Source organism: Cellulosimicrobium sp. Marseille-Q4280, assembly GCF_943181405.1.
Taxonomy (GTDB): domain Bacteria; phylum Actinomycetota; class Actinomycetes; order Actinomycetales; family Cellulomonadaceae; genus Cellulosimicrobium.
Window position 1 is genome coordinate 743475 of the sequence record NZ_CALPBY010000001.1, and the last position, 56959, is coordinate 800433.

At 74.5% G+C, this 56959-nt stretch carries 51 protein-coding genes (2 of these 51 only partly in view); 25 read left to right on the forward strand and 26 right to left on the reverse strand.

Features of this window, described 5'->3' with window-relative positions; genetic code table 11:
* The 3 genes in view from NFS20_RS03325 to NFS20_RS03335 are tightly spaced (at most 4 nt apart) and all read right to left on the reverse strand, a layout consistent with a single transcriptional unit that may run on beyond the window.
* Positions 1-509, reverse strand: partial view of a DUF6912 family protein gene (locus tag NFS20_RS03325; protein ID WP_251150302.1) — the 5' portion only. 25 nt of this gene lie to the left of the window's left edge; only the first 509 of its 534 coding nucleotides appear in the window; it begins with the start codon at positions 507-509; its stop codon lies off the left edge, out of view.
* Between the two features lie 4 nt (positions 510-513).
* Complete coding sequence (locus tag NFS20_RS03330; RefSeq protein WP_251150303.1) at positions 514-1878, reverse strand: CpaE/TadZ family protein; 1365 nt, start codon at positions 1876-1878, stop codon at positions 514-516.
* Complete coding sequence (locus tag NFS20_RS03335) at positions 1875-2576, reverse strand: CpaB family protein (protein ID WP_251150304.1); 702 nt, start codon at positions 2574-2576, stop codon at positions 1875-1877. The genes NFS20_RS03330 and NFS20_RS03335 overlap by 4 nt, the downstream gene beginning before the upstream one ends.
* A 142-nt stretch (positions 2577-2718) precedes the next feature.
* On the opposite strand from NFS20_RS03335, the gene NFS20_RS03340 reads away from it, so the two are divergent.
* Positions 2719-2934, forward strand: a complete 216-nt coding sequence (locus tag NFS20_RS03340) for a helix-turn-helix domain-containing protein (RefSeq protein ID WP_251150305.1) — start codon at positions 2719-2721, stop codon at positions 2932-2934.
* Positions 2935-3021: 87 nt separating this feature from the next.
* On the opposite strand, the gene NFS20_RS03345 is transcribed toward NFS20_RS03340, so the two are convergent.
* Positions 3022-3561 carry a hypothetical protein gene (locus NFS20_RS03345; protein WP_251150306.1) on the reverse strand — a complete coding sequence of 180 codons (540 nt, stop codon included), beginning with the start codon at positions 3559-3561 and terminating at the stop codon, positions 3022-3024.
* A gap of 229 nt (positions 3562-3790) precedes the next feature.
* Between NFS20_RS03345 and NFS20_RS03350 the strand changes: the two genes are divergently transcribed.
* Positions 3791-4837 (forward strand): LysM peptidoglycan-binding domain-containing protein, encoded by a 1047-nt coding sequence (locus NFS20_RS03350; protein ID WP_251150307.1) that lies wholly within the window; start codon positions 3791-3793, stop codon positions 4835-4837.
* Positions 4838-4869: 32 nt separating this feature from the next.
* Complete coding sequence (locus tag NFS20_RS03355; RefSeq protein ID WP_251150308.1) at positions 4870-5400, forward strand: Rv3235 family protein; 531 nt, start codon at positions 4870-4872, stop codon at positions 5398-5400.
* A 115-nt stretch (positions 5401-5515) separates the two neighbouring features.
* On the opposite strand, the gene secA is transcribed toward NFS20_RS03355, so the two are convergent.
* Positions 5516-8608, reverse strand: coding sequence for a preprotein translocase subunit SecA (gene secA, locus NFS20_RS03360; protein WP_251150309.1), 3093 nt, complete (start codon positions 8606-8608; stop codon positions 5516-5518).
* A gap of 207 nt (positions 8609-8815) precedes the next feature.
* Here secA and NFS20_RS03365 point away from each other — a divergent pair, with 207 nt between their 5' ends.
* Positions 8816-9328 carry an ATP-binding protein gene (locus NFS20_RS03365; RefSeq protein ID WP_251150310.1) on the forward strand — a complete coding sequence of 171 codons (513 nt, stop codon included), beginning with the start codon at positions 8816-8818 and terminating at the stop codon, positions 9326-9328.
* On the opposite strand, the gene NFS20_RS03370 is transcribed toward NFS20_RS03365, so the two are convergent.
* The 6 genes from NFS20_RS03370 to mtrA all read right to left on the reverse strand — a co-directional run bounded on the left by NFS20_RS03370 (position 9318) and on the right by mtrA (position 16912).
* A complete protein-coding gene (locus NFS20_RS03370; RefSeq protein WP_251150593.1) occupies positions 9318-10571 on the reverse strand; it encodes a winged helix-turn-helix domain-containing protein in 1254 nt (417 codons plus the stop codon). The two genes, NFS20_RS03365 and NFS20_RS03370, sit on opposite strands and share 11 nt — an antisense overlap.
* A 287-nt stretch (positions 10572-10858) precedes the next feature.
* The gene (hpf, locus tag NFS20_RS03375; RefSeq protein WP_251150311.1) at positions 10859-11518 is read right to left on the reverse strand and encodes a ribosome hibernation-promoting factor, HPF/YfiA family; all 660 of its coding nucleotides are present in this window, start codon (positions 11516-11518) and stop codon (positions 10859-10861) included.
* 283 nt (positions 11519-11801) lie between these two features.
* The gene (locus NFS20_RS03380) at positions 11802-12551 is read right to left on the reverse strand and encodes a ComF family protein (protein WP_251150312.1); all 750 of its coding nucleotides are present in this window, start codon (positions 12549-12551) and stop codon (positions 11802-11804) included.
* 100 nt (positions 12552-12651) lie between these two features.
* Positions 12652-14379, reverse strand: a complete 1728-nt coding sequence (locus NFS20_RS03385) for an LpqB family beta-propeller domain-containing protein (RefSeq protein WP_251150313.1) — start codon at positions 14377-14379, stop codon at positions 12652-12654.
* Entirely contained in the window at positions 14376-16232 is a 1857-nt protein-coding gene (gene mtrB / locus NFS20_RS03390) for an MtrAB system histidine kinase MtrB (protein ID WP_353050410.1), read from the reverse strand. The genes NFS20_RS03385 and mtrB overlap by 4 nt, the downstream gene beginning before the upstream one ends.
* The gene (gene mtrA, locus NFS20_RS03395) at positions 16229-16912 is read right to left on the reverse strand and encodes an MtrAB system response regulator MtrA (RefSeq protein WP_251150314.1); all 684 of its coding nucleotides are present in this window, start codon (positions 16910-16912) and stop codon (positions 16229-16231) included. The genes mtrB and mtrA overlap by 4 nt, the downstream gene beginning before the upstream one ends.
* 189 nt (positions 16913-17101) lie before the next feature.
* Here mtrA and NFS20_RS03400 point away from each other — a divergent pair, with 189 nt between their 5' ends.
* From NFS20_RS03400 to NFS20_RS03425, 7 genes are all read left to right on the forward strand, one after another.
* A complete protein-coding gene (locus NFS20_RS03400) occupies positions 17102-18472 on the forward strand; it encodes a DUF7544 domain-containing protein (RefSeq protein ID WP_251150315.1) in 1371 nt (456 codons plus the stop codon).
* Entirely contained in the window at positions 18469-19140 is a 672-nt protein-coding gene (locus NFS20_RS03405; protein ID WP_251150316.1) for a DUF4129 domain-containing protein, read from the forward strand. Before NFS20_RS03400 ends, NFS20_RS03405 begins: the two co-directional genes overlap by 4 nt.
* The gene (locus NFS20_RS03410; protein ID WP_251150317.1) at positions 19137-20402 is read left to right on the forward strand and encodes a DUF4350 domain-containing protein; all 1266 of its coding nucleotides are present in this window, start codon (positions 19137-19139) and stop codon (positions 20400-20402) included. Before NFS20_RS03405 ends, NFS20_RS03410 begins: the two co-directional genes overlap by 4 nt.
* Before the next feature lie 173 nt (positions 20403-20575).
* The gene (locus NFS20_RS03415) at positions 20576-21610 is read left to right on the forward strand and encodes an AAA family ATPase (protein ID WP_251150595.1); all 1035 of its coding nucleotides are present in this window, start codon (positions 20576-20578) and stop codon (positions 21608-21610) included.
* Positions 21611-21620: 10 nt separating this feature from the next.
* On the forward strand, positions 21621-22913 hold the full coding sequence (locus NFS20_RS03420) for a DUF58 domain-containing protein (protein WP_251150318.1): 1293 nt from the start codon (positions 21621-21623) through the stop codon (positions 22911-22913).
* 528 nt (positions 22914-23441) lie between these two features.
* Positions 23442-23564, forward strand: coding sequence for a hypothetical protein (locus NFS20_RS22135; protein WP_285821096.1), 123 nt, complete (start codon positions 23442-23444; stop codon positions 23562-23564).
* 16 nt (positions 23565-23580) lie between these two features.
* Positions 23581-24906, forward strand: a complete 1326-nt coding sequence (locus tag NFS20_RS03425; RefSeq protein ID WP_251150319.1) for a winged helix DNA-binding domain-containing protein — start codon at positions 23581-23583, stop codon at positions 24904-24906.
* 21 nt (positions 24907-24927) lie between these two features.
* On the opposite strand, the gene NFS20_RS03430 is transcribed toward NFS20_RS03425, so the two are convergent.
* Entirely contained in the window at positions 24928-25917 is a 990-nt protein-coding gene (locus tag NFS20_RS03430) for a stage II sporulation protein M (protein ID WP_251150320.1), read from the reverse strand.
* Between the two features lie 119 nt (positions 25918-26036).
* Between NFS20_RS03430 and NFS20_RS03435 the strand changes: the two genes are divergently transcribed.
* Positions 26037-26855 carry an RDD family protein gene (locus NFS20_RS03435; protein WP_251150321.1) on the forward strand — a complete coding sequence of 273 codons (819 nt, stop codon included), beginning with the start codon at positions 26037-26039 and terminating at the stop codon, positions 26853-26855.
* Here the strand turns inward: NFS20_RS03435 and NFS20_RS03440 are convergent.
* The 5 genes from NFS20_RS03440 to ahcY all read right to left on the reverse strand — a co-directional run bounded on the left by NFS20_RS03440 (position 26767) and on the right by ahcY (position 33374).
* Positions 26767-28134 (reverse strand): acyltransferase family protein, encoded by a 1368-nt coding sequence (locus tag NFS20_RS03440; RefSeq protein WP_251150322.1) that lies wholly within the window; start codon positions 28132-28134, stop codon positions 26767-26769. The genes NFS20_RS03435 and NFS20_RS03440 overlap by 89 nt on opposite strands.
* Positions 28135-28335: 201 nt before the next feature.
* On the reverse strand, positions 28336-28995 hold the full coding sequence (locus NFS20_RS03445; RefSeq protein WP_251150323.1) for a response regulator transcription factor: 660 nt from the start codon (positions 28993-28995) through the stop codon (positions 28336-28338).
* 32 nt (positions 28996-29027) lie between these two features.
* Positions 29028-30491, reverse strand: coding sequence for a sensor histidine kinase (locus NFS20_RS03450; protein WP_251150324.1), 1464 nt, complete (start codon positions 30489-30491; stop codon positions 29028-29030).
* A gap of 89 nt (positions 30492-30580) precedes the next feature.
* On the reverse strand, positions 30581-31654 hold the full coding sequence (locus tag NFS20_RS03455) for a hypothetical protein (protein WP_251150325.1): 1074 nt from the start codon (positions 31652-31654) through the stop codon (positions 30581-30583).
* A 145-nt stretch (positions 31655-31799) separates the two neighbouring features.
* Positions 31800-33374, reverse strand: coding sequence for an adenosylhomocysteinase (ahcY, locus tag NFS20_RS03460; RefSeq protein ID WP_251150326.1), 1575 nt, complete (start codon positions 33372-33374; stop codon positions 31800-31802).
* A 517-nt stretch (positions 33375-33891) separates the two neighbouring features.
* Here ahcY and NFS20_RS03465 point away from each other — a divergent pair.
* The 3 genes from NFS20_RS03465 to NFS20_RS03475 all read left to right on the forward strand — a co-directional run bounded on the left by NFS20_RS03465 (position 33892) and on the right by NFS20_RS03475 (position 37205).
* Positions 33892-35301, forward strand: a complete 1410-nt coding sequence (locus tag NFS20_RS03465) for a quaternary amine ABC transporter ATP-binding protein (protein ID WP_251150327.1) — start codon at positions 33892-33894, stop codon at positions 35299-35301.
* Positions 35298-36167, forward strand: a complete 870-nt coding sequence (locus tag NFS20_RS03470) for an ABC transporter permease (protein WP_251150328.1) — start codon at positions 35298-35300, stop codon at positions 36165-36167. Before NFS20_RS03465 ends, NFS20_RS03470 begins: the two co-directional genes overlap by 4 nt.
* A gap of 105 nt (positions 36168-36272) precedes the next feature.
* Positions 36273-37205: a glycine betaine ABC transporter substrate-binding protein gene (locus NFS20_RS03475; protein ID WP_251150329.1), complete on the forward strand. Its 933-nt coding sequence runs from the start codon at positions 36273-36275 to the stop codon at positions 37203-37205.
* A 68-nt stretch (positions 37206-37273) separates the two neighbouring features.
* On the opposite strand, the gene NFS20_RS03480 is transcribed toward NFS20_RS03475, so the two are convergent.
* Together NFS20_RS03480 and NFS20_RS03485 are read right to left on the reverse strand one after the other, a co-directional pair.
* Positions 37274-37462 carry a Trm112 family protein gene (locus NFS20_RS03480; protein WP_251150330.1) on the reverse strand — a complete coding sequence of 63 codons (189 nt, stop codon included), beginning with the start codon at positions 37460-37462 and terminating at the stop codon, positions 37274-37276.
* The gene (locus tag NFS20_RS03485) at positions 37459-38955 is read right to left on the reverse strand and encodes a phosphomannomutase/phosphoglucomutase (RefSeq protein WP_251150331.1); all 1497 of its coding nucleotides are present in this window, start codon (positions 38953-38955) and stop codon (positions 37459-37461) included. Before NFS20_RS03485 ends, NFS20_RS03480 begins: the two co-directional genes overlap by 4 nt.
* Before the next feature lie 156 nt (positions 38956-39111).
* Here NFS20_RS03485 and manA point away from each other — a divergent pair, with 156 nt between their 5' ends.
* Positions 39112-40341 carry a mannose-6-phosphate isomerase, class I gene (manA, locus tag NFS20_RS03490; protein WP_251150332.1) on the forward strand — a complete coding sequence of 410 codons (1230 nt, stop codon included), beginning with the start codon at positions 39112-39114 and terminating at the stop codon, positions 40339-40341.
* A 68-nt stretch (positions 40342-40409) separates the two neighbouring features.
* Here the strand turns inward: manA and NFS20_RS03495 are convergent, their stop codons facing one another.
* Positions 40410-40763 (reverse strand): DUF3499 domain-containing protein, encoded by a 354-nt coding sequence (locus NFS20_RS03495; RefSeq protein WP_251150333.1) that lies wholly within the window; start codon positions 40761-40763, stop codon positions 40410-40412.
* A 132-nt stretch (positions 40764-40895) separates the two neighbouring features.
* Here NFS20_RS03495 and NFS20_RS22240 point away from each other — a divergent pair, with 132 nt between their 5' ends.
* A complete protein-coding gene (locus tag NFS20_RS22240; RefSeq protein ID WP_353050411.1) occupies positions 40896-41489 on the forward strand; it encodes a metallopeptidase family protein in 594 nt (197 codons plus the stop codon).
* A gap of 21 nt (positions 41490-41510) precedes the next feature.
* Here the strand turns inward: NFS20_RS22240 and NFS20_RS03505 are convergent, their stop codons facing one another.
* The 3 genes from NFS20_RS03505 to NFS20_RS03515 form a co-directional block, all read right to left on the reverse strand.
* On the reverse strand, positions 41511-43163 hold the full coding sequence (locus tag NFS20_RS03505; protein ID WP_251150334.1) for a DUF5719 family protein: 1653 nt from the start codon (positions 43161-43163) through the stop codon (positions 41511-41513).
* Complete coding sequence (locus NFS20_RS03510) at positions 43160-46555, reverse strand: glycosyltransferase (RefSeq protein ID WP_251150335.1); 3396 nt, start codon at positions 46553-46555, stop codon at positions 43160-43162. The genes NFS20_RS03505 and NFS20_RS03510 overlap by 4 nt, the downstream gene beginning before the upstream one ends.
* Before the next feature lie 145 nt (positions 46556-46700).
* Complete coding sequence (locus NFS20_RS03515; RefSeq protein ID WP_251150597.1) at positions 46701-47030, reverse strand: WhiB family transcriptional regulator; 330 nt, start codon at positions 47028-47030, stop codon at positions 46701-46703.
* A 155-nt stretch (positions 47031-47185) separates the two neighbouring features.
* Here NFS20_RS03515 and NFS20_RS03520 point away from each other — a divergent pair, with 155 nt between their 5' ends.
* Positions 47186-47971, forward strand: coding sequence for a TIGR03089 family protein (locus NFS20_RS03520; protein ID WP_251150336.1), 786 nt, complete (start codon positions 47186-47188; stop codon positions 47969-47971).
* 32 nt (positions 47972-48003) lie between these two features.
* Here NFS20_RS03520 and NFS20_RS03525 read toward each other — a convergent pair whose 3' ends face one another.
* Entirely contained in the window at positions 48004-49317 is a 1314-nt protein-coding gene (locus tag NFS20_RS03525) for a UDP-glucose dehydrogenase family protein (RefSeq protein ID WP_251150337.1), read from the reverse strand.
* Positions 49318-49427: 110 nt separating this feature from the next.
* Between NFS20_RS03525 and NFS20_RS03530 the strand changes: the two genes are divergently transcribed.
* From NFS20_RS03530 to NFS20_RS03545, 4 genes are all read left to right on the forward strand, one after another.
* Entirely contained in the window at positions 49428-50312 is an 885-nt protein-coding gene (locus tag NFS20_RS03530; protein ID WP_251150338.1) for a glycosyltransferase family 2 protein, read from the forward strand.
* A gap of 29 nt (positions 50313-50341) precedes the next feature.
* A complete protein-coding gene (gene rfbA / locus NFS20_RS03535; protein ID WP_251150339.1) occupies positions 50342-51205 on the forward strand; it encodes a glucose-1-phosphate thymidylyltransferase RfbA in 864 nt (287 codons plus the stop codon).
* A gap of 77 nt (positions 51206-51282) precedes the next feature.
* Positions 51283-52257 (forward strand): lysylphosphatidylglycerol synthase domain-containing protein, encoded by a 975-nt coding sequence (locus NFS20_RS03540; RefSeq protein WP_251150340.1) that lies wholly within the window; start codon positions 51283-51285, stop codon positions 52255-52257.
* Positions 52257-52973, forward strand: a complete 717-nt coding sequence (locus NFS20_RS03545; RefSeq protein ID WP_251150341.1) for a class I SAM-dependent methyltransferase — start codon at positions 52257-52259, stop codon at positions 52971-52973. The genes NFS20_RS03540 and NFS20_RS03545 overlap by 1 nt, the downstream gene beginning before the upstream one ends.
* Positions 52974-52986: 13 nt before the next feature.
* Here the strand turns inward: NFS20_RS03545 and rfbD are convergent, their stop codons facing one another.
* Complete coding sequence (rfbD, locus tag NFS20_RS03550) at positions 52987-53877, reverse strand: dTDP-4-dehydrorhamnose reductase (RefSeq protein ID WP_251150598.1); 891 nt, start codon at positions 53875-53877, stop codon at positions 52987-52989.
* Between the two features lie 184 nt (positions 53878-54061).
* On the opposite strand from rfbD, the gene NFS20_RS03555 reads away from it, so the two are divergent.
* Complete coding sequence (locus NFS20_RS03555; RefSeq protein WP_251150342.1) at positions 54062-54679, forward strand: dTDP-4-dehydrorhamnose 3,5-epimerase family protein; 618 nt, start codon at positions 54062-54064, stop codon at positions 54677-54679.
* On the opposite strand, the gene NFS20_RS03560 is transcribed toward NFS20_RS03555, so the two are convergent.
* On the reverse strand, positions 54657-55790 hold the full coding sequence (locus tag NFS20_RS03560; RefSeq protein ID WP_251150343.1) for a glycosyltransferase family 4 protein: 1134 nt from the start codon (positions 55788-55790) through the stop codon (positions 54657-54659). The two genes, NFS20_RS03555 and NFS20_RS03560, sit on opposite strands and share 23 nt — an antisense overlap.
* A gap of 98 nt (positions 55791-55888) precedes the next feature.
* On the opposite strand from NFS20_RS03560, the gene NFS20_RS03565 reads away from it, so the two are divergent.
* Both NFS20_RS03565 and NFS20_RS03570 read left to right on the forward strand, forming a co-directional pair.
* Positions 55889-56629 carry a glycosyltransferase family 2 protein gene (locus tag NFS20_RS03565; RefSeq protein ID WP_251150344.1) on the forward strand — a complete coding sequence of 247 codons (741 nt, stop codon included), beginning with the start codon at positions 55889-55891 and terminating at the stop codon, positions 56627-56629.
* On the forward strand, positions 56626-56959 hold the 5' portion of the coding sequence (locus NFS20_RS03570) for a DUF2304 domain-containing protein (RefSeq protein ID WP_251150345.1). It continues 59 nt past the right edge of the window; only the first 334 of its 393 coding nucleotides appear in the window; the start codon lies at positions 56626-56628; the stop codon falls past the right edge of the window. The genes NFS20_RS03565 and NFS20_RS03570 overlap by 4 nt, the downstream gene beginning before the upstream one ends.

Sequence of the window (56959 nt, forward strand, 5' to 3'; positions counted from 1 at the left end):
TCCGACCAGTCATACCAGAGCAGGTCGCGCTCGGTGACCCGGTCGAGCGCCGTGTCGAGCGCCGCGTCGGCCTCGGGCCCGTCGCCGTCGGCCGCCGCGAGCACGGCCTCGACGTCGGGGGCCGCCTCGGGCTCGTCGACGTGCACGCACACGACGGCGACGTCGGGCACGGTCCGCACGACCTGGACCGCGCTCGGGGCCGGGGCGTCCTCCTCGTCGTCGCCCGGCGCGGGCTCGACGGCCTGCACCGCGCCGTCGGGCACCTCGAGCGTGATGACGAGCCGCTGCCGCGGTGCGTCCGGCCGGGACGCGACGAGAGCGAGAGAGTCGTCCGCGGCCTCGAGCGCTGCCGCGTACTCCAGCCCTTCCTCGTCCTCGTCCGGGAGCGACCGGACGAGGGCCGACGTCACCGCGTGCGCGCCGCGCGGCGCCACCGTCCAGAGCGCGGCGTCGGCGGTGATTGTCACGGCGTCGAGCTCGTCGAGCGTGGCAGGCAGGTAGATGCGCATGGCCTCAGTGTGCCGTCTGGAGGTGACCGGTGCCGACCACGGGCGCGGACGTCTCGGAGCGTACGTGCGCGGCGAGCCGCGCGAGGGCGCGACGGGCCGGGCTCGCCGGCGCGACCTCGGCCAGGACCCGGCCCTCGCGCAGCGCGAGGTCGAGCGACCGGTCCTCGGGGACGGCCTGCAGGTCGTCCACACCGGCGTAGCGTGCCAGCGCCTCGCGCACGGCGCGCTCCGGCCGCGGCCCGACGACTCCCGAACGCACCCGGTTCACCACGACGACCCGCAGCGCTCCGGCCGCTGCACCGGTCTCGTCGAGCTCGTCGAGCGCGCGCACGAGGCGCTGGAGGGAGACCGGGTCCGCTCCCCCGACCACGACGACCACGTCCGCGGCGCCCAGCGCGCTGAGGGTGGCGGCGTTGCGCTGCGGAGCCCGCGTGTCGTAGGTCAGGAGCTCGTCGCTCTCGATGCCGAACCCGCAGTCGAGGACGGTCCAGTCCGCGACCGACCGCGCCACGTCCCACACGACGTCCAGCGATGGACCGGGCAGCTCCGGCCAGCGCGCGGCCCGGGCCAGCCCGGTGAGGACCTGGAGCCGCGGGACGACGGCCGGCGCGAGCGCCTGGAGACCGGTCGCGTCGAGCGCTCCGTGCCCCGCGCTGCGGGCGGCGGCCGCGAGCCCCGGCGACTCGTCGAGCATCCCGAGGTGCTGGGCCACCGACCCGCCGTACGTGTCCGCGTCGACCAGCAGGACCCCGGACTCGGGGCCGGTCGGCGCGACCGCGGGCAGCTCGACCTCCGCGGGACGACGGTCGCGCCGCGACCCGCGTCGCGGGGACGATGGCGGTCCCGCGAGCTCGGCGGCGAGGTTCACCGCGACCGTCGTGCGACCGGGCGCACCGGTCGGCCCCCACACGGCCACGACCCGCCCGACGCGGCGCGCCGGCTCGACGCCGACCGGTGCCGGTGCCGGTGTTCCGTGCGGGCCCTCGGGAGCCACGGCGACCGGCGGGCGCGCGACGACGGCACGGACGGCTTCCAGGAGCGAGTCTGCCGAGGCGGCAAGGTCGACGACGACGTCGACCCCGAGCGCCCGCAGCCTGCTCTCCTCCCACGACCCCGTCGGCGCCAGACCCACGACGCGGACACCGTGCCCATGGAGCTCGCCGACCACCTCCCGGTCGAAGGCGGGGAGGTCGGCGGACACGACCCCTACCTGCCCCGCACCCGCCGCCGCCGCGGCTCGCAGCTCGACGACGTCGGCGCAGCGTCGCGTCACCTGGAGACCGGGCACGTCGAGCGCGGTGACGACGTCGGCCTCGGACGGTCCTCGGACCGCGCAGAGCACCGTGGCGACGGCTGTCGCCCCGCTCATCCCGCACCGCCCACGGGGACGACGGCGATCGACCCCTCGCCCGCCACGGCGGCGAGCACCGTGGCGAGGTCCTCGGCCGCGACGAGGACGTGGATCGTCACCGGGCCGCCGGCGACGAAGGTCCCGTCGGCCTCGTCGATCTCTGCCACCGTCACGCCCTCGACCAGGGTCGCCGGTTCGACCCCTTGGTTCGGCGCGCCCTGCTCGCCCGTCGCGGACGGCGCCGGCGGCACGTGCCACAGGTCGACCTCGGCCCCGGCCACGATGCGGTCCGACAGCCCCGACGTGACAGGCACCGCGACGGCGCGCAGCGCGAGATCGGCGGTGGCACCCAGCGCGCTCGCCGGGACCAGCTCGCCGGACTCGACGGTCCGGAGCACCACGGCCTCCTCGGGGACGCCGTCGGCAGCGAGCAGGTAGCCACCCGTCTCGCTGCCGAGCCGGACCTCCACGACGCGCAGGTCCTCCGCGGTGACCCGGTCACCGGGCGTCAGCACGCCGTCGGCCGCGTACACGGCGTCCGTGTGCCCGGCGGCGCCGACCGCCCAGGACCCGAGCGCGACGGAGGCGGCGATCACGACCAGGCCGACGAGGAGCCTCGGGTCGCGCCACGTCGGTCGCCGCAGGCGGGTCGCCGTGCGGGCGGGCGAGGGCGTCGCCGTCGAGTCGCGCGAGGGGCGTTCCAGGGTCGTCGTCATCGAGTCCCGTCCGTGGTCGTGTCCGTGGTCCTGCACCTGCCTGCGGCCGGCGGCCGCGGTTCATGATCGTCGCTGCCGCAGCTCTGCGGGAAGGCATGTGGACAACGGTGGGGCCTCGCCGACCCCGTGCCAGACTTGCGGCATGGCCCAGCGCTTCCTCACCCTCGCCGACGTCACGGAAGAGCTCAACATCTCCGCGGCCCAGGCGTACGCGCTCGTGCGGTCGGGCGAGCTGCCCGCCATCCAGGTCGGCGGCCGTGGCCAGTGGCGCGTCGAGGCGAGCGAGCTCGAGGGATACATCCAGCGCATGTACGCGCAGACCCGCCAGCGGATCGAGGCCGGTGAGTTCGAGGGCTGACGCACGCCGCCACCATGCCGTCGCCGCGCCGTCGCCCGCGACGGCCGAACGTCCCCGACCTCTCCGACCGCTCCCCCTGCGTCGTGATCATCGTGCGGCGCCACCTGGCCAGGAGTCGCTGACGCACAGCAGCGCAGCGTAGGGGACCGACCGGGTACCGTGCCGCGCCCCCGGCGAGACCTCCAGGTCGACGTGGTCCTTGCCCACGCGGGAGATCCATCCCGGGTACGCGGCAGTGTGGACGCGCACCTGCACCGGCCGACGGTCCCGCATGAGGGCCCGCAGGACGTGGCCCAGACCGAGCCGCTCGGCCCGTCCCGAGGTCGCGGGTCGCGCGAACCTCCCCAGCCCCGTGACGGCCGCGACGGCCGCCGACGGGACGAGGTGCTGGCGCTGCTGCTCCTCCATGAGCACCCAGTCCGTGGCGACGTCGCGGACCTCGCCGGTGACCCGGGACCCGTCCCGGAGCTCGAGGGTGACGACTCCCTCCGTGCCTCGAAGCCGCTCGACGAGCGAGACGGTGGCGTGCTCGGCGCGCGTCAGGTCTGCCACCGCGTCGGCCAGCTCGGCGCGCTCGGCGGCGGCCAGCTGCGCCGCGAGGTCGTCGAAGAGGGCGTCCCACCGCACGCGCACACGGTAGCGGGAGGGGCACCCGGGCGGGTCCGCGCCGTCCACATCACGAGAACCCCCTAGACACCGACAACAAGCTGCACTTAGATATCGCCAACAGCATCAAACGATATCAAACGTCATCAACACATGCCGCGGTTGGCGAACGGCAGACTCAGGGGGACCCATGGAACGGCGATCTGACGCGCGACCAGCACCCGACGAGCCAGCCGCACGAGGCAGCGGCGTGCACGGGGGCTGGACGCTTCTTCTTCTGCTCGGCGCCCTGTCGGGAGCGGCGGTCGCTCTCACGGCGCGAGGCGTGCACGTCGCCGGGACCCTGCCCACCACGCGGTTCGAGGCCTACCTCGAGCTCGCGGCGGTCACCGTCGGCGCCCTGGTCGCCGCCTGGGTCGCCCTCAGCAGCGCGCTGGCGCTCGGCTGCCTGGCCGTCCGGGCCGGCGGGCGGACCTGGGCCGCCGGCGAGCGGATCGTCGCGCGCCACGCCCCTGCTGTCGTGCGCCGGGCGGCGCGCATCGGCGTCAGCATGACGGTCGGAGCCGGGCTGGTCCTCGGCGCAGGGACCGCCCACGCGACGGAAGGGCCGGACGCGGACCGGGCGCCGGTCGTCGCCGTCGACCTCGGATGGCGTGCGTCGGCCCCGGAGGTCGCACCCAGGACCGTGGCAGGAGGTCCGGTGACGTCCGCGGTCGAGACCGAACGCCGCGCGGACCGCCGGTCCGGCGACGCCGTCCCCTCCGTCGACGGGACCGACGCCCCCGACGGCACGACCGGGCCCGCGCCGGTGCCCACGGGCACGAGCAACGCCTCTGGTGTGCCGACCACCGACGACGCGCCCGCCTCCTGGTCGCTCCCCGTCGAGGCGCCCCGAACGACATCCGGGACCGAGGGACCACGGTCCGACGCGTCCACCGAGACCGGTCCTCGGCAGGCGGCCGCCCACCCCGTTCCCCCGACCGACGCGGACGCCGCCCTTCGCCCCGGTGGGACGGGTGCCGGCACGACGCTCGTTCGCTCGGGCTCGACACTCCCGGCCGCCGAGAGGGACGCCGCGCTGACCGTCACCCGCGAGCGGTCGGCGACCGGTACCGAGGTCGTGGTCCTGCGCGGCGACACGCTCTGGGACATCGCCGCCCGGTCGCTCCCCACCGCCGCCACCGACGCCGACGTCGCCGCGGCCGTGGCGCGGTGGCACGCGGCGAACGCCGCCGTCATCGGCGGCGACCCCGACCTCATCCGACCCGGCCAGGTGCTCGTCGCACCGTCGGCGTGACCCACCGTCCCGAACGACCGAAGGAGCCGACGATGACGACCAGCGTGCTCGACCCCCAGTCCGCGGTGACGGCGCGGTCCACCAGCGTCCCGACCGAGGCGAGCAGCGCCCGGCTGCTCCGGAGCGTCGGTGAGGCGCCTGCTGCGAGCGTCGACGTCCGCGACCCCCGAGCCGGCGTCCCGCGCCACGTGGCGCACGGGCGTCCTCTGGTCCCGACGACGCCCGTTCCGCTCCCGGACCCGACGCCGCTGTGCTGCGCCGTGGTGAGAGCCGCCGTCGAGGTGGTGCGGGGCGACCGTACGGTCCAGCAGCTCGCGCGCTGGGTGACGCCGGAGATCTACGAGGCGCTCGCGCGACGCGCGCGGGTCGTGCTCGACGCGGGTCTCGCTCCCGACACGGCGACCCGCCCCGTGACGGTCCGGCGCGCCCGTGTCCTGCGTCTCGGGTCGGACGTCGCCGAGGCGACGGTGGTCGTCGACGACGGCGACCGTGTCCGGGCAGCCGCCGCCCGGCTCGAGGAGCGCCGCGGGACGTGGCGCGTGGTCGCTCTCGAGATCGGGTGACCGGACCGGCGCTGCCGCGGCGCCGGTCGCTGACGCCGAAGACACGAGGAGGGGCGGTCGAAGACGACCGCCCCTCCTCGCGCACCCGGGGGGCGCGATACGCCCCCCGGGCCGGTCACGCCTCGTTCTGGCCGTGGCAGACCTTGTACTTCTTGCCGGAGCCGCACGGGCACTGGGCGTTGCGCGGCGTGCCCGGGAACGTCCGCCCGTCGCTCTCGACGGCGGTCGCCTCACCGTGCAGCGCGCGGCGCGAGCGGCGACCGGCGTCGCCCGTCACGACCGCGGCGCCCGTGGCGTCCTCGCTCGGGGCGCTGTACGAGAGCGGCACCTGACGGTCGGGACCGTCGAGGCCCTTCGCGATGAGCGTGCCGGCACGGTCGCCCGACGCAGCCGGGGCCACGACGGGCGCGCCCTCGGCGGCCGCCGCCTGCACCGGGGGCTCGTCGACCGACGACTTCTCGACCGACGGCGCCTCGGCGGGCTCGTCCTCGACCGGGGCGTCCTCCACCTCGTCGACCGGCGCGTCCTGCACCGGCGACGCGGCCGTCCGCGCCGCAGCGGACTGCGCCGCGGCGGCGAGACCGGCGGTCGCACCCGCGGACGCGGCGCCAGCCGCCCCACCGAGCGCCTGCCCCGCGGCGGACTGCGCCGCCTGGGCCGCCTGGGCGGCGTCGATCACCGCGGGCTGGCCCTGTGCCGCGCCGGGCTCGGCGACCTTGACCTCGAGGTTGAAGAGGAACCCGACGGTCTCCTCCTTGATCGCCTCGGTCATCGCCTGGAAGAGCTGGTAGCCCTCGCGCTGGTACTCGACGAGCGGGTCGCGCTGGGCCATCGCGCGCAGGCCGATGCCCTCCTTGAGGTAGTCCATCTCGTAGAGGTGCTCGCGCCACTTGCGGTCCAGCACGGACAGCGTCACGCGGCGCTCGAGCTGACGCATGTTCGCGGAACCGAGCTGCTCCTCGCGGTTCTCGTAGGCGATGCGGGCGTCGGACAGGATCTCCTCGAGCAGGAGCTCCTGCGTCAGGCGGGTCGCTCCCCCGGCCTGCTCGACGACCTCGTCGACCTCGATCGAGATCGGGTACACGGCCTTGACCGCGGTCCACAGCGCGTCGAGGTCCCAGTTCTCGGGGTTGCCCTCGGCCGTCGCCGCCTCGACGTAGGCGGTGATCACGTCGGTGAGGAAGTGCTGCACCTGCTCGTGCAGGTCCTCGCCCTCGAGCACGCGGCGGCGCTCGTCGTAGATGACGGTGCGCTGACGGGACAGCACGTCGTCGTACTTGAGGACGTTCTTGCGGATCTCGAAGTTGCGCGACTCCACCTGGCCCTGCGCGCTCGCGATGCCGCGCGTGACCATCTTCGACTCGAGCGGCACGTCGTCCGGGAACCCGGCGCGGTTCATCATCGACTCGGCGAGACCCGAGTTGAACAGGCGCATGAGGTCGTCCTGCATCGACAGGTAGAACCGGGACTCCCCCGGGTCGCCCTGACGGCCGGAACGACCACGCAGCTGGTTGTCGATACGGCGCGACTCGTGGCGCTCCGTGCCGAGCACGTAGAGACCGCCGAGCTCCTTGACCTCGTCGTGCTCGGCCGCGACGGCGGCCTTCGCCTTCTCGAGGGCGTCGGGCCACGCCGCCTCGTACTCCTCGGCGTTCTCCGCGGCGTCGAGCCCGCGGGCCGCGAGGTCGGCGACCGCCATGAACTCGGCGTTGCCGCCGAGCATGATGTCGGTGCCTCGACCGGCCATGTTCGTCGCGACGGTGACGGCGCCCTTGCGGCCGGCCTGCGCGACGATCGCGGCCTCGCGCGCGTGCTGCTTCGCGTTGAGCACCTCGTGCGGGACGCCCTGCTTCTTGAGCTTCGAGGACAGCAGCTCGGACTTCTCGACGCTCGTCGTGCCGACGAGGACGGGCTGACCGTGCGCGTGGCGCTCGACGATGTCCGCGACGACGGCGTCGAACTTGCCGTCCTCGTTCTTGTAGACGAGGTCGGCCTGGTCGAGGCGCTGCATCGGCCGGTTCGTCGGGATCGGGACCACGCCGAGCTTGTACGTGCCCTGGAACTCGGCGGCCTCGGTGTCGGCGGTACCCGTCATGCCCGCGAGCTTGGAGTACAGGCGGAAGTAGTTCTGCAGCGTGATCGTGGCGAGCGTCTGGTTCTCGGCCTTGATCTGCACGCCCTCCTTGGCCTCGATGGCCTGGTGCATTCCCTCGTTGTAGCGGCGGCCCGGGAGGATGCGGCCCGTGTGCTCGTCGACGATCATCACCTCGCCGTTGAGCACGACGTAGTCCTTGTCGCGCTTGAAGAGCTCCTTCGCCTTGATGGCGTTGTTGAGGAACCCGATGAGCGGCGTGTTGAGCGACTCGTAGAGGTTGTCGATGCCGAGGTAGTCCTCGATCTTCTCGATGCCCGGCTCGAGCACGCCGACGGTCCGCTTCTTCTCGTCGACCTCGTAGTCCGTGCCGCCGTTCAGGCGGCGCACGACCTTGGAGAACTCGCCGTACCAGCGGTTCGCGTCGCCCGAGGCAGGTCCCGAGATGATGAGCGGCGTGCGCGCCTCGTCGATGAGGATCGAGTCGACCTCGTCGACGATCGCGAAGTTGTGGCCGCGCTGGACGAGGTCGTCGGTCGACCACGCCATGTTGTCGCGCAGGTAGTCGAAGCCGAACTCGTTGTTCGTGCCGTACGTGATGTCGGCGGCGTACTCCTGGCGGCGCTGCGCGGGCGTCTGACCGGAGAGGATCACGCCCGTGGTGAGCCCGAGGAAGCGGTAGACGCGGCCCATGAGCTCGCTCTGGTACTTCGCCAGGTAGTCGTTGACCGTGACGACGTGCACGCCCTTGCCCTCGAGCGCGTTGAGGTACGCGGCCGTCGTCGCGACGAGCGTCTTGCCCTCACCGGTCTTCATCTCGGCGATGTTGCCGAGGTGCAGCGCGGCCCCGCCCATGAGCTGGACGTCGAAGTGCCGCTGCCCGAGCGTGCGGCGCGCCGCCTCCCGGACGGTGGCGAACGCCTCCGGCAGGATCTCGTCCAGGGTGGCGCCGTCGGCGAGGCGCGCCCTGAAGCGGTCCGTCTCCTCCCGCAGCTCCTCGTCGGTGAGATCCTCGAAGCTGGGCTCCAGCTTGTTGATCTGGTCGGCGATGCCGGACAGCTTCTTGAGGATCCGGCCCTCGCCGATGCGAAGGACCTTGTCGAGGATCGAAGGCACGCAGAACTCCCGTATCGATCGCGTCCCGGGCCGGGTGGTCCGGGAGGGCCGCGCTCCTCGCCGCACGGGTGCGTGCGGGTCGGGCGTCGGCAACGTCACACAACATCGTAGGGGAGCCTGGGGCCTCCCGGCCCCGTCCGCGTTCCGCCGACGACGAACCGCACCGCCCGCACGCCCGCACCGTCCGACGCCCGTAGGCTCGGGCCCGTGGCGCACGTGCTCGTGACGGGGATGTCGGGCGTCGGGAAGTCGACGGCGCTCGGCGGTCTCGCGGACCGGGACGTCGAGGTCGTCGAGACCGACGACGGCGACTGGTGCGTCGTCGCGCCGGTACCTGGCGCACCGCGCGGCACCGTCGACCGCGTGTGGCGGGAGGACCGGATGACCGCCCTGCTCGACGACCGCGCGGGGCGTCCGCTCGTCGTCGCCGGAACGGTGCCGAACCAGGGCAGGTTCCACGACCGGTTCGACGCCGTGGTCCTGCTCTCGGCGCCTCTCGACGTCATGCTCGACCGGGTCGCGCGGCGGGTCACCAACCCGTTCGGCAGGACCGAGGCCGAGCGCGCGCGCATCGTCGCCGACACGCGCGTCGTCGTCCCCCTGCTGCGTGCAGCGTGCACGCACGAGATCGACACGAGCGTGACGCCGCCCGACGCCGTCGTCGACCGGCTGGTGCAGCTCGCCCTCAGGCCGGGAGCTCTGTCGCCCTTCAGGCGGTGAGCTGCGTCGCGACCTCCGCCGCGAGTGCCGGCGCCAGGTCCCCGACGGGGGTGACGTCGACCTCCGGCACGCCGAGCCAGGCGCCGAGCACGGCGAGCTCGGCCGCGAGCCGGGCTGCGGTCTCGGCGCCCGCCGCCTGCTCGCGGTGCGCGGACAGCACGCGCAGCACGCCGGCGCGACGATCGGCCTTGAGGTCGACGCGCGCCGTGAGGGCTTCTCCCTCGAGGAACGGCAGGACGTAGTACCCGTGCACGCGCTTCGCCGCCGGGACGTAGATCTCGATCCGGTAGTGCACGTCGAACAGCCGCTCGAGCCGGGTGCGCTCGAACACCAGGGGGTCGAACGGGTTGAGCAGCGTCGTCGCCGTCGCGCGTCGCGGCAGCGCGGCGTCGGCGTGCAGATACGTCGGCTCGTCCCAGCCGCGCACGACGACCGGCCGCAGCGTCCCGGCCTCGACGAGCTCCACGAGCGCCGTGCGTACGGCCGGTCCAGAGAGCCGGAAGTAGTCCTTGAAGCACCGCAGCGTGCCCACGCCGTGCGCGCGGGCGCCGATCTCGAGGAGCTGCCGGACGGCGTCGGCGTCCGAGACCGGTGCCGCGGCGACCACCTCGGGCGGCAGGACACGCTCGGAAAGGTCGTAGCACCGCTCGAACGCCCCGTTGCGCCGGGCCGACGTGATCTCGCCCGTGAAGAAGAGGAACTCGAGCGCGCGCTTGGCGACGGTCCAGTTCCACCCCCACTGCGACCGGTCGCGGGGGTGGGCGCGCCCCTCCTCCTCGAGGATCGCGTGGACCTCGCTCGCCGTGATCGGCCCTCGATCGGTCACGAGCCGGCGGACGTCCTCCACCGTCTCGGAGTGGCTCATCTCGACCGCGCTGATCGCCCCCCACGCCTCCGTGCGGTACCGACGTCGTCGCCACTCGAGCAGCGGCCACGTCGACGGCGGCACGTAGGACGCGACGTGCGCCCACGTCTCGACGAGCCGACGCGGTGCCCGCCCGGCCGCACGGTCCAGCAGCGCCGTGTCGTACGGCCCGAGGCGCGCGTACAGCGGCATGAGGTGCGCCCGGGCGAGCACGTTCACCGAGTCGATCTGCACCAGCCCGAGCCGGTCGATCACTCCTTGCACGTGCCGCATGGTCGGCGCCCCGGCCCGCCCCTCTCCCCCGGCGCCCCCGAAGGGGCGCGGTCGGTGCAGACCCTGAGCCGCGAGCGCGACCCGCCTCGCCTGCGACAACGACATCGTCTCGACGGTGACCACCCCCCGATCCTGCCCGACCCCACCCACACGGAGCGGCGTCGCTGCGCGTCGTGCACGCTCGCGAGACCGCCGGGCCCCCGACGCACGACGGTCCGCCTCGCACGACGCGAGGCGGACCGGGCAGGAGCGGACGAGGTGAGGGTGGGCGCGCGCGACCGTGGCGGGTCTGGCGGGAGCCCGCGAGGAACGAGCGGGCGGATGGTAGGTCGCGCGCGCCCAACCCTCACCTCGTCCGGAGGCGACTCAGGACCGCGAGGGGTCCACGAGGGTCAGGCGGACTTCTCGACCTTCGCCTCGGCGCAGTCGCACGACGTGTCGAGCGCGACGACGCCGTAGGTCCACCCGCGTCGGCGGTACGCGACCGACGGGCGCGCGGTCTCGACGTCGACGAAGAGGAAGAAGTCGTGGCCGACCATCTCCATCTCGTACAGCGCGTCGTCGACGGTCATGGGCTCGGCGCTGTGCAGCTTCTGCCGGATCACGACGGGCGAGTCGCCGTCGCCGAGAGGCTTCTCGACCGCCTCACCGGGCTCGGAGGGCGCCGTGGGCGCCGGTGCCGGCGGGGCGGAGTGCGTCACCGGGTCGTAGGGACGGACGTCGACGGGCGGCACGACGGTGTGGTTCCGGTGGTCCTTGCGACGGTCGCGCACGCGGCGCAGGCGCTCGGCGAGCTTCTCCATCGCGAGGTCGAGGGCGCCGAACCGGTCGTCGGCCGCTGCCTCGGCACGCACGACGGGCCCCTTCGCGCGGACCGTGAGCTCGACGCGTTCACGGACCCCGGAGAGCCTCGGGTTGTTCTCGTGGGTGACCTCGACGTCCACGCGCTGCGCCGTGGGCGCGAGCTGCTGGACCTTGGCGAGCTTGTCCTCCGCGTGCTGGCGGAACCGGTCGGCCACCTCGGTGTGCCTGCCGACGACGACGATCTCCATGTGAGCCTCCACGAGGGTAGTGACGCCCGTTCCTCGAGCGTCGGTCCGGATCTGGTAGGGCACCAAGATCGGTGCCGGTGGTCTACCACCTCCTTGCGACGCCGGGGCGCCCCGCTCGGCGGGCTCGCGCGGGGACTCGGCACAGGTGTCCTGTGCGCCCGGTCCTCGCGACGACTGGCCCTCAGCCTAACCCGCGGTCCGGGGTGTCGGCAGTCTCAACGGGAGGTGAACACCGGGACCTTCGACCGTCGCCCGCGAGACCCGCGCGAGCGCGCGGAGAGGGTCACGGATCGCTTCGTGGTGACGGCGTGGCGGCGAGCACGAACGCCCCGAGGACGGGGATCCCGGCACGGGCGAGCGCCGTCTCGCACGCGGCGAGCGTCGCGCCGGTGGTGAGCACGTCGTCGACCAGGAGGACCGACGGCGCGGCTCCCAGGGCGCGGCGCACCCGTGGCCCACGCGCGAGCTCCACGGCGCGGAGCCGGTCGCCGCGGGCGCGCGACCCGAGCCCTACCTGGTCTCGTGCCAGCCCCCGCTGGCCGAGGACGTGCACGGTGCGCGCCGGCGCTCCCAGCCCTGCGGCGAACGCGGCCGCGAGGCCCGCCACCGGGTCACGACCGCGCGTCCGGCGTGCGGCCCTGCTCGTGGGTGCGGCCGCGACGAGGACCGGTCCGGAGGCGAGGACCGGGCGCAGGCGCTCGCCCGCGCGCCGGGCCGCCGCGCGGAGCGGCGCGTCGAGGTCTGCACGACCGCGGTCCTTCCACGCCACGACGACGTCGCGCAGCCCGCCCGCGTAGCCGGCGAGCGCCCAGACCGGGAGCGGGTCGACGTCGTCGAGCCGGTCGAGGCGTGGCGCGGTGGCCTCGCACCGCCACGGCGGGGCGTCCAGCACGGCGAGGCAGTCCGCGCACCAGCGGACGTCCGGCGTGCGGCACCCGGGGCACACCACGGGGAGCGCGAGGCGTGCGACGTCGCGCACCCCGCGCACCAGGACGGCGGGGGCGGTCCGCTCTCGGTCGGGGCGGCTGCTCATCGCCGCATCGTCGCTGCTCAGGCCCGTCCGCGCGCCCTCATCCCGACGCCCTGTGGACGAGCCGAGATCTGCCGGGCCTGTGGACGGCCGGGACGACGCCTCAGCCCGGATAGGTCGGGAGCCGCACCTCGGTCGCGACCCGCGTCCACAGCGAGGAGGACCCCGCCGCGTACAGGCTCCCGTCGCTCGTGCCGAGCAGCATCGTGCCGATGCCCGTGCCCGAGGCGAGCGAGACCGCGCCCTCGAGCGGTGACGCCTTGCTCGTCGGACCGCCCACGGGCACGAGGTGCACCAGCGGTGCGGTGTCGCCGATCGACCGTCCGAGCACGCCCAGCGTCGTCCGGTCGACCCACACCACCTGGGTCGCCGCGACGATCGGCTGCCCGACCCGCACCGGCTCGGAGAGCTCGGTCGGCAGGCCGTCCTCGTCCCGCAGGATCCCCGCGACGTGGACCTGGAGCCCCGTCCCCGTCGCGCTCACGACGGCGATCCGCGCGCCGTCGGGCGCGACCCGGAGGGACATGACGGTCCGGCCGTCGAGCCACGGCGCGGCCACCTCCGAGACGGTTCCCTCGAGGTCGGCGACCCGGAGCGACCCCGGCTGCTCCTGCGGCCCGCTCCACACGAGGCCGAAGCGGTCGACGCTCGGCGCGAGGAGGTTCTCGCCGTCCATGAGGAGGACGGACTCGGTGTCCGCCGTGGGTGCCGTCACGAGCCGGCGAGACCCGTCGCGCACGACGAACGTCGCGTCGGACGACGACCCGGTGAACGCCAGCGCGGTCGGCTGCAGGCCCGTGAGCGGGGCGACGGTCTCCACGGGCTGGGTGGACCGGCCGACGATGCTCGTCACCTGGTCGCCTGCGAGGACGACGGGGTCGTTCGGGGTGGTCGCCGGCCGCGCCGTGGTCTCGTCCACGGCGGCGAGGGGCACCCCTTCGACCGTGATCTGCACCTCGCGCGGCGAGGGGTTCCCCAGCGACGCCCCGAGCTGGGCCACGAGCACGGCGCGGTCTTCCGCAGAGGTCCCGGACACGGCGTCCGTGAGCGGCACCTCGACGGGGCCGGCCGGGGCCGCGGTCACCGAGTCGATGCTCAACGCGGTCCCGTCGGGGACGACGGTCGTCACCGAGCCCGCGAGCCACGGGACGGGGCCGACCAGCGTCTCGCGCACCGCGAGCGTCTGCCAGTTCCGGCTCGGGAACCACCGGGCGTCGGGCACGAGGTAACGACGGTCGACCGTCGGGAAGTACAGGTCGGTCGCCCGGTACGTCTGCACGAAGTTCGTCGCCGAGACCACGAGGCCGTCGTCCGTCGTGTCGACGCGCCACTGCCCCTCGTCGTCGCGCACGAGCCCGTACACGAGGTCGGTCGTCGTCCCGGGGACCTCCTCGGTGTACACCCCGTGGGCGTCGACGGTGCCCACGACGTCGGCGGCCGCGCGCACGGTCGCCACGCCCTCCTCGACGCGCGAGTCGTCGACCTCGAGCTCCGGCTCGGCGGCGAGCACGGCGACCTGCGCGAGCGGCGACCAGGTCGTGGCGGTCTCCGGCGTGAGGAACTGCGTGGCCACGTCGAACGAGCCGGACGCGCCCTGGGCCTGCGCCGCGAGGAAGCCCCGCACGATCTGCTCGGGCAGCGCGTCCTCGCGCGGGGCGTCGGCGCGCACGAAGACCGGGCCGCGCTGGGACAGGACCGTCTCGCCGTCCATCACCGGACCCGACGTCGGGATGGACGCGCACGCCGCGACGGGTCCGACCACGAGCGCCGCGGCGAGGGCCGCGAGCGCCGCGCGCAGCGGCCTGCGCCGCGCGACCCGGGTCCCGCTCATCGCCCGCCCTCCCGCACGGTGGAGCCGTGGTCTGCCGGTCCGGACGGTTCGTCCCGGCCGGTGTGCGCGGCGCGGTCGGGGAGCTCGGCAGGGCCGGGGACCGACGCCGGGAGCACCACGGGGATCCCTCCGGTGACCGACGGCAGGTCGGCGGGCCCGACGGTCCCGTCGACGTCCTCGACGACGGCGGCGTGCGCGCTCCACCCGCTGCCCAGACCCCGGTCGCCGGTCACCTCGGAGACCAGCGGGAGCGGCGAGGACTGGAGCCGGATGCCGGCACGGCGCGGCAGCGTGAGGCGGAAGCTCGCCCCGCGCGCGGGCCGTCCCCACGCCTCGAGCCAGCCGCCGTGCAGGTGGGCGTCCTCGAGCGAGATCGCGAGGCCGAGGCCGGTGCCGCCGGTCGTGCGGGCACGCGCGGGGTCGGCCCGCCAGAACCGGTCGAACACGTGCTGGACCTCGTCGGGCGTCATGCCCACGCCGTGGTCGCGCACGACCACCGCGATCGCGTGCCCGTCGCCCTGGACGGTGATCTCCACCGGCTTCTCCTCCGCGTGCTCGACCGCGTTGACGACCAGGTTGCGCACGATCCGCTCGACGCGCCGCGGGTCGACGTCGGCCGTGAGCCGCTCGTCGCCGAGGTGCACCGAGAGCCACACGCCCTTGCGCTCGGCGAGCGGTGCCGCATGGTCGACGGCGGCGCTGACGACGTCGCGCACGTCGCGGCGCTCGGCGTCGAGGACGGCCGCCCCCGCGTCGAACCGGGAGATCTCGAGGAGGTCGGCGAGGAGGTCCTCGAACCGGTCGAGCTGGGCCTGCAGGAGCTCCGTCGAGCGCCGCGAGACCGGGTCGAAGTCGTCGCGCGAGGAGTGCAGCACCTCCGACGCCATCCGGATCGTCGTGAGCGGGGTGCGCAGCTCGTGCGACACGTCGGACACGAAGCGACGCTGCAGCATCGACAGCTCCTCCATGCGCTCGATCTGCTCCTGGAGGCTGTGCGCCATCTCGTTGAACGTGCGCGCGAGCGAGGCCATCTCGTCGTGCCCCTTGACGGGCAGCCGCTCGTCGAGGTGACCGTCGGCGAGACGCTCCGCGACCCGCGCGGCCTGACGCACCGGGACGACGGCCTGGCGCGTGACGAGCGCGGTGATCCCGACGAGGAGGGCGAGCAGGACGAGCGCCCCGACGAGAAGGACCGACTGGAGGAAGGACAGCGTCTCCTGGTCCGCCTCGAGGTCGTAGAGGTAGTAGAGCTCGTAGGTCCCGCCGATCGGCACCTCGACCGTCGAGCCGACGACGACGCCCGGCACCACCGGCGACTCCGGGTCGCCCGGATCGCGCGGGATGGCCACCGACTGCCGCTGCTGCCCGCCGTCCGCGGCGAGCGTCTGCTCCCGCATCTCGGGCGAGACGAGCCCGTCGAGCTGGTCGTTCGACGAGAGGTCGAGCAGCGCCCCGGACGTCTCGTCGTCCGCGCGCCACAGGAAGACCTCCCGCGACGCCGAGCCGCTGTACAGCAGCATCGAGTAGAGGTCGTACAGGAGCGACTGCGCCTCGGAGACGCTGGACGCCGGTGAGGCGTCGAGCGTGCGGCGGGCCTGCGCCGTGGACTGCGCGCTCTCGAGGTCGATCTCGGCCAGGCGGCGCTCGAACAGGCCGTCGCGCATCGAGTCCGACAGGTACGCGCCGAGGGCGGCCACCACGACGACGCCGACGACGAGCGCCGACGTGACGACCCGCAGCTGCATCGACGAGCGCCACCGCCACACGGCGCGGCGCACAGCGGCCCGCAGCCGGAGCCGCAGCCGGGTCCACGCCCCGCGTCGCCGTGCACCCCTGCCGGCCGTCGTGCTCACGTCCGCGCCGCGCCCGCCTTGTACCCGACGCCACGGACGGTGAGCACGATCTCCGGGTTCTCCGGGTCGTGCTCGATCTTCGACCGCAGACGCTGGACGTGGACGTTGACGAGGCGCGTGTCCGCGGCGTGCCGGTAGCCCCAGACCTTCTCGAGCAGGACCTCGCGCGTGAAGACCTGCCACGGCTTGCGCGCGAGGGCGACGAGCAGGTCGAACTCGAGGGGGGTGAGCGCGATGGCCTCTCCGCCGCGCAGCACCCGGTGCCCCGTGACGTCGATCTCGACGTCGCCGATGGCGAGGTGCTCCGGCGCGGGCTCGTCCGTGCGGCGCAGGCGCGCGCGGATGCGGGCCACGAGCTCCTTGGGCTTGAAGGGCTTCGAGATGTAGTCGTCCGCGCCCGACTCGAGCCCCAGCACGACGTCGACCGTGTCGCTCTTGGCCGTGAGCATGATGACGGGCACGCCCGACTCCGCCCGGATGAGCCGGCACACCTCGGTGCCGTCCTTGCCGGGAAGCATGAGGTCGAGCAGCACGAGGTCGGGCTGCGCGTTGCGGAACGCCTCCAGCGCGAGGTCTCCGTCCGCGCAGAAGACGGGCTCGAACCCCTCCGAGCGCAGGACGATGCCGATCATCTCGGCCAGGGCGGTGTCGTCGTCGACCACGAGCACGCGAACCTTCATGCGCACATCTTGCCATCGCGGGGCGTGGGTACCGGTGGGCGCGCCCCCGTCGTGGGTCGGGGGCCCGTACTAGGGTGGCCTCGCCAGCGGTGCCGTGTCGTCCCCGAGACGATCGAGCAGGACACGAGCGGACGACCGGCGAACGATGTGCAGACGACGTTCAGACGACGAGCGAGGACGACAGCCCCGATGAGCACACCTGACGCCCCCGGCACGCCGGACGGAGCGACGCCGGACGCACCGGACGCGCGAGGGGCCGCCTCCGGCTCGGACGCCACGCCCGCGCAGCCGTCCGGGTGGGGGACGCCGTCGTACGGGCAGCCGGGATACGGCCCCGCGGCAGGTCCCGCGCCCGAACGGCCCCGGTACGGCCAGTACGGCCAGCAACCCGGCCAGCCCGAGCAGCAGCACGGACAGGGCCAGTACGGACAGCAGGGTCAGTACGGGCAGCCGGCCCAGGGACAGCCGGCCCAGCACGGACAGCAGGGTCAGTACGGACAGCCGGCCCAGTACGGACAGCAGCAGTACGGACAGCCGGGCCAGTACGGGCAGCAGCAGTACGGGCAGGGTCAGTACGGGCAGCCCGGGTACGGCCCGCCCGCAGGGTTCGGTGGTGCCCCGTACGTCCCGCCCGCCTCGAAGCCGGGGATCGTCCCGCTGCGACCGCTGACGCTCGGCGAGATCTTCGACGGGTCGTTCGGCGCGATCCGCCACAACCCGCGCGTCATGCTCGGCATGACGACGATCGTCGTCGTCGCCGCGACGATCGTGGGCGCGCTGATCGGCTACGCGTTCTCGGGCTACGTCGCGGACCTGTTCTTCGCCCTGCCCTCCGACGCCGGGCTCGGCGGGATGGAGTCGCAGTTCGCGACCCTCTACTCGACGCTCTTCGGGACGGGGATCACCACGGCGCTCGCGACGCCGATCGTCAGCGGCCTCCTCACCGTCTCCATCGGCCAGTCGGTCATCGGCCGCAGGGCGAGCGTCGGGGAGGTGTGGTCGCAGGTCGGGCGTCGCGCGTGGTTCCTCCTCGGGTTCACCCTGCTCCTCGGTCTGGCGTCGACCCTGCTCGTCACGGCGCTCGTGCTGCTCGCCGTCCTCGCATTCTCGGTCGACCCGGCGCTCGGGGGCGTCTCGATCCTCCTCGCGATCCCCGCCTATCTCGTGCTCGTGGTGTGGGTCGGTGTGCGGACGGGGCTGGTGCCGCCCGCGCTCGCGCTCGAGGGGCAGCCGTTCTGGGCCACGGTCGCCCGCGTGTGGCGGCTCACGCGCGGGTCGTTCTGGCGCCTCTTCGGCATCTACCTGCTCGCCTACGTCGCGATCTACGTCGTCACGCAGATCCTCATCACGCCGTTCAGCCTCGTCGGCGGGATCGCGCTGGGCGCCGGCCAGGTGTTCGTCGGCAACCTCGTCATGACCCTCGGGATCGCGGTGTCGACGATCGCCCTGACCCTCTTCCTGGGCAGCGTCGTCGCCCTGCTCTACATCGACGTGCGCATGCGGCGCGAGGGCCTCGACGTCGAGCTCGCCGCGGCAGCGAGCGAGCAGCCCGCGGCATGACCCTCACCCTGCTCTCCGCCGACGTCCCGGTGGAGCCCGGCGCCGAGGAGGCCCGACGCTGGGTCGTCGAGGAGCTCGCGAGACCGGAGTACAGCACGGACCCGTCCCTGCTGGCCCGCTTCCTCGAGTGGCTGGCCGGCCTGTTCGACGGCGCCCCGGCCCTGGACCTCTCCACGCCCTGGGTGGCGCTCGTCGTCGTCGCGGTCGTCCTCCTGGTCGCGGGGATCGCGTACCGGGTCGCGGGTCCCGTCCGCCTCTCCCGGCGACGCTCCACCTCGGCGGTCGTGCTCGAGGACGACACGCGCAGCGCCACCGAGCTGCGCGCCGCGGCCGACGCCGCCGCGGCGGCAGGGGACTGGGCGACGGCCGTGCTCGAACGGTTCCGCGCCGTCGTGCGCTCGCTCGAGGAGCGCGCGCTCCTCGAACCGCGACCGGGCCGCACGGCGTGGGAGGCGGCGCAGGCCGCGGGCGAGCGCCTGCCCGACGTCGCTGCCGACCTCGGGCGTGGCGCCCACCTCTTCGACGACGTCTGCTACGGCAAGGTGGCCGTCGGCCGCGACGCCGACACGTTCCTGCGCGAGCTCGACGCGCGAGCCACCGCCGCCCGCCCGCTCGCGCGCGCGGAGCTCGCGGCGGCCGGTGCTGCCCCGGACGGGGGTGGCGCATGAGCACGACGACGCCGCCACCTCCGACGACGGCCGCGGCTCCGGCCGACCCGACCCGTCTCGTGGCGACCGCGCACCTGCCGGTCGTGGGTGACGGCACCACGGGCGCCAGCCGGGCACGCCGCCGCTGGGCACGCGTCCGCTGGCCCGTCACGGTCCTCGTCGTCCTCCTGGCGCTCGCCGGTCTCTCCGCCGTCGCCCGCCCGACGACGTCGAGCACCCCGCTCGCACCCGACAACCCCGGCCCGGGCGGTGGCCGCGCCGTCGCCGAGGTGCTCCGTGATCGCGGCGTCGACGTGACGTACGTGCAGACCGTGGCCGACGCCGTCGCCGCGGCCGGCGACGACACGACGCTCCTCGTCGCGCAGAGCGACTTCCTCCTCGACGAGCAGGCCGACGCGCTCGTCGCGACCGCGGCAGACCTCGTGCTCGTCGCGCCGAACGAGTACCTCCTCTCGAGAGCGACCGGTGGAGCGGCAGAGCTCGTGTACGACTGGCCCGACGGTTCCGTGGTGCGCGAGCCGCGGTGCGAGGACCCCGCGGCGCGTGCCGCCGGCGGGATCGGCTCGGACGGCGTCGGGTTCTCCCTGACCGGTGCGGGTGCCGGGGCGAGCACGGTCGTGTGCTTCCCGTCCCCCACCGACACGACCGCCGGGGCCTACCTCGTCCACGAGGCCGACGACCGCACCGTGCGCGCCGTGGACACCGGGTCCGTCCTGCGCAACGACACGGTGGCCGAGGAGGGGAACGCCGCGCTCGCCCTGTGGACGCTCGGTGCGGACGAGCGTCTCGTCTGGCTCGTCCCCGACCCGTTCGACACCACCCTGTCCGGCGGTGACGAGCAGCCCGCGCTCGCGCTGCCCCCGTGGACGGGGGTCGTCGCGCTCCAGCTCCTCGTCCTCGTGCTCGTCGTCGCGCTGTGGCGCGGCCGGCGGCTCGGCCCACTCGTCACCGAAGACCTCCCGGTCGTGGTGCGCGCGTCGGAGACGACGCGGGGCCGCGGTCGGCTCTATCGCCGCGCCGGGTCCCGCGGGCACGCCGCCGCAGGACTGCGGGCGAGCGCGGCCGACCGGCTCGCCGGGCGCCTCGGCCTCCCCCGCTCCGCCGACGCGGCGTCCCTCGTCGACGCCGTCGCGCGCGCGACCGGGCGACCACCCGACCAGCTCGCCCACATCCTGTACGGACCCCCACCCGCCGACGACGCGGCGCTGCTCGAGCTCGCGCGTCACCTTGACCAGATCGAGAGCGAGGTCTACCACTCGTGACGCAGCACCCCGACGGCACGCCGCCCCAGCCCGACCGCTTCACCCCCGCACCAGGGCCCGACGCGCAGCCGCGCCCCTACGGCGACCGGCCGCACGACGAGCCGACCTCCGGTTCGGTCGCGGACCGCGTGAGCGCCGCCGCCCAGGGACCGGGCCAGGGCCCCGACGCGTCCCTGCAGCCCGGCGAGCAGCCGTACGCGCCACAGACGCCCGCACCTCGCCCGCCCGCGCCCGCGTACGGAGCCCCGCCCGCGCCGTCGCTCGAGCTGCGCCAGTCGCTGGCCGCCGTGCGCACCGAGGTCGGCAAGGCCGTCGTCGGGCAGGACGGCGCCGTGACGAGCCTGCTCATCGCCCTGCTCTGCAAGGGGCACGTGCTGCTCGAGGGCGTGCCCGGCGTCGCGAAGACGCTGCTCGTGCGCACCCTCGCCGCGTCGCTCGACCTCGGCACCAAGCGCGTGCAGTTCACGCCCGACCTCATGCCGGGCGACGTCACGGGGTCGCTCGTCTACGACGCGCGCACGGCCGAGTTCTCGTTCCGCGAGGGGCCCGTCTTCACGAACCTCCTGCTCGCCGACGAGATCAACCGCACGCCCCCCAAGACCCAGGCGTCGCTCCTCGAGGCGATGGAGGAGCGTCAGGTCTCCGTCGACGGGACGCCGCGGCCGCTGCCCGACCCGTTCCTCGTCATCGCGACGCAGAACCCCGTCGAGTACGAGGGCACGTACCCGCTGCCCGAGGCCCAGCTCGACCGCTTCCTGCTCAAGGTCGTGCTGCCGCTGCCCGAGCGCGAGCAGGAGGTCGAGGTCCTCGCCCGGCACGCGGCCGGGTTCGACCCGCGCGACCTCGCCGGGGCGGGCGTGCGGCCCGTCGCGGCGCGGGAGGTCCTCGACCGGGCTCGCGCCGAGGTCGCGCGCGTGCAGGTCGCGCGCGAGGTGCTCGGCTACGCGGTCGACGTGTGCCGCGCGACGCGCCACTCGCCCTCCTTGTCGCTGGGCGTCTCGCCGCGCGGCGCCACGGCCCTCCTCGCGACGTCACGCGCGTGGGCGTGGCTGTCCGGCCGCTCCTACGTGACGCCCGACGACGTCAAGGCCCTCGCGCACCCCACGCTGCGCCACCGCGTGCAGCTGCGGCCCGAGGCCGAGCTCGAGGGCGTCACCGCGGAGAGCGTGCTCGACACGGTCCTCGCGTCCGTGCCCGTCCCCCGCTGAGGCGCTCGACGTGGCCCTGACGTGGCGCGCCGTCGTGCTCGTGGCGATCGGCATCGTGCCCGTGCTGCTGTTCCCCGTGCCGGGCACGGTGCTCGTGTGGGCGCTGCTCGTCGTCGCCGTGTGCTCGGTCGACGTCGCGCTCGCCGCCTCGCCGCGGCGCGTCGCCATCGAGCGGCGCGTGCCGGGCTCGGTCCGGCTCACCGACCGCACGGCGTCGACCCTGACCCTGACCAACCTCGCACCGCGCCGACTGCGCGCGCTCGTGCGCGACGCGTGGCCGCCGTCCGCCGGGACGCAGGTCAACCGGCACGCGGTCGACCTGCCGCCCGGCGAGGCGACGCGCGCGGTGACGGTGCTGGTCCCGACGCGGCGCGGGGAGCGCGTGGCCGACCGCGTGACGATCCGCTCCTTCGGCCCGCTGCGGCTCGCGGCCCGCCAGGCATCGCTCCCGGTACCCGGGCGCCTGCGGGTCCTGCCCGAGTTCGCGTCCCGGCGCCACTTGCCGAGCCGCCTCGCACGCCTGCGCGAGATGGACGGCCGTGCCGCCGTACAGGTGCGCGGCGAGGGCACCGAGTTCGACTCGCTGCGCGAGTACGTCATCGGCGACGACGTGCGCTCCATCGACTGGCGCGCGTCCGCGCGGGGCCGCGACATGGTGGTGCGCACCTGGCGACCCGAGCGCGACCGTCGCGTGCTGATCGTCGTCGACACCTCGCGGACGTCGGCCACGCGCCTCGGGGACGAACCTCGGCTCGACGCGAGCATCGAGGCGGCACTGCTCCTCGCGGCGCTCGCCGGACGCGCCGGCGACCGCGTCGAGCTCATCGCGTTCGACCGCACCGTCCGCGCCCGGGTCGCGGGGGCAGCGGGTCCGCGGCTCATGCCCGCGATGGCCGACGCCCTCGCGCCGCTCGAGCCCGCGCTCCTCGAGACCGACTGGCCGGGCCTCGTCGGCGCGGTGCACGAGCGGCTCTCCCAGCGGGCGCTCGTCGTGCTCCTGTCGACGCTCGACGCCGCTGCTGTCGAGACCGGTCTGCTGCCCGTCGTCGGACAGCTCACCGCGAAGCACCAGGTGGTCCTCGCCGCGGCGGGCGACCCGGAGGTCGCCGAGCTGCGCGCGGACCGGACCGGCACCACGGAGGTCTACGACGCCGCCGCCGCGGCACGCGGGGAGATCGAGCGCGCCGCCGTCACGACGGTCCTGCGGCAGCGCGGGGTCGAGGTCGTCGACGCGCTGCCCGACGAGCTCGCACCGCGGCTCGCCGACACCTACCTCGCGCTCAAGGCCGCCGGCCGCCTCTGACGTCGCCGCCCGCAGCGCGAAGTGGTACCCCGGTCGCGCGAAGTAGTACCCCGGTCGCGCGAAGTAGTACCCCGGTCGCGCGAAGTAGTACCGCGGTCGCGCGAAGTAGTACCGCGGTCAGGCCCGACGGCGAGTGGTCGCCCTGGGAGTCGGGGGGGTGGGCGCCGCGTCTACCATCCGCCGCTCGTTCCTCGCGGCTCCCGCCAGACCCACCACGACGCGGCGCCCCCCGCCCCTCCCGGCATCGTCTCGCCCTGGCCATCGCTCGCCCGGCGCTGTCACGCTTCAGCGGCACCGGACCGGGGTACTACTTCGCGAGACCACGGGTCTCCCTCGCACACCGGTACTACTTCGCCTGACTGCGGTACTACCTCGCGCTACGGGGTACTACCTCGCGGTACCGGGGTGCTACTTCGCGGGACCACGGGTGCTACCTCGCGCTACCGGGGTACTCCCCGGCGGTCGGGGCCGCGTCGGTGCCACGGGGTAGGGTCGTGGCCGCACGATCCCCGAACCTCAGGAGACCCCGTGGCCTGGCAGCCCACCGACCCGCGCGACCGCGAACGGCGGAACCGGCGCGTCGCGATCATCGTCGTCGCCGCGCTGCTCGCGACGTTCGTCATCCCTGCGCTCGCCATCGTCCTGTCCTGAGCCGGCGGGAGGCGACGTGAGCGACGACCGGTACGGGCCGTGGCTGGATCACGACGCCCTGAACCGCGCGCTGCTCGCGCGCCAGCACCTCGCGCCCCGCCCTGACGCACGGGCGACGACCGCGTCCGACGCGGCCGCGGGGGTCGTCGCCGAGGTGGACCATCTCGTCGGGCTCCAGTCGCAGGTCCCGTCGTCGCCGTACCCCGGCCTGTGGTCACGGGTGCCGGGGTTCGCGACCGACGACCTGGGCGCGCGGCTGCTCGACCGGTCGGTCGTGCGGATCGCGACGCTGCGGGGCACGGTCCACCTCGTCACCGCCGACGACGCGTTCGAGCTCGCCGCCCACGCGCGCCCCGCGCTCGTCGCCTACCTGCGCGCGAAGAACCAGCACGGCGACGCCCTGCGCGACGTCGACCTCGGTGACCTCGAGCAGGCCGCCACCGACCTGCTCGCCGAGCCGCTCACGTCCGTCGAGCTGGGCCGACGGCTCGCCGCGCGCTGGCCGGACGTCGACCCGAAGCACCTCGCGTACGGCGCGCGATGCCTCCTCCCGCTCGTCCAGGTCCCCCCGCGCGGCCTCTGGGGCGCGAGCGGGCCTGGCACCACCACGACGTGGACCACGGCGCACGCGTGGCTCGGCGGCCCGACCCGCCGGTCCGCCGACGAGCTCGACGCCGTCGCGACGGCGAGCGACCCCGAGGCGGTGCTCGCCGCGCGCGTGCGGCTCGTGCGCCGCTACCTCGCGGCGTTCGGCCCTGCGACGGTCGCCGACGTGCAGCGGTGGTCCGGGCTGACGCGGCTGCGCCCCGCGGTCGAGGCGCTGCGACCCGAGCTCGTGACGTTCACCGGCCCCGGTCGACAGGACACCGGCCCGACGAGCGCCAGGAGCGCCGGTGCACCACGCGGCGTCGAGCTGCTCGACCTCGCCGACGCCCCGCGCCCACCCGGCGACGAGCCCGTCCCCGTCGTCCTCGCCGCCGACTTCGACAATCTCCTCCTGGCGCACGACGATCGCACCCGCGTCCTCGGCGCGGTCGCCGTGAAGCAGGTCGTGAGCATCAACGGGCAGGTCGCCGCCACGGTGCTCGTCGACGGCAGGGTGGCCGGCACCTGGGTGTGGACCCTCGACACCGCGGGGGACGAGGCCGTCGCGCGGGTGGACGTGCGGCCCCTCGTCCCGGCGGGGACCAGCGCCGACGACACCGGGAGCTCGATCGGCGCGCCGCACCCCGCGGCCCGGTTGGCCGAGGCCGGCGTCCGGGACGAGGTCGTCGCGCGGGCCGAGGACTGGCTGCGGGTCGCGGCTCCCGAGGCGCGACCGAGCGTCGTCGTCCACGCCTGAGCGCGGGACGGACAGGACGGGTCAGGCGGCGACCGGCGCGACGTCGCCGGCGTGGTCCGCCGAGAGGTCGCCCGTCTCTCCCGCGCGCACCGCGCGACGGCCCAGCACGATCGTGTAGACCCAGAAGCCCGCGAGAGCGATCGCGCCGATGACGATCTTCAGCCACCAGGGCAGGTCCGAGCCCGTGACGAAGCCCTCGATGAGGCCCGAGACCGCGAGCGCGATCGTCAGACCGATCGCGACCGTGACGAGCGCGCGCCCCTCCTGGGCGAGTGCGCGCGAGCGCGGCAGCGGCCCGGGGTCGACCCACGCCCAGAAGATCCGCAGCCCCGCCGCACCGGCGACGAAGATCGACATGAGCTCGAGCAGGCCGTGCGGGGCGATCAGCGTGAGGAACAGGTCGAGCTCGCCGTGCGCGGCCATCATCCCCCCGATCGACCCGACGCCGACCGCGTTGGTGAACAGCACGTACGCCGGGTAGACGCCCGTGATCCCCAGGCCGATGCACTGCGCGGCGATCCAGGCGTTGTTCGTCCAGACGACGGCCGCGAAGTCGAGGCCGGGGTCGTAGTACGACGCGAACGCGTTCTGGACGTAGTCCTCCTGGACGCTCGGCGGCCCCATCGACGCGAGCCCCTCGGGCGTGGTCGCGACCCACACGCCCGCGACGAGCGCGACGACGAGGAACGCCGTCGTGACGCCGACCGACCACCAGCGGATCCGGTACAGCGCCGCCGGGAGCGAGACGACGAGGAACCGCACGACGTCGCGCCACGCGGGCTCGTGCGCGCCCGCGATGCGGGTGCGGGCGCGTCCCAGGAGGTCGGAGAGCCGCGTGACGAGCACGGGGTCGGGGGCGACGGACCGGATCGTCGAGAGGTGGGTCGCCACGGCCTGGTACAGGCGCACGAGCTCGTCCGCCTCGGCGCCGTCGAGCGAGCGTCGCTTCGTCAGCACCTCCAGGCGGTCCCACTGCGCGCGGTGCACGTCGGTGAAGGCGTCGAGGTCCACGACCGATACCCTGCCACACGGGACGGTGGCCCGGCGGCGCGACCGGCCCGGCGACCCCGTCCGGCACCACCCGGTGCGTCGGACGGGACGGACAGACGAGGCGAGGAGCGAGGAGCGACGTGCGCGACGGCATCCTGATCGGTGAGGGCGTGGTCCTCGACGCGCGTCCCGCGTCCTTCCTCTCCCGGGGTCTCGGCTTCTTCCTGGACCTGGTCGCGATCGGGGTCGTCCTCGTCGCGTTCATGATCGTCGCGTCCCGGTCGCTGTCCTTCGTCGACCCGGACCTCGCGCCCGCGATCCTCGTCGCGGTCCTCGTGCTGGTCATGGTCGTCGTCCCGACGACGGTGGAGACGCTCACGCGCGGCCGCTCGCTCGGCAAGCTCGCGCTCGGGATCCGCGTGGTGCGCGACGACGGCGGCCCGGTCCGCTTCCGCCACGCGTTCCTGCGGGCGCTCGTGGGGGTCGGCGAGCTGTGGCTCACGTTCGGGACCGTCGCACTCGTCGCGTCCCTGACCAACGACCGCGGCAAGCGGCTCGGCGACATGGCGGCGGGGACGTACGCCATCCGCGTGCGGGGAGGCAGGGCGACGCTCGCACCGCTCGCGATGCCGCCCTACCTCCAGTCCTGGGCGTCGCACGCGGACATGCGCCGCCTCCCCGACGGGCTGGCGCTCGCCGCCCGGCAGTTCCTCGCCCGCGTCGACCGGCTCAACCCGGCGTCGCGGGCGCGGCTGGGTCAGGAGCTCGCCGGGCAGGTCGAGCGGTACGTCGCGCCGGGGCCGCCCCCGGGGACGCACCCCGAGACGTTCCTGCTGGCCGTGCTCGCCGCACGCCGGGACCGCGACCGGGTCACCGCGCGACGCCAGCAGGCGCTCGCCGCGGAGCAGGCCGAGCTCCTGCACCGGCTCCCGTACTCGGTGCCCGACCCGCCGAGGTGACCGGTCGCGCGGCGCCGTCGGTCCGCCGCGTGCCGCGCCCCGCCGGGCCCTCGAACCGTCCGACGGCACGTGCGATCCCCGCGAGGACGAGCCCGAACGCCCCGAACCACACGGGCCGGCTCGCCCACCAGTCGGCGGAGCCCGGCTCCGGGAGCGGCGTCCCGAGGACCACGAGCACGAACGCCACCACCGCGATCATCGCGGTGACGTGCCACAGGTAGACCGTCATCGAGCGGGCCGCGAGCGCCGCCACGACGCCGCGACCCGGGCCGTCCGCCCAGCGCACGAGGGCACCGCGCGCCGCGAGCACGAGCGCCACGAGGCCGACGGCGTGCAGCAGGACGGGCGCGGTCGGCGGGCCGAGGTTCGACATCGCGTCCCCCGGCATCCCGATGAGCGACACCGGGTACGGCCCGACGGCGACCAGGAGCGCCGCGAGCGCGAGCGCCCCTGCGCCGACCGCGACGAGCACGCCCCGGGACGGCACGACCGCGACCGGCGCGACGCGCCCGCGGCGCACCACACGAAGCCCGGCGCGTGCGTCGGCGTAGAGCATGCCGACCACGTAGGGGACGGCCCACACGAGCACGACGTCCACGAGCGCGAGCCGTTCGAGGCCGGCCCCGAAGCGCAGTGCCTCGACCGCGAGCGGCACCGCGGCGAGCCCCGCGACGACCCACCACCCCGCGGCGTGCAGCGCGCGCCGCAGCACCGGCGTGAGCGCGACGAGCACCACGTAGACGCCGAGGAACCACAGGAGCTGTGGCGCGAGGCGAGCGAGGGTCAGCACCGCGTCGTCGGGCAGCCCGAGGGCGAGGAGGACGCCCACCACGACCACCCACGCCCCGACGAAGACGCCGACCGGTCGTAGCATCCTCGGCAGTCGCCGGGCGACGAGGCGCAGGCCGGAGGGCGTCGCGCCGTCGGGCGTGCGCTGGAGCCCGTACGCGGCCGACGCGCCGGCCGCGAAGAACAGGAGCGCGAGCACCTGCAGCACCCACGTCGCGGCCCAGCCGTACCCGTGGGCGAGCGCGTTGCCGAGCTCGAGGTGCCGGCCGTCCCACGACGCGTCGGCCATGAGCCAGTGCACCGTCACGACGCACACCGTCGCGACGGCCCGGACGGCGTCGACGAAGACGTCGCGCGGTGGTCCGCCGGCGCGGTCGGTGGTCACGCGCTTCCCGACGGCGGCGCGCGGCCCGGCCGTCGGGGTCCGCACAAGCGGGTGCTTCGCGCCCGTCGGCCGGGGCGAGCGGGGTGGGTCGAGCAGGGCGGTCACGGGACGCTCCTCGGTGGGTGGGAGCCGGCGTCATCCGGCTCTCACCAGTCTCAAGAAACGCGCTCTGACCTGGAACGGGACCCTCCCCCGGCCTCCGCGCGGCCAGCCGCCCGACGGCACGGGGGTTCTCCCCCTCCCTCACGAGCCAGCGCCCCACCGGCCGGGACCGGTGAGGCGCTGACAGGGCGTGAGCGGCGTGCCCTACACCTTGAGGTAGCGCAGCACGGCGAGGACGCGGCGGTGGTCGCCCGCGTCCTGCGGGAGGCCGAGCTTGCCGAAGATGGACGTCACGTTCTTCTCGACCGCGCCGTAGGAGAGGAACAGCGTCTCGGCGATCGCGGAGTTCGACCGTCCCTGGGCCATCAGCTCGAGGACCTCGGTCTCGCGCGGCGTGAGGCGCGCGAGACCGTCGTCGGACCTCGACGCGCCCATGAGCTGGCTGACGACCTCCGGGTCGAGCACCGTCTGGCCCGCGGCGATGCGCGTCAGCGCGTCGACGAACTCGCTCACGTCCGCGACACGGTCCTTGAGCAGGTAGCCCACGCCCTGCGCACCGCCGGTCAGCAGCTCGCTCGCGAAGCGCGTCTCGACGTACTGGGAGAAGAGCAGGACGCCGAGGCCCGGGTGCGCCGCCCGCAGCGCGAGAGCCGCACGCAGCCCTTCGTCGGTGAACGTCGGGGGCATCCGGATGTCGACGACCGCGACGTCGGGCAGCGCGTCCTCGGCGGCGAGACGCGTCACCGCGGCGACGAGCGCGTCGCCGTCGGGCACGTCGGCCACGACCTCGTGCCCGCGGCGCGTGACGAGCGCGACGAGCCCGTCGCGCAGGATGGCCGAGTCCTCGGCGATGGCGAGCCGCATCGATGTCCTTCCGTCGGGGTGCGCGGCCATCCTCACACGCGCGCGGGGAGGAGCACCGTCACGACGGTCGGCCCGCCGACCGGGCTCGTCAGCTCGAACGAGCCGTCGACCGAGCGCACGCGCTCCGCGAGGCCGGCGAGACCGGACCGCTGGCCGTCGGAGCCGGGCTGCACGACGCGCGCCCCGCCCTGTCCGTCGTCGCGCACGCGCAGGCGCAGGCGCGCGGCGCGACCGGTGCCCTGCCGCTCGACGAGCACGTAGACGCCCGTGGCGCGCGCGTGCTTGACGGCGTTCGTCACCAGCTCCGCGACGCAGAAGTACGCGATCGACTCCACCGCGGGCGCGAGCCGGCCCGACGCCTCGACGTCCGGGTCGACGTCGACCGTGACGGGGAGGGGCGAGCGAGCGGCGAGCGTCTCCAGGGCGACGGCGAGGCCGTTGTCCAGCGCCGGCGGGTGGATGCCGCGCGCGAGCTCGCGCAGCTCGACGAGCGCCTCCTTCGTCGAGGAGTGCGCGAGGTCGACGAGGTCGAGCGCCTCGCCCGGGTCGCTCCCCGCGGCGAGCTGCTCCTTCGCCTCCCCGAGCTGCATCGCGACCGCGACGAGGCGCGCCTGGGTGCCGTCGTGCAGGTCGCGCTCGATGCGCCGCAGCTTGGCGTCGGCGTCCTCCACCGTGCGGCCGCGCGACTCCTCGAGGTCCGCGACGCGCAGGCTCGCGAGCGTCGGGCCGAGCAGCGCCACGGTGAGCGCGCGGAACAGGTGCGCGAAGGCGCGCGTGACGTGCGGCCAGACCCACAGGAAGAGCGCGCCCGCCAGCACGAGCCCCAGCTGGCGCACCGGGGTGTCCACGAACCAGTCGGTGCCGAACGAGGCGCCACGGTGCCACGAACCGTCGCTCGCCTGCTGGAGCGGCAGCCAGCGCGACCAGAACCAGTGCGTCATGGCGCCGAGGCCGACCGCGAGGAACACCGTGCTCGCGACGAACGAGACGATCGCGAGCGGGAGCGTCACGACGAGGAAGAGGAGCGCCCGCCACCCCGGGCCGTCGCCGAGACCGCTCCACATCGTGCGCCAGAAGCCGCGCGGCCGGACGTAGGGCGCCGGTGCCGCGACGTCGACGCCGAGCATCGAGCGCGCCATCGACCGGTACATCGCCCCCCAGCCGCGACCGCCGACCACGACCCAGCCCGCGACGAGGAGCCCGACGACGGTCACGAGGACGCCCGCGAGGAAGGAGACGGTGAACACCGCGTACGCGAACCCGAACGGCGCGAGCAGCAGCGCGAGCCACAGGTACCCGTACTCGCGCCACGTCCGGCCCGCGAACGGCGCGCGCAGGAAGGAGACCTGCCGGCGGTGGTCCACGTAGCGCGGGTCGGGGCGCGTCCCGGCGAACGCCGCCGCGGCGGCGGAGAGCGGGACGGGCGCAGGGGTGCCCGACGACGACGGCTCGCCCGAGGGAAGGACGCTGGGCTGGTCAGGGGTCACGGCGATCATGGTGCCAGTCTGACGACGGCGACGGCCCTTCCACCAGGGAGCGGTCCGCCGGAGCGGAGGGGGGACACCCCCCGGTCAGGGGACCTCCGTCACGACGCTGGCGGTGGCGGCGTCGACGCGGCCACGTCACCCGGGGCACGGCGACCGCCGGACCAGACCGACCATCCGATCACCGCCGCGAGCAGGACGACGCCGACCACGACGAGCCAGATGCCGTCGCCGCGCAAGGGCCCGAGCAGCCGGTCGTACACGACGCCCGTGGCGTTCTCGCGCGCGGAGGCGGGCAGCGCCTCCAGGTACGCCGAGCGTCCGAACGCGACGGCGCCGACGAGGAGCAGGCCTGCCGCGGCCCACGCCCCCCCGACCAGCCCGACGCCGCGCCGTCGGGCCGGGGAGACCCACACGGCGAGCGCGGCGAGCCCGACGACGACCCACGGCAGCCAGGCCGCGGCGCGGCCGAGCCACGTCACGCCCGTCTGGACCACCGTCACCTGCGGGAACTGGCCGAGCACGAGCTCCGGGTCGACGTCGTCGGGGATGCGCTCGGCGAAGGAGAAGCCGCGCTCCTCGAGCGCCCCGCGGACGTCCTGGACCACGGGCCCGAGGCTGAGCCGCACGACGCCGTCCTCCGAGGCCCGCACGACGTCGCCCTCCCCCGTCACGACGTAGACCACCGCCCGGTGACCGGCACGGTTGACGGTCTCCCACACCCCCGCGAACGCGTCGGACGTCACGACGCGCTCGACGACCTGGTGGACGAGGCGCTCGACCTGCCCGTACACGACGGGCGCGAGCGCGGCCGCGGCGGCGTCGGCCCGCTCGGTGGCCTCGGCCGAGAGCCGGGGCCTCGCCTCGGGGTCGATCGACGCGGCGAGGCCGTCCAGCACGGTCGCGGTCATCGACTCGATGTCCACGCGGGACATGACCTGGTCGGTCACGGTCTCGACGACCTGGTCCTGCACGGACTCCTCGTCGGCGAGGGGCCGCACGATCGCGACGTACCGCTCGGTGTCGAGGAGGGTGCCGTCGGCGTAGCGCGCGACGAGCGCCGCGACCGCGAGGACGGCGCTCAGCGCGAGCAGCAGCCCGCTCGCGGTCCACCGCACCCACCCGGGCACGCGACGGGCCCGACCAGGACCGGACGTCGATCGACGAGACTCCACCGAGCACCACCCTCACGTTGCGACTGCCGAGCCGTGGAACACGTTCCCACAGGTCAGCCGGTGCGGCGCGGGGTGCCCCGCGACCACCTCCTGCTCGGCGACGGTCGCCGAGGAGGTCGTCGCGGGGCCGGTCGCCCGGTGCTCGTCAGTAGCGGTAGTGCTCGGGCTTGTACGGCCCGGCGACGGGCACGCCGAGGTAGTCGGCCTGCGACGACGTGAGCTCCGTGAGCCGCACGCCGAGCGCGTCCAGGTGCAGGCGCGCGACCTTCTCGTCGAGCACCTTCGGCAGGCGGTACACCTGGTGCTCGTAGGAGCGCTCGCGGCCCGCCTCCGCCGACTCCACGGCGTCGCGGTACAGCTCGATCTGCCCGATCACCTGGTTGGAGAACGAGTTGCTCATGACGAACGACGGGTGGCCCGTCGCGTTGCCCAGGTTGAGCAGGCGCCCCTCCGAGAGCACGATGATCGACCGCTCCGCGCGCTCCCTGCCGTCGGCGCTCGTGCCGGCGGGGAAGGTCCACTCGTGGACCTGCGGCTTGATCTCGGTCCGCGTGATGCCCGGGAGGTCGGCCAGGCCGGCCATGTCGATCTCGTTGTCGAAGTGACCGATGTTCCCCACGACGGCCTTGTTCTTCATCGCGGCCATGTGGTCGGCGCGGATGACGTCCTTGTTGCCGGTCGTCGTGATGAAGAAGTCTGCTTCATCGAGGACGTCCTCGATGCGTGCGACCTGGTAGCCGTCCATCGCCGCCTGGAGCGCGCAGATCGGGTCGACCTCCGAGACGATCACGCGCGCGCCCTGGCCGCGGAACGCCTCCGCGGCACCCTTGCCGACGTCGCCGTAGCCCGCGACGAACGCGACCTTGCCGCCCATGAGGACGTCGGTCGCGCGGTTGATGCCGTCGGGCAGCGAGTGCCGGATGCCGTACTTGTTGTCGAACTTCGACTTCGTCACCGAGTCGTTGACGTTGATCGCCGGGAACAGCAGCTCGCCGGCCTCGGCGAGCTGGTACAGGCGGTGCACGCCCGTCGTCGTCTCCTCGGTGACGCCCTGGATCGCCTGCGCGACCGTCGTCCAGCGCAGCGGGTCCTGGTCGATCGCGCGACGCAGGACCGAGCGCACGACGTTCATCTCGTGCGTGTGGTCGGGCTCGCCCGGCAGCGTGTCGGGCGGGACGACGCCCGCGCGCTCGTACTGCAGGCCCAGGTGGACGAGCATCGTCGCGTCGCCGCCGTCGTCGAGGATCATGTTCGGGCCGCGCCGCTCGGCGTCCGCGGAGCCGTCGGCCGGCCACACGAGGATCTGCTCGGTGCAGTCCCAGTACTCCTCGAGGCTCTCGCCCTTCCAGGCGAACACGGGCACGCCGCGCGGGTCCTCCGGGGTGCCGTCGGGGCCGACGACGACGGCGGCAGCGGCCTCGTCCTGCGTCGAGAAGATGTTGCAGCTCGCCCAGCGCACCTCGGCGCCGAGGGCCACGAGCGTCTCGATGAGCACAGCGGTCTGGACCGTCATGTGCAGCGACCCGGCGATGCGGGCGCCGGCGAGCGGCTGCGACGCGCCGTACTCGGCGCGCAGCGCCATCAGACCGGGCATCTCGTGCTCGGCGAGGCGGAGCTGGTGACGACCCGCCTCGGCGAGCGCGAGGTCCCTGACCTTGTAGCGGCCGGGGAGCTCGTCGAAGCCGGGGGTCGTCGTGGGTGCTGGCGCCGTCGTGGACATGATTCTCCTTGGGGACGATCACGGTCGAGGTCTGCGCTGGGGGCTCCCGTCCGCGCCTGTCCGTCGGCCTCGCCGACGGACACCCCCACCCTACCCAGCGCGCCTCGGAGCCGGCCGGGGCGAGAACGCTGAGCGCGCGCGGACGCGCGCGATAGCACGATCTCTTGACCGAATCAAGATCACGAAGAGGTAACGATCCGCGATCCGGCGCGATCCGCACGATCGCAACGATCGTGGGTCAAGAATCCACCTGCAATCGTCCGCGATCCAGGGGACCTCGGTCGCAATTCGGCCTGGATTGAGGCAGGGTGCAGGTGAACCGATTGACATCGGATCAGCGTGAGGTCCTGTGTGCGCCGACCCTGCAGGGAGCGTCGGCCGGACGAGCCGCCCGAGGGAGGACGTCCGCGCACCGGGGCCTCTCCTCGTGCCCCTCACCGTCGACGTCCCCCGCTGCGGGGTGACCCGTCCGGTGCCCACGCGCTGGTCCACGGACGGAAGGTGGCGACACCGCCGCATGACAGCACTCAGCACCACCGCATCACCAGGGACGGAGGGATCCGTCGGCACCGCGCACGCCGGGACGGGCGAGCGCGAGACCGCGCTCTCGGTCCGCGACGTCTACAAGGTCTTCGGGCGCAAGCCCGTCGAGGCCGTGCGCCGGCTCGAGCAGGGCGCGTCGCGCGACGACGTCAAGCCCCTCGGGACCGCCGCGGTCATCGACGCGAGCTTCGACGTGAAGCAGGGCGAGATCTTCGTCGTCATGGGACTGTCCGGCTCCGGGAAGTCGACGCTCATCCGCATGCTCAACGGCCTGTGGAAGCCGACCTCGGGCCACGTCCTCCTCGGCGGCACCGACCTCGCGCAGGCGGACGCCCAGCAGATGCGCGCGCTGCGCCGCAAGCACGTGAGCATGGTGTTCCAGCACTTCGCGCTCCTGCCCCACCGCACCGTGCTCGACAACGCCGCCTACCCCCTGGAGATCCAGGGCATGGGCAAGGCCGAGCGCCGCGAGAAGGCGCAGCAGGCGCTCGACCTCGTCGGGCTCGGCGGCTGGCAGGACTCGCTGCCGTCGCAGCTCTCCGGCGGCATGCGCCAGCGCGTCGGGCTCGCCCGCGCCCTCGCGGCCGACACCGACGTGCTGCTCATGGACGAGGCGTTCAGCGCGCTCGACCCGCTGATCCGCCGCGAGATGCAGGAGCAGCTCCTCGAGCTCCAGCAGACGCTCGGCAAGACGATCGTCTTCATCACGCACGACCTCAACGAGGCCATGCACCTCGGCGACCGGATCGCCGTCATGCGCGACGGCCGCATCGTCCAGATCGGCACCGCCGAGCAGATCCTCTCCGACCCCGCGAACGACTACGTCGCGCAGTTCGTCGCCGACGTGGACCGCACGCGCGTCCTCACCGCGTCGTCCGTGATGGTGCGCCCGGCCGTCGTCGTCCCGATGGGTGGCGGCCCGCGCCAGGCGAGCCGCACCATGCGCGAGGCGCAGGTGTCGGCCGCGTACGTCGTCGACCGCCAGCGCCGCCTCCAGGGCGTCGTGCGCGATGCCGACGCGGTCACCGCGCTCAAGGCCGGCAAGGAGTCCCTCGACGGCATCGTGCGCGACGGCGTCGCGCCCGTCTCCCCCGACACCCCCCTCGCGGAGATCTTCGCGCCCGCCGCGGAGTCCCCGCTGCCGGTCGCCGTCACCGACGGCTCCGGCCGTCTGGTCGGCGTCGTGCCCCGCGTGACGCTGCTCGAGGCCATGGTCCCGGGCGACCAGCCCCGTACCGGCGAGGTCTCCGTGCCCGCGGTCCGGGAGGCCGTCGCGCACGGCCGCGCCGAGGACCTTCCGCCCGCGCAGGCCGCGCTGGCCGACCACCCCGTGGAGGACGGCGCCGTGGACGGCCGCCCCGTGACCGAGGGAGGTGCCCGATGACCGACACGCTCGTTCCCCGGCTGCCCCTCGGCGAGTGGGTCGAGGCCTTCGTCGACTGGGTGACCGACGTCTTCGACCCCGTCTTCGACGTCATCAAGGACGTGCTCACGAGCATCTACGACGTCTTCGAGACCGTGCTCGCGACCCCGCCCTTCTGGATCGTCGCGCTCGCGCTCGCCGCGCTCGCGCTCGCCGCCAAGGGGTGGAAGCTCGCCGTCGGCTCGCTCGTCGGCTTCCTCGTCATCGCCGGGGTCGCCCAGTGGGACAACGCGATGGACACGCTCGCGCTCGTGCTCCTGGCCACGGCGATCACCCTCGCGATCGCGATCCCGCTCGGCATCTGGGCGGCACGCGACGACCGGGTCTCGCGCACCGTCCGACCCGTGCTCGACTTCATGCAGACCATGCCGGCGTTCGTGTACCTCATCCCGACCGTCGTCATCTTCCTCACCGGCCCCGTGCCCGGCATCATCGCGACGATCGTCTTCGCGATGGCGCCCGGCGTGCGGTTCACCGAGCTCGGCATCCGCCAGGTCGACAAGGAGGTGGTCGAGGCCGGCCACGCGTTCGGCTCGACCCCGGGCCGGATCCTGCGCCAGATCCAGCTCCCCCTCGCGATGCCCACGATCATGGCGGGCGTCAACCAGGTGATCATGCTGTCCCTGTCGATGGTCGTGATCGCCGGCTTCGTCGGCGCGGGCGGCCTGGGGCAGCCCGTCGTCCAGGCGCTGAGCAGCATCGACGTCGCGCTCGGCTTCGAGGCCGGCCTGTCCGTCGTCATCCTCGCGATGTTCCTCGACCGCGTGACGTCGGCCCTCGCCGACCGCGCACCCGTCTCCCGGGCTCTCGCCGCCGCGCGCGTCTGAGCCACCGCCGGGCCGCCCGGCCCACCCCGCCAGCCGTCCGACGGCGCGTCCGCGCGCCGTCGGGCACCACCGCCCCCGGGTCCGCAGGACCCCAGGAAGGAATTCATGACCCCCGCACGTACCACCACCCGTCGCCGCACCGCGGCCGTCGCCACCGCCGCCGTCCTCGGCCTCGGCCTGTCCGCCTGCGCGTCCGACACCGAGTCCGGGGACTCCGGCGACGCTTCCACGGGCGAGGACGAGACGTCGGTCTCGATCGGCATCCCCTCCGGCTGGGACGAGGGCATCGCGGTCTCCCACCTGTGGAAGGCGATCCTCGAGGACGAGGGCTACGACGTCGAGACGCAGACGGCCGACATCGGCATCGTCTTCACCGGTCTCGCCGGCGGCGACTTCGACCTGCTGTTCGACGCGTGGCTGCCCATCACGCACGCGTCCTACCTCGACGAGTACGGGGACGACGTCTCCGACCTCGGCGTCTGGTACGACGACGCCAAGCTCACCGTCGCGGTGAACGAGGACTCCCCGGCCCAGTCGCTCGAGGACCTCGCGGACATGGCCGACGAGTACGGCAACAAGCTCGTCGGCATCGAGGCGGGCGCGGGCCTGACGAAGGTCACCCAGGAGGAGGTCATCCCGACCTACGGCCTCGAGGACATGGACTACACCATCTCGTCGACCCCGGCGATGCTCGCCGAGCTCAAGGGCGCGACCGACTCCGGCGAGAACATCGCCGTGACCCTGTGGCGCCCGCACTGGGCCTACGACGAGTTCCCCGTCCGCGACCTCGAGGACCCCGAGGGCACGCTGGGCGACGCCGAGGAGATCCACACGTACGGTGCGGGCGACTTCGAGGACCGCTACCCGACGCTCACGAAGCTCGTCGGGGCCTTCGAGCTGGACGACGAGCAGCTGTTCTCGCTCGAGAACATGATGTTCAACTCCGACGAGTACTCCGACGAGGATGCGGCCGTCGAGGCGTGGCTCGAGGAGAACCCGACGTTCGTCGACGACCTCAAGGAGGCCGCGGGCGTCTGACCCGCACCTCGACACCGAAGGCCGGCTCCCTCACGGGGAGCCGGCCTTCGTGCGTGTGCCGTCGGCGCTCAGAGCGCCCGGGCGTCGTCCTCGAGGAGGACCGGGATCCCGTCGCGCACGGGGTACGCCAGGGGTCGCTCCGCGTCCGTCGAGTGCAGCTCGGGCGCGCCGTCCGGGCCGGTGCCGTCCACGAGCGTCGCACCCGTCACCGGGCAGCGCAGGGCCTCGCGCACCCAGGGGTCGACGTTCAGGCTCATGCTCGCTCCTCGCTCGTCGTGCCCGACGCCGCGGCGTCGGCCGCGCGCACGAGCGACAGGACGTCGTCGCGCACCTTCTCCAGGATGTCCTGGTCCGCGGCCTCGACGTTGAGCCGCAGCAGCGGCTCCGTGTTGGACGCACGCAGGTTGAACCACCACTGCGGGTGGGAGTCCCAGTGCGAGACGGTCAGGCCGTCGAGCTCGTCGACGTCGACCGGTCCGGCGCCCTGCTGCGTCACGTAGGCCTCGACCACGCGGGCCCGCGCCGCGGGGACGTCGGCCACGGTCGAGTTGATCTCGCCGGAGGCGACGTAGGGCTCGTACATCTCCCCGAGCGCCGACATGGGGTGCGGCTGGTTCCCGAGCGCCGCGAGCACGTGCATCGCGGCCAGCATGCCCGTGTCCGCGAAGAAGAAGTCGCGGAAGTAGTAGTGGGCGCTGTGCTCGCCGCCGAACACGGCGTCGTTGTCGGCCATCTGCGCCTTGATGAACGAGTGGCCGACGCGCGTGCGCACCGTCCTCGCGCCCGCGGCACCGAGGAAGTCCGGGACCGCTCGCGACGTGATGAGGTTGTGGATCACGGTCGGGGTGCGCCCTGCCTCGAGCTCCTTGCCGACCTCGCGCAGCCCGACGAGCGCGGTGATCGCGGACGGCGAGACCGGGTCGCCGTGCTCGTCGACGACGAAGCAGCGGTCGGCGTCGCCGTCGAAGGCGAGGCCCAGGTCGGCGTCGTGCTCGACGACCGCGGCCTGCAGGTCCACGAGGTTCTTGGGGTCGAGCGGGTTGGCCTCGTGGTTCGGGAAGGTCCCGTCGAGCTCGAAGTACAGCGGGACGACGTCGAGGGGCAGCGCCGGCAGGCCTGCGCCGGTCCCGAGGACGGCGGGGACCGTGTACCCGCCCATGCCGTTCCCTGCGTCCACGACCACCTTGAGGGGACGGATGCCGGAGAGGTCGACGAGACCGCGGAGGAACGCCGCGTAGTCCGCGAGCATGTCGCGGTCGGCGACCGCGCCGCGCTCGTCCACGGCGGTCGGGAGGCCGTCGTCCAGGTAGCTCTCCGCGAGGCGGCGGACCTCCGCGAGGCCCGAGTCCTGCCCGACGGGGCGCGCGCCCGCGCGGCACAGCTTGATGCCGTTGTACGCGGCCGGGTTGTGGCTCGCGGTGAACATAGCGCCCGGCACGCCGAGCACGCCCGACGCGTGGTACAGCCCGTCCGTCGAGCAGAGCCCGATCCGGGTCACGTCCACGCCCGCGTCCGCGAGCCCGGCGGCGAACGCGTCCACGAGCTCCGGCCCGGAGTCCCGCATGTCGTGCCCGACGACGACGCTCGGCCGCGCGGCCGTGCCGCCGCCCGCGACCGGTGCCTCCGGGAGCACGACGGCCCGGGCGAACGCGGCGCCGATCGCCCTCGTCACCTCCGGGTTCAGCTGGTCCGGGACGGTACCCCGGACGTCGTAGGCCTTGATGAGGTGGGAGAGATCGCTCGTGGTCACCCGACAACAGTAGTGGGGACGGGCCGCAGGCTCTCCTCGGGTCCCGCCCGCGCGGCACCCGGGAGGTCGAGGGCCCTCGGCTACGCTGGCCGGAGAACTCATCGGACCGCGGAGGGCAGGACGCGCCCCCGCCCGACGGACGCGAGACCTCTCAGCATGCACAACCGGCACTTCCGGCTCGACAACACGGTCCAGCACTACGACTGGGGATCGCCCACACGGATCCACGAGCTCCTCGGCTCGACCCCGGACGGCCGGCCCGCCGCGGAGCTCTGGCTCGGTGCACACCGGAGCGCGCCGTCGACCGTGCTCGACGCGGCACCCGGCGACGTGCCCGAGCAGGTCTCGCTCGCCGACCTCGTGCAGGGCGACCCGGAGGGGATGCTCGGACGACGCGTCGCGGACGCCTTCGGCCCGCGACTGCCGTACCTGCTCAAGGTGCTCGCCGCCGACCGTGCCCTCTCGCTCCAGGTGCATCCTCGGCCCCACCACGCACGCGCCGGGTTCAACCGCGAGAACCTCGACGGGCTGCCCCACGGCTCGCCCGACCGCTCGTTCCACGACGACCAGCACAAGCCCGAGATGGTCGTCGCGCTCTCGCAGTTCGAGGGGCTCGTCGGCTTCCGCACCCCGCGCGCCGTCCTCTCCCTCCTCGACGGTCTCGACGGACCGCTCGTCGCGACCGTCCGCTCGGTGCTCGCCGCGGACAGGTCGGCCCGCGGCATCCGCGCCGCGTTCACAGGACTCGTCGCGTCGCGCCACGACGCGGGCACTCCCGCCGCGCTCGAGGCATCCCTCGAGTCCGTGCGCCGCCGCCTGGACGGCGGCTCTCCCTACGAGCGAGCCGACCGCACGGTCATGCTCCTCGCCGAGCAGCACCCCGGCGACCCCGGAGCCCTCGTCTCGCTCCTGCTCAACCGGGTGACCCTGGAGCCCGGCGAGTCCTTGTTCATCCCGGCCGGCGTGGTGCACGCCTACGTGAGCGGCCTCGGCATCGAGGTCATGGCGAGCTCGGACAACGTGCTGCGAGCGGGCCTCACGTCGAAGCGGGTCGACGAGGCGGCGCTGGTCGAGTGCGCCGTCTTCGAGCCGAGCGGTCCCACGGTCCCCACCGTCACCACGTCGGGCGACCGCGGACAGGTCCACACGTACCGGGTCCCGGTCGAGGAGTTCGGCCTCGTGGTCGCCGACGTCGACGAGGAGGAGACCCTGACGTTCCCGTCGGAGGGCCCTCGCATCGTCCTGTGCCTGGACGGGAAGGCGGTGCTGCACGGCACCCACGACGACCTGGTCCTCGCCCGGGGCGAGTCCGCGTTCGTGCCCCACGCTGCGGGGCCCCTGCAGGTCGGCGGGCACGGCCACGTCGTCTGCGTGTGGACGCCGTAGCGTGCGGACGCCGTAGCGTGCGGACCCCGTAGAGGACGACAGGCGCGCCCTGCCGGCGAACGCCGGGCTCAGTCCCCCTCGGCGCGCAGCACGCGCAGGTGGCCGCGCCGCCCGACCTCGGTCACGGCGGCCGGCTCGGGCTCGCTCCGGACCTTGCCCGCCTCACGGACGGCGTCCGCGAGCGCCGACAGGTCGTCGTCGCTCGGGCCGGTCTCGACGAACTCCGGGGAGAGCCGGACGACCTCCCACCCGCGCGGGGCGGTGAGTCGCTCGGCGTGCTCGGCGCACAGGTCGTAGCTGTGGGGCTCGGCGAGGTGCGCGAGAGGGCCCAGGACCGCCGTCGAGTCGGCGTACACGTAGGTGAGGGTCGCGACGGCGGCACGGACGCACGCCGTGCGCGAGCACTGCCTGACGGATCTCACGGGGTGACCTTACGCCCTTCGCCAGGTCGGTGGACGCGGCACACGCCGTCGCGGTCACGGTGCCGCGGCACGGCACGTCACGGCGAGGACCGCAGAAGGACAGCGGCCCGCCTGCGCGTCTACAGTCGTCGTGTGCGCGGCATCCCTTCCTTCCCCGGTTCCCGGCCCGAGCCGGCGGGGCGCGGTCGCCGGTCGCGCGACCGGGCCGCCGGTCGCCGCCCCCCGGCGCCGGTGGAGCAGGCGCCCGGCGAACCGTCGTTCGACGACCTCGACATCCCGCTGCGAGCGCCCGGACCGGGTGGCCAGGGCCCGGCGGCACGACGGCGCGACCGTCGGGGCCGCGGCCTCCGCGGGCCGCTCCTCCCGCCGTCCGCCCCGGCGAACCGGACGCGGGCCGAGCGGTTCGACGACGTCGTGGTCGACGTGGTCGAGCGCGTCGAGCGCACGTGGTCCAAGCAGCTCCGGGGCACCGAGTTCGCCGTCGAGGACGTCCCGCCGTCCGACCCCGCGCCGTGGGAGCAGGGCGTCGTTCCGCTCGGGCGGTGCTTCCCGGCGGAGTCGGGCCAGCCGTCCCGGGTCGTCGTCTACCGCCGGCCGGTCGAGGCGCGGGCGCTCGACGCCGAGGATCTCGAGGACCTCGTGCGCGACGTGGTGGTCGAGCAGGTCGCGCACCTGCTCGCCCGCTCGCCCGAGGAGATCGACCCGCGCTACACGGGCGACCACTGACGCCCCGACCGGGCGCCAGGACTAGGGGCCGAGCCCCGCCGTGCCCGACGCGCGGACCGCGACCTCGCGCGGCGCGGAGCCGTCCGCGACCGGGAGCAGCACGGAGAGCAGGCTCGGCGTCCTGTCGCCCTTGTCCCCGCTCGGCGGGCCGGCGCTCGCGAGCACGGACCAGAGCGGGACGACTCCCTCGGCGCCGCGGACGACGTCGACGGTGACGGTCGCCGGCGGGTCGTCCGACCCCTCCGGTCGCAACGACCCTGCGTCGAGCGTGGTCGTCGTCCCGGCCGGTACGGCGACCGTCTCCTCCCCGAGGAGCGACCCGTCGGCGGCGTAGCCGCGCACCGCGAGCTCGAGCTCTCCGGCAGGAGGGTCGGAAGCCCCGTCCTTGACCGGCACCGCGGCGAGCGACAGGCTCGACGACGTGCCGGGGACGAGCGCGACCTGGCCCGCCGGGGTCGACCCCGCGGCGTCGGGCTCCGCGAGCGGCACCGCCGCGATCCAGGCGCGGTCGTACTGCCGCTCGTCGTGGAGGAGGTCCGGGTCCGGCTCGCCGCGCCGGTCGACCGACCCCCCCGCGACGACGGGGACGTCGGCGTGGACCGCGACCGTGTACCGGCCTTCGGGCAGCCCACCCAGGGACACGTCCGTCACGACGCCCGGGGTGAGCGCGACCTCCTCCGCCCCGCGCAGCGGGACGACGCCGTCCGCACCGTGGACGACGACGCGCGCCGTCCCCGGGTCCGGGCCGGGTGCGAGCACGCGCACCTGCGGCGCGTGGGGGTCGTCGACGGCCTCGCCCACGCTGGCGAACCCCGTCAGCGCGACGTCGTGCGTCGGCTGGGTGCCCGGCACGACGTACTCGACCCCGAGAGGGACGAGTCCGTCGAGGGTGGTGTGCTGCAGGTACGCGGAGACGAGCCCGCCGGACGCCTCGACGTGCACGACGAGTCGACGCTGCTCGGGCGCGGCGGCCTCGACGAGCGTCACGACCTCTTCGCCGGGACCCACCAGCTGCTGCCCGCCGCCGGCGAGCACGGCCTCGCCGCCCTGGCCCCAGACGCTCACCTGGACGGTCGCGGGTGTCAGCCCGGGGTTCTGGAGCACGAGCTGCGCGCTGCTGCCGACCTCGGTGCTGCCACCGACGAGCCAGTGGCTGACCCCGGGCCGACCACAGCTCGCCGCGGCGAGACCCCTCAGGTCGCCCGCGGTGGTGACGGAGCCCACGGCCGCCGCGGGGCGCGGCGCGTCGCCGTCGCCCGGCCGGACCGCGAGCACGGACCCGACGGTCGGGTCCTCGACCGTCGTCGCGGCAGGACCGGCCGTGTCGGCGCCGGCGTCCAGCTCGACGCCCTCGCTGCCGTCGAGCGGTGTGAGCACCGACGTCGCGTCACCCGCGACCGCAGCCCGCAGCACGCTCGTCGTACCGACCGGCGCCGGCCCGAACTGTGCGTCCCCGACCGCCTCGGGGTCGGTGAGCCGCGCGGGTCCGGGGCAGACGAGGACGTCCTGCGCGGGGGCCACCGTCACGTGCTCGACGGGGTCGGCGACCTCCGGCTCGGGGACACGGTCCGTCAGGACACCGCCGAACGCCGCGACCGCGCCGACGGCGAGGATGCCGACCACCCCTGCGCCGGTCGTCGCGAGCCGACGGGCGACGGAGCGCCGGGCCGTCATCGTGCCACCGGCCGACGTCGCCGCACCGGGACCGCGAGCAGGACGTACACGAGCAGCACGACGCCCGTGACCGCCAGCCACCCCGTCCGGTGGTCCGCGGCGTGGTAGATCGTGAGACGTCCGTCGTCCGGTCCGACGGCGAACGCCTGCAACCCGCCCGTGAGCGCCGGGTCGACGGGGTCGAGCGCTCGCCCGTCGAGCGTCGCGCGCCAGCCAGGAGCGGCGTTCTCCGCGAGCACGACGGTGCGGTCCGCCGGCCCGGCTGCCACCCCGACGTCGACGGGGCGCAGTGCGCTCCGGTCGGCCTCGAGCGGCTCGACCGTGCCGTCGTCGGTCTCCAGTCGCGCGTACGAGGGTTCGACACCCTGTGGCGCGACCCGCCACGTCACCTCCGACTGTCCCTCCGTCATCCGTTCGAGGCCCGGCACCATGTCGAGCCGGGCGACCAGCTCGGCCCGGTCCTGGTCCGCCGGGACGGACGCCGGGACGAGGACCGCCCCGACGCCCAGCCGCGCGAGGCGCGCCGCGGCGTCGTCGGACGTGCCCGCGGTGAGCTCGGCGACCGTCGTGGGCAGGTCGGCCTCGACGGCCCCCGGCGCGACCTGCTGCCGCGACCGCACGACGGCGGACGAGTCCACGGCCTGGGGTCCGTCCCCGCGCAGCGCGGCGTACGCGACGACGCCGTCCTCCCCGGGCTCGAGCGTCAGGACGCGGGCCTGCCGTGGGGACGTCTGCGTCTGGCGGCCTACCGGTGGGACGACGGGCTGCGTGGTGGCGCGGACCGCTCCCACGCTCGCGTCGGAGCGGTCGAGGACCTGCGCGGTCCACGACGTGACCGTCCCGAGCGGGAGCAGGGTGACGACGAGCGCGAGCGCGACGACGCTGCCCGTGCGCCACGCGGCCGCGTCGCGCTCCGGGAGACGGGGCAGCCCGGCGAGCGCCGCGCCGAGGAGCGCGAGGAGCGCGAGGGACACACCCGCACCCGGCCAGCCCGTGACCGGCGCGTCGACCGACGGACCGGGCGCGACCGTCGTCGCTCCCGCGAGGATCCCCGCGCCGACCCCGGCGGCCGCGACGAACCAGGCGCCCGCGGCGACGCGGCGTCCCCGGAGGACCGCGACGGCGGCCAGCACGACGACGACGCCACCCGCGACGAGGGGCGCCCACCGCGCGAGGAGGTCGGCGGCGCCCGCCCCGTCCGCGCCGAACCACGGCTGGGGGGAGACGGGCAGGCCGAGCACCTGCTGCCACCCGGGGGCCGCGGTCGACGCGACCGGGGACCCGGGGTCGGCGAGCAGGAGCCGCCACCCGCCGTCGGACCAGGTGCGGGCGGCGTGCACGAGGAACGGGGCGAAGACGACGACCGCGGGGACCGGGACGAGGGCGAGATAGCGGCGGTGGCGGCGCACGCCCAGCGCGGCGACACCGAGCGCGAGGAGACCCGCGGGAAGCAGGACGGGCGCCCCCGCGACGGCCACCGCGAACGCGAAGCCGGCTGCCGCCGCCGCGGCGAGCGAGCCCGGTTCGGGACGGGGGGCGCGGCGTGGGGCGTCGGGCGTCGCCGGCGCCACGACGTCGACCCGCTGCAGCCCGACGGCACGCACGACGGTCAGCGCGACCCACGGCAGGGCGGCGTGCGCGAGGACGGCACCGACGCGCCCCGAGGCGACGGACGCGAGCAGGCTCGGCGCCGCGACCCAGACGAGCGTCGCCCACCCGCGCAGGGCCACCGAGCGCGTGAGCGTGCCGGCCGCGAACCATGCGCCCAGCCCGGCCACGAGGAAGCAGGCCGGGACGAGGACGTCGACGGCGGTCTGCGCCGACCCGCCCGCGAGCAGCGCACCGGGGACGAGCACGGAGACGAACGGGTCGGCAGGCGCCGACGCCCCGAGCTCCGTCGTCACCCACCCTGTCGTGGCCGCCCGCCACACGTCCCCGAGCGTGCTGCCGGCCGGGAGGACGCCTCCGCCGACGAGCCGCCCCCCGGACAGGAGCGGACCGACGAGCGGGCCGAACACGAGCGCGGTGAGCCCGCCGAGCGCAAGGACCACGCCGCCCAGCCCGGCACGACGGCGCACGGCGAGGGCGCGCAGCTCGCGTCGCTCGATGTCCGTGGGCGCCCACACGGTGCGCCGCAGCTCCGCCCGCGCGAGGCGACGGTCCCGGCGCTCCGCGAGGACCTCGCGCCACGTCCCCTTGAGCGGGCGCAGCGTGCTGCGCGGCAGCCGCGCGGTCCGCCCCGCCCGTCGGCGCGCCCGCACGACCGGCCCGACCCGTGCCAGCGCCCAGAGCGGCGCGACGATCTCGTCGCGCGCGTGGCCGGGCTGCTTGACGAGCAGGCGGTACATCGCGTGGAACGGGGCCGCGACGAGCATCGCCAGCGCGACGAACGGCACCCAGGGCAGCGCGACCCCGACGAGACGCGCGTGCAGGTGCGCCCGTCGTCGCTGGACGTACGACGCGTCCGGGTCGGGACGGGGCGCCTCCGCACCGGGCCGGCGCGCGGACCGGTCCCGCAGCCCGAGGAGCGAGGCCTGCACGTGACGCACGACGGCGGACGGGACGACGACCACCCGGTGTCCCGCGAGCCGGGCGCGGCGGCACAGGTCCAGCCCGTCGCCGAACGCACCGAGCTCCGGGTCCGTCCCGCCGAGCTCCTCCCACACGGTCCGTCGCACGAGCGCGCCCGCGAGGCCGACGGCGAGCACGTCGTCGCGCGCGTCGTGCTGGCCCTGGTCGATCTCGTCGTCGTCGATGCCCGTCATCCGGCGGCCGAGCGGCGTCGTCGTGAAGCCGACCTCGAGGAGGTGCCCCGGGCTCCCGGCCTCGAACGGGTCCGCCGGCTCGGACGCCGTGCCGGGCGACCAGCGCTCCTGCTTCGGGCCCGCGACGGCCACGGCGCTCGAGTGCTCGACGGCGCGCAGCAGCTCGGCGAGGGCGTCCGGCGCCGGCGCGGAGTCGTCGTGCAGGAGCCAGAGCCAGGTGCCCGCGTCGTGGTTCGCGAGGGCGGCGTCCACGGCGTCGCCGAACGAGCGGGCCCTGGGCGCCGCGACGAACCGGGCGTCGCCGAGGTGGAGGTCGGGGTACTGACCGGCGGCCCCCGCGCTCGCCGCGTCGACGACCACCACGGCGTCCGGGCCGCTCGTCTGGGCGCGCACCGCGGCGAGCGTGCGGCGCAGGTACGGGGTCTCGCCGCGCGTGACGACGACCGCGGTCACGCTCACGACGACGGGAAGCGCACCGGTCACCGTCGCGACGACGTCGGGCGCCGAGACCGGCACACCGGTCGGGGGTGACGCCGGGGGCGCGGCGCCGACGGGCGCGCGCACGACGGTCTGCGCCGGCCCGGGGAGGGCCGCGCGCGTGCTGCTCGTGAGGTCCGCGGAAGTCATGTCCCGTCGATCATGCGACGAGGACGGCGCCGGACCCGGCATTTGCGCGCCCCGGTGTGGCGGGGTGTCGGACCCCGCCGGAGAAGGCCCGCACGGACGTCGGGACGGCGCTCGTGCCGCCCGTCCCCTCAGGCCTCGACCGCCGTCAGACCACGCGGCGCTTGAGCTTGCGGCGCTCCCGCTCGGACAGTCCGCCCCAGATGCCGAAGCGCTCGTCGTTCTCGAGCGCGTACTCGAGGCACTCCGCGCGGACCTCGCAGCCCGTGCAGACCTTCTTGGCCTCGCGCGTGGACCCGCCCTTCTCCGGGAAGAAGGCCTCCGGGTCGGTCTGCGCGCACAGGGCACGCTCCTGCCATCCCATGAGCCCGTCGTCGACCGGCTCGCCGAAGAGCGGCAGCACCGGTGCTACCCGCTCCACCTCACGCCCTGCGTCGGAGGGAATGTCCGCTCCGGCTCCGTCCAGAATGTTCCACATCGTGCGCCCCTTCATGCCGTTCACGAGAAACTGCATTGAAGAAATTACACGCGTGTCGTCCTCAGCCGTCAAGCCGAAATGTGATAGCCCCGCGAAGGCGCCGGGGTGAAATCCCGACATGTCCGGACGCATAGCACACCGCCTAGGGTGGTGCCATGGTGACCTCTCCCCACGCTTCCACGGTCGGCCCCGATGCTCCCCGCGAACGCCCGGCTCACGTCGCTGACCTGCTGCGTCTGATCACCCGCGAGCCCGGCCGTCCCCGGCTCACGTGGTATGGCGACGACGGTGAACGCGTCGAGCTGTCCGGCGCGGTGCTTGAAAACTGGATCAACAAGACGACGAACCTGCTCGTCGAGGAATTCGACGCCGGGCCCCGAACGCGGGTCGTGATCGACCTCCCCGTGCATTGGCGCACCGTCGTCTGGGCGTTCGCCGTGTGGCGGGTCGGGGCGACGGCGGTGCTGGTCGAGGAAGGCGGGGTGACCCGGGCGCCCGAGCGACCGGACGTCGTCGTGACGACGCGGCCCGCGGAGTGGGACGACTCCGGGGCGGAGATCGTCGCGGTCTCGCTCCCGGCGCTCGCCCGCCGGTTCGACGGCGCCCTGCCTCCCGGCGCGATCGACGCGGCGTCGGCCGTGATGACGTACGGCGACCAGGTCGCCTGGGTCCCCGACCCGGACCTCGCCCTTCCCGCCGTCACCGGCACCGCCACCTGGGAGCACGCCGGTCTCGTTCCTCCCGTGACGCCCGAGGGGACGCAGGGCGGGACGGCAGGAGCCGGCCGCCGGGAGCTCCTGCCCACGGCAGGGCAGCCCCTGGACGGCGTCCTGCGGACCGCTCTGCGTCTGTGGGCGTCCGACGGGTCCGCGGTCCTCGTGCGGACGCAGGACCCGTCGCGCCTCGAGCGCATCGCTCGCGACGAGCGCGTCACCGGCTGACGCAAACCGCAGGGACGGTGCGGGGCGACGGGTCAGGGACGGCCGAGCGCCCGGTAGGTCCACCCGGCGGCGCGCCACGCGACCGGGTCGAGGACGTTCCGTCCGTCGAGGATCCGCAGCCCCGCGACCTTCTCCGCGAGCTCCGCCGGGACGAGCTCGCGGTACTCCTGCCACTCCGTGAGCAGCAGCACGATCTCGGCGTCCACGACGGCCTCGTCCAGGGACTCGACGAGCCGGAGCTCAGGATGCAGGCGCCGCGCGTTCGGGACGGCCTCGGGGTCCGTCACGCGGACGTCCGCGCCCTGTCGCGCGAGCTGCACCGCCACGTCGAGGGCCGGCGAGTCCCGGACGTCGTCGCTGTTGGGCTTGAACGCCGCGCCGAGCACGGCGATGCGCTTGCCCACGATCGAGCCGTCGAGCACCTCGCGCGCGAGGTCGACCATCCGGACCCGACGCCGGGTGTTGATCGCGTCGATCTCCTTGAGGAACGCGACCGCCTGGTCCGCGCCGAGCTCCCCCGCACGCGCCATGAAGGCGCGGATGTCCTTCGGGAGGCAGCCGCCACCGAAGCCGAGGCCCGCGTTGAGGAACTTGCGCCCGATGCGGTCGTCGTAGCCGATGGCGTCGGCGAGCCGCGTGACGTCCGCACCCGTCTCCTCGCACAGCTCGGCCATGGCGTTGATGAACGAGATCTTCGTCGCGAGGAACGAGTTCGCGGCGACCTTCACGAGCTCCGCGGTCGGGTAGTCGGTGACGACGCGCGGGGTGTGCTCCGACAACGGCCCGGCGTACACCTCGTCGAGCTGCGCGACCGCCAGCTCCCCCGCCTCGCCACCCGGGACGCCGTAGACCAGGCGGTCGGGGTGGAGGGTGTCCTTGACGGCGAAGCCCTCGCGGAGGAACTCCGGGTTCCAGGCGAGGGAGACGCCGGGAGCCTCGCGCCCGAGCCGCTCCGCGATACCGGCTGCGGTGCCGACCGGGACCGTCGACTTGCCGACGACCAGGTCGCCGTCGCGCAGGTGAGGGATCAGCGCGTCCACGGCGCTCTCGACGTACCGCAGGTCGGCGGCGTACTCGCCCCGTCGCTGGGGCGTCCCGACGCAGACGAAGTGGACCTGCGAACCGGCGACCTCGGCCATGTCGGTGGTGAAACGGAGGGCTCCGGTGCCGGAGACCTCGCCGAGCAGCTCGGGCAGGCCGGGCTCGAAGAACGGCGCGCGCCCCTCCGCGAGCGCGGCGATCTTCGCCTCGTCGACGTCGACCCCCACCACCTCGTGGCCGAGCCTGGCCATGCACGCTGCGTGCACGGCACCGAGGTAACCACAACCGATCACTGAGATTTTCACGACGTGTCCTTCGGGCCGATTTCGCGAGGAGGCTATCCGATCGGGACCCTACGCCCCAATCGCCGGCGGTGTGCCTGGCGCGCGCCGCTCGACCGCTAGGCTCGCGTGCCATGCCGTCCGCCCCTCCGCCGGTCCCTCCTGCCGTCCGAGTCGTCTGCGTCGTGTTCAACCCCGGCCCCGAGCTCGAGGCCTTCGTGCGCTCGCTGCGCACGGCGACGAGCGCGTCGTACGAGCTGGTCCTGGTGAACAACGGCGGGCCCAGCGCGGTCGTGCAAGGGCTCGTCGACGAGGGCGCGGCGCGACTCGTGGAGTCCGGGGGCAACCTCGGCTACGGCCGTGCGGCGAACATCGGCGCGCAGGGCTCCACCTCCCCGTGGCTGGTGGTCGCGAACCCCGACGTCGTCTGGGAGCCCGGGTCCCTGGACACCCTGCTCGACGCCGCCGCGCGCCATCCGGCGGCCGGCTCGCTCGGGCCGCGGATCCTCAACGAGGACGGCACGGTGTACCCGTCGGCGCGGGCGGTCCCCTCGCTGTGGCTCGGGGCCGGGCACGCGCTCCTGGTGCGCATCTGGCCGTCCAACCCGCTGTCCCGCCGCTATCGCCGGGAGAACCCCGCGGACCCCGGGGCCGAGCGCGCCGTCGGCTGGCTCTCGGGCGCACTCCTCCTGCTGCGCCGCGAGGCGTTCGAGGCGGTCTCCGGCTTCGACAGCGGCTACTTCATGTTCTTCGAGGACCTCGACCTCGGTGAACGGCTCGGCCGTGCGGGGTGGGACAACGTCGTCGTCCCCTCGGCGACCGTGACCCACATCCAGGGCGCGTCCTGGAAGCGCACGCCCGAACCGATGATCCGCGCCCACCACGCCAGCGCCCGACGGTACGTGCGTCGCCGGTACCGGCGCTGGTTCGAGGCACCGGTGCGCTGGGTCGCCGTCCTCGGCCTGCGCCTGCGCGAGCAGCTCGAGGTCGCCGGTGCGCGCCGGACCGCACGGTCCTGAGCGCTCCCGCGTGCGGCACAATGGCGACCATGCGTGGAATCATCCTGGCCGGCGGCTCCGGCACCCGACTGCACCCGATCACCCTCGGCGTGAGCAAGCAGCTCGTCCCGGTGTACGACAAGCCGATGATCTACTACCCGCTGTCCACGCTGATCCTCGCGGGCATCCAGGACATCCTCGTCATCACCACCCCGCACGACGCCGAGCAGTTCCGACGTCTCCTCGGTGACGGCTCGCAGTTCGGCGTCTCGATCAGCTACACGGTCCAGGCCGAGCCCAACGGCCTCGCCCAGGCCTTCGTCCTCGGCGCCGACTTCATCGGGGACGACTCCGCCGCCCTGGTCCTGGGGGACAACATCTTCTACGGCCCCGGCCTGGGCTCCCAGCTCACCCGGTTCGAGGACATCGACGGCGGCGCCGTCTTCGCGTACCGCGTGTCCGACCCGACGGCCTACGGGGTCGTCGAGTTCGATGCGCAGGGCCGCGCCCTGTCGCTCGAGGAGAAGCCCGCCGAGCCGAAGTCGAACTATGCGGTGCCCGGTCTGTACTTCTACGACAACGACGTCGTCGCGATCGCGCGCGACCTCGAACCGTCGGCTCGCGGCGAGTACGAGATCACCGACGTCAACCGCGAGTACCTGCGCCAGGGCCGGCTGCGGGTCGAGGTCCTCCCCCGTGGCACGGCGTGGCTCGACACCGGCACGTTCGACTCGCTCCTCGAGGCGTCCGACTTCGTCCGGACGATCGAGAACCGGCAGGGCATGAAGATCGGCTCGCCCGAGGAGGTCGCCTGGCGTCGCGGCTTCCTCACCGACGACGAGCTCCGCCGCCGCGGCGAGGCGCTCGTCAAGTCCGGCTACGGCTCCTACCTGATCAGCCTCCTGGACGCGTAGCCCGTCGCGCACCGGCCCGGGCCGCGTCCGGCCGCGGGGTCCTGGGGCATCGTCGGACGGCACCGTACTGTGGGCCCGTGACAACCGAGGAGCCCGGTGCCGCCGAGGACGACGGCCGCACCCCCACCGCCCGTGCCCGGTGGGTCCGCCTCGCGGGCCGCCTGGTCGCCGTCGTCGCCGTCGGGCTGTGCGTGTGGACGGTCGTCACGCAGTGGGACCGCATCTCGGGAGACCTGCGGTCGGCCGACCTGACGCTCCTCGTCGTGGCTCTCGTGGTCAGCGCCCTCGCGGGCCTCGTCCTCGCCACGGCGTGGTGGTACTGCCTACGGATCGTCGGGCACGGCCGCACCGTGACCGACGTCCTCGCCTGGTACTTCGGCGGCGAGATCGGCAAGTACCTGCCCGGGGGGATCTGGGCGATCGTCGGGCGCGGCGAGCTGTCGCTGCGCGGCGGGATCGACCGGCGCACCAGCTACGCCTCGACGCTCCTGTCGCTCGGCGCGATCGTCGTGTCCGGCGGGTGGTTCTGCGGCGTCGTCGGGCCGCTCGCCGTCGGTCTGGGCGACGCGCCGAGCTGGGTTGCCTGGTTCGCCCTCGCCCTCCCCGTGGGAGCGGTCCTCCTGCACCCGCGCGTCGTCGGGCTCGGGCTGCGGCTGATGCACGTCGCGCTCCGGGGAGACCGGATGCTCACGGTGCCGAGCTGGGCCGCGATGACGCGGCTGACCCTCCTGACGCTGCCCTCGTGGCTCTTCGTCGGCGGGGCCGCGGTGCTCGTCACCGCGTCCCTCGGGTACGCGCAGTCGCCCGCGGCCGTGTCCATGGCCGCCGTGGCCGCCTGGACGGTGGGGATCGTCGCGGTCCCCGTGCCCGCGGGAGCGGGGTTGCGGGAGATCGTCTTCGCCGCCCTGTGCGGACTCGGCGCGGCGCCCGGTGTGATCGTTGCCACGGTCTCCCGCCTGCTCTATGTTCTCGTGGACGGCGCCGCCGCCCTGGTGGCGTTCTCGTACCTTCGTCGAAGGAGCCGCCTGGCGGCGACCGAGGAGCAGCCCTGATGAGAGACACCGTCCTCCGCATGTCGAAGAGCGCCTACGTGTCGGGCATGAAGACGCTCGGGTCGGGCCTGCGCGCCCTGCACGTCCTCGACGACGCCCCTCCTCCCCGTGCCGCGCGCACCAAGCACTGGTTCTACAGCCTCACCCGCGTGTACGACCCCCAGGCCATGATCGAGATGGACGTCCCGTGGTGGACGTACGACGCGATCGACGCGGTGGAGTCATGGCTCGGCGGCCGCGAGCACGCGCGGATCTTCGAGTACGGGTCGGGGGCCAGCTCGCTGTGGCTCGCGCGCCGCGCCGGCGAGGTGCACTCCGTCGAGCACCACGAGGGCTTCTACGAGTACATGCGTCCCGCGTTCGAGGCGCAGGAGAACCTCAGCGTCGAGCTCGTCGAGCCGGAGGTCTCGGACCACCCCGCGGTGCCGTCCCAGAAGGAGGGGCAGTCCGGGCTCGACTTCGCCGACTACGTCGCGGCGATCGACCGCGCGGGCGGGACGTTCGACCTCGTGGTGGTCGACGGCCGCGCGCGCGGCGCGAGCCTCGCGCGCGCCGTCCGCCGGCTCGCGCCGGACGGTCTCGTGGTGTTCGACAACAGCCGCCGGGCCAGGTACCGGCCCGCGATCGAGGGCAGCGGGCTGCGCGAGACCCGCTGCACCGGGCTCACGCCCACGCTGCCGTACGGCGAGCAGACGTCGCTCCTGACCCCCGCCTGACCGCCCCGGCCGGTCAGCCCCGGCCGAGCACGGTGGGCGCGGCGAGCGCCCAGCGCTCCTCCCACGCCCCGATCGGCTCCACGCCCGCGGCGCGCAGGGCGTCGTGCCCCAGCACGGAGTACGCCGGGCGGGGCGCCGGACGGACGAAGCCCTCGCTCGTCGTCGGCACCACGCGGGCGCTCCCGCCCGCCGACGCCACCACGTGCCGGGCGAACTCGTACCAGGACGCGGAGCCCGACGACGTGCCGTGGTACGTCCCGCTCGGCGCACCCGCAGCCACGAGGCGCACGACGAGGTCCGCGAGGTCGACCGTCCAGGTCGGCTGACCGACCTGGTCGTCGACGACGGTGAGCTCGTCGCGCTCGCCGGCGAGCCGGGCCATCGTCTTCGGGAAGCACGCGCCGTGCGCCCCGTACAGCCACGCGGTCCGCACGACGAGGTGGTCCGGGGCCTCGGCCCGCACGGCCCACTCGCCCGCCGCCTTGGTGCGCCCGTAGGCGGACCGCGGCGCGGGTGCGGCGTCCTCCGCGTACGGGGTGGAGGCGCGACCGTCGAACACGTAGTCGGTCGAGACGTGCACGACCCGTGCGCCCGCGCGGGCGGCCCCCCGTGCGACGTTCGCGGCGCCCGTGCCGTTCACGGCGAAGGCGGCCGGCTCCTGCGACTCGGCGTCGTCCACCGCGGTCCAGGCGGCGCAGTTGACGACCACGTCGAAGCCCCGGGCCGCCGCGGCCGTCGCGCTGGGGTCCGTGACGTCGAGCGACCGGCGGTCCACCGGCACGACCTCGTCCCCCGAGGCCGCGACGGCCGCCACGACGTCCTGTCCCAGCATCCCGCCCGCGCCGACCACCAGCCACCGGCGTGATGGCCCGGTGGATCCGGTCCGCGTGGTCCCGTGGTCCATCGTCTCGTCCACGACGCTCCGTCCCTGGATGTGGGCCGCGCTCGGCGGCCTGCAGAGATGCGCCCGCCCGCGTCGCGCAGAGGGCCGCACCGTGCGCCCGGTCGGGGCACCGTAAGATCCTAGGGCCCGCCGCGCGACGTCCGCGGCGGGGTCCGCCACGACGTCCGGAAGAGGAGTACGACCGATGCAGCTCCGCGAGCTCGCCGTCCCCGGTGCGTGGGAGATCACGCCGCAACAGCACGGCGACCCGCGAGGGGTCTTCCTCGAGTGGTTCAAGGCCGGACCCTTCGCCGAGGCGGTGGGGCACCCGCTCGACCTGCAGCAGGCGAACTGCTCGGTCTCCGCCGCAGGCGTGCTGCGCGGGATCCACTTCGCCGACGTCCCGCCGGGACAGGCCAAGTACGTGACGTGCGCCCGGGGCGCGGTGCTCGACGTCGTCGTGGACGTCCGCGTCGGTTCGCCGACGTTCGGGCAGTGGGACTCGGTCCTGCTGGACGACGTGGACCGTCGGGCCATCTACCTCGGCGAGGGGCTCGGGCACGCCTTCCTCTCCCTCGAGGACGACTCGACGGTCCTGTACCTGTGCTCGACCGGCTACGCGCCCGGCCGCGAGCACGGGATCCACCCGCTCGACCCGGCGGTCGGCATCGAGTGGCCGACGACGGCGCGCGACGGCTCGCCGCTCACGCCCCAGCTCTCCGCGAAGGACGAGGCCGCACCCGGGCTGCACGAGGCGGCGGAGCAGGGCCTGCTCCCGACGGCCGCGGCCGTCGAGGAGTTCATCGCCTCCCTGCGCGCCTGATCGCGGCCTCGTACGCCTCCACGTGGACGCGGGCCGCGGCGGCCCACGTGAACTCCTGCGCGCGGACGGCGGCCGCGTCGGCGAGCGCCGCACGGCGCGCGTCGTCGGCGAGGAGCGAGCCCAGCTCGCGCGCGATGGAGGTGTCGTCCGTCCCGCAGTACGCGACGGCGTCGCCGCCCACCTCCGGCAGCGAGAGCTCGCGCGTCGTGAGCACCGTCGCACGGCAGGCCATCGCCTCGAGCACGGGCAGGCCGAACCCTTCCCCGAGGCTGGGGTAGGCGAGCACGCTCGCCCCACCGAGGAAGCCCGGCAGGTCGTCGAGCGGCAGATAGCCCGGACGGCGGACCGTCAGGTGGTCGGGCACGTGCGCGATCTCGGCGTCGATCCGGTCGTCCCACCCGCGGCCGCCCGCGAGGACGAGAGCCGGGGGGCTCTCGAGCCCGGCGCACGCCTCGACCCAGCCCCGGACGAGGGCAGGGACGTTCTTGCGGGGCTCGAGCGTCCCGAGGAAGCCGACGTAGGGCGCGTCGCCGACGTCGAGCGTGCGGCGCACCCGCTCGCGCTCGTCGGTGCTCGTCGGGTGGAACCGCGCGTGGTCCACGCCGTGGTACGCGACGAAGAACTTCCCGGCGTCGGCGCCGACGAGCCGGACGACCTCGTCCCGCGTCGCGCGGGACGGCACGACGAGCGCGTCCGCGCGCCGCGACGCGACCTTGATGGCGTTGCGGAAGAAGACGGCCTTGGACCGCAGGTGCAGCTCCGGCGTCGTGAAGAAGGTGGCGTCGTGGAGCGTGACGACGGTCGGTGCCCCCGTGACGAGCGGGAGCGTGTAGTGCGGCGAGTGCACGACGTCGGGACGCACGGAGCGCACGAGCGCCGGCAGGCCGGACTGCTCCCACGCCAGGCGCGTCGCCCGACGTGCGACGTGCGAGGGCGCGGGCACGAGCTCGGCGGCCGGCGCGACGCGCGCGAAGAGGTCGACGTCGCGTCGCTGGACGGCGAGGACGAGGTCGACCCCGGCGGCGACGAGCTCGGGGACGAGCTCGTCGACGTAGCGGCCGACGCCCCCACGGTCGGCCGGGACGGCGGTGGCGTCGAGGAGGACTCGCACGAGGGCGCTCCAGTTCCTGTGTCGCGATGGGAAGGGCCGGGAGACAGGGACACTAGCAAGGCCGTCCCCCGGGACGGGCAGCGGTATCATCGTCGACCGTGACCGCCCCCGGACCTCCTCGCGTGCTCGTCGTCGTGCCCGCGTGGAACGAGGAGGAGGCCCTGCCCGGCGTCCTCGACGACATCGAGGCCTCCATCCCCTGGGCGGACGTCCTCGTCGTCGACGACGGGTCGACCGACTCCACCGCCGCCTCGGCGCGACGCGGCCGGACGATGGTCCTCGAGCTCCCGCTGAACCTCGGCGTCGGAGGGGCGATGCGCGCCGGGTACAAGTTCGCGCGCAACCACGGCTACGACGTCGCGGTCCAGCTCGACGCGGACGGCCAGCACGATCCCGCCGAGGTGCCCAGGCTCCTCGAGGTGCTGGAGTCGCAGGGCGCCGACGTCGTCATCGGCGCCCGCTTCGCCGGCGAGGGCAAGTACGCCGTGCGCGGCCCCCGGCGATGGGCGATGCGGCTGCTCTCCGTGACCTTGTCAAGGGTCACGAAGACGCGCCTGACGGACACGACCTCGGGCTTCAAGGCCTCGAACCGTCGCGCGATCGAGCTGTTCGCGCGGGACTACCCCGCGGAGTACCTGGGCGACACCATCGAGTCGCTCGTCATCGCCGCGCGCTCGGGGCTGCGGGTCCGGCAGGTCGGCGTCTCGATGCGCCCGCGCGCCGGCGGCACCCCGTCCCACAACCCCGCCAAGGCGGCCGTCTTCCTCGGTCGCGCGGTCCTGGCGCTCACGATCGCACTGACCAGGCCCGTCGTCGTGCCCGAAGGAGACCTCCCTTGAGCGGATACGTCCTCGCCCTGGGCGCGTGCGTCGCCCTCGTCGTCTTCCTGGTCGTCCTCCTCCGCCGTCGCCGCCTCCGTGAGAAGTACGCGGCCACCTGGCTGGTGCTCGCCGTGGCCGTGTGCGTCGTCGGCGCGTTCCCGGGCGTCGTCGAGACCCTCGCGGGCGTGGTCGGCGTCGAGACGCCGAGCAACCTCCTCTTCGCGCTCGCCCTCGCGGTCCTGCTCGGCGTGTGCATCCAGCTGAGCGTCGAGACCACTGCGCTCGAGGAGGAGACGCGCGTCCTGGTCGAGGAAGTCGCCATGCTCCGCTTCGACGTCGACGTCCTCA

Coding starts and splice junctions, on each gene's coding strand:
- manA (WP_251150332.1), top strand. CDS start 39,112: ATGCACAACCGGCACTTCCGGCTCGACAACACGGTCCAGCACTACGAC.
- NFS20_RS03410 (WP_251150317.1), top strand. CDS start 19,137: ATGAGCACGACGACGCCGCCACCTCCGACGACGGCCGCGGCTCCGGCC.
- NFS20_RS03335 (WP_251150304.1), bottom strand. CDS start 2,576: ATGACGACGACCCTGGAACGCCCCTCGCGCGACTCGACGGCGACGCCC.
- NFS20_RS03530 (WP_251150338.1), top strand. CDS start 49,428: ATGCCGTCCGCCCCTCCGCCGGTCCCTCCTGCCGTCCGAGTCGTCTGC.
- ahcY (WP_251150326.1), bottom strand. CDS start 33,374: ATGTCCACGACGGCGCCAGCACCCACGACGACCCCCGGCTTCGACGAG.
- NFS20_RS03445 (WP_251150323.1), bottom strand. CDS start 28,995: ATGCGGCTCGCCATCGCCGAGGACTCGGCCATCCTGCGCGACGGGCTC.
- NFS20_RS03475 (WP_251150329.1), top strand. CDS start 36,273: ATGACCCCCGCACGTACCACCACCCGTCGCCGCACCGCGGCCGTCGCC.
- NFS20_RS03400 (WP_251150315.1), top strand. CDS start 17,102: ATGAGCACACCTGACGCCCCCGGCACGCCGGACGGAGCGACGCCGGAC.
- NFS20_RS03470 (WP_251150328.1), top strand. CDS start 35,298: ATGACCGACACGCTCGTTCCCCGGCTGCCCCTCGGCGAGTGGGTCGAG.
- NFS20_RS03450 (WP_251150324.1), bottom strand. CDS start 30,491: ATGATCGCCGTGACCCCTGACCAGCCCAGCGTCCTTCCCTCGGGCGAG.
- NFS20_RS03340 (WP_251150305.1), top strand. CDS start 2,719: ATGGCCCAGCGCTTCCTCACCCTCGCCGACGTCACGGAAGAGCTCAAC.
- NFS20_RS03405 (WP_251150316.1), top strand. CDS start 18,469: ATGACCCTCACCCTGCTCTCCGCCGACGTCCCGGTGGAGCCCGGCGCC.
- rfbA (WP_251150339.1), top strand. CDS start 50,342: ATGCGTGGAATCATCCTGGCCGGCGGCTCCGGCACCCGACTGCACCCG.
- NFS20_RS03515 (WP_251150597.1), bottom strand. CDS start 47,030: ATGTGGAACATTCTGGACGGAGCCGGAGCGGACATTCCCTCCGACGCA.
- NFS20_RS03520 (WP_251150336.1), top strand. CDS start 47,186: ATGGTGACCTCTCCCCACGCTTCCACGGTCGGCCCCGATGCTCCCCGC.
- mtrA (WP_251150314.1), bottom strand. CDS start 16,912: ATGAAGGTTCGCGTGCTCGTGGTCGACGACGACACCGCCCTGGCCGAG.
- NFS20_RS03380 (WP_251150312.1), bottom strand. CDS start 12,551: ATGAGCAGCCGCCCCGACCGAGAGCGGACCGCCCCCGCCGTCCTGGTG.
- NFS20_RS03465 (WP_251150327.1), top strand. CDS start 33,892: ATGACAGCACTCAGCACCACCGCATCACCAGGGACGGAGGGATCCGTC.
- rfbD (WP_251150598.1), bottom strand. CDS start 53,877: ATGGACCACGGGACCACGCGGACCGGATCCACCGGGCCATCACGCCGG.
- NFS20_RS03385 (WP_251150313.1), bottom strand. CDS start 14,379: ATGAGCGGGACCCGGGTCGCGCGGCGCAGGCCGCTGCGCGCGGCGCTC.
- NFS20_RS03545 (WP_251150341.1), top strand. CDS start 52,257: ATGAGAGACACCGTCCTCCGCATGTCGAAGAGCGCCTACGTGTCGGGC.
- NFS20_RS03555 (WP_251150342.1), top strand. CDS start 54,062: ATGCAGCTCCGCGAGCTCGCCGTCCCCGGTGCGTGGGAGATCACGCCG.
- NFS20_RS03480 (WP_251150330.1), bottom strand. CDS start 37,462: ATGAGCCTGAACGTCGACCCCTGGGTGCGCGAGGCCCTGCGCTGCCCG.
- NFS20_RS03505 (WP_251150334.1), bottom strand. CDS start 43,163: ATGACGGCCCGGCGCTCCGTCGCCCGTCGGCTCGCGACGACCGGCGCA.
- NFS20_RS03370 (WP_251150593.1), bottom strand. CDS start 10,571: ATGTCGTTGTCGCAGGCGAGGCGGGTCGCGCTCGCGGCTCAGGGTCTG.
- NFS20_RS03355 (WP_251150308.1), top strand. CDS start 4,870: ATGACGACCAGCGTGCTCGACCCCCAGTCCGCGGTGACGGCGCGGTCC.
- hpf (WP_251150311.1), bottom strand. CDS start 11,518: ATGGAGATCGTCGTCGTCGGCAGGCACACCGAGGTGGCCGACCGGTTC.
- NFS20_RS03330 (WP_251150303.1), bottom strand. CDS start 1,878: ATGAGCGGGGCGACAGCCGTCGCCACGGTGCTCTGCGCGGTCCGAGGA.
- NFS20_RS03510 (WP_251150335.1), bottom strand. CDS start 46,555: ATGACTTCCGCGGACCTCACGAGCAGCACGCGCGCGGCCCTCCCCGGG.